Here is a 41556-nt window from a genome sequence, read left to right as displayed (position 1 = left end):
GTTTAAGTTTGTTTATATATTATTCTGTTCAATTTTCAAAGACCATTTTTTCCTCATCGCCTCAAGCGACTTCTTTATCTTATCACCGTTCAAACTCTTTGTCAACACCTTTTTTGAAAAACTTTTTTTCGTTTTTCTGAGATGTTTTGTTTGCCTCAGCGACGAGATTTATAATATCATGATATCAAACTTATTGATTTTAAATGCATTCTATTTAGCAACATTATTCTACATTTTCTCTTTTTTTCTGCTATTTTCTTTTTTTTTTATATAAAGATACGCCTGGCAAAGATTATGATTTATTTTCTTTGATTTATAGACTTTTTCAATACTTTTCTTATTTTTTATATTTTAAAAAATAAAAAAGCTGGTTTAAAAACCAGCTTTTTCACTATTTATTCATTATTTCTCCATAGTTTATTAATTTAATCTTGTTTTTTGATATCCATTCTTTTAATTCTATAGATGTTAATATACTTAATTCACCACATCTAGCTAAATTATAAGAACTTTTATCAAGTAAATTCTGATCTATAAATGCAGGATGACACATTACTTCTATTACATCTTCTTTTAAGAGTTCGTCCTCATGGTTTATAAAGTACTCCAATTTACAACCATCATATATAAAATCTTGCTTTAACTTTATATACTCAAAATTTTTATTGTCCCACTTCTGTTCTCTCATTGGAATTCCATATTCCTCTGCAAGCTTTAATGCCACCTTTAAATATTTAGGAATTAAATGAATATGATGATGACTATCTATATGTGTTGGTTTCTTCCCCATTAATTCAATAAACTTATTAATTTGAGTTTTCCATTCACAATAAAGTTCCTCTTCATTTAGTTTTACTTGATAGTCGTACAACAAATCCTTATTATGAAAATCACCATTCTCATCAACTAATGAATTTTTTATTTTTATCAACTGTGGCCCTGCTGTAACTGTTAAGTGAACTCCTACTCCTAATTCAGGATTCTCATTTGCTATTTTTACTGCTTGCTCTGCAAATGGCATATTAACCATTAATGTTGTAGATTTTACTACTCCATCTTTAAATGCTTTTAATATTCCTAAATTTACTCCCTCTGTTAATCCAAAATCATCTGCATTAAATATTACTCTCATTTTTTTATATCCCCCTAAATTTTATAAAGCTAAAAGCTTTTTTAATTTATTTTTTATACCCACTTTATTAATTATAATTTTCTGACCCTATTATGTTAAAAAAAGACTACAAGATTTTTACTTGTAGTCCTTTCAGTTTTATTCTTCTTCGTCTTCTTCCATAGCTCTATTAACTAATTCATCTAATGAACTACTTATAGAATTATCTTCTGAAGTTTCAAAGTCTTTTTCTTCTGTGTTTTCATCTAATAATAATTGCTCATTACCTTCAATATCTTCATCACTACCAGAAATCTTAGCTATAGTAACCACTTGCTCTTCTCCAAGAGTTCTCATCAGTTTTACTCCCATAGCAGCTCTTCCTGTTACTGAAATATCAGATATATTTATTCTAATTGCAACACCATTTGAATTTATAAGCATTAATTCATCTTCTGCTTTGCATACTGTTGCTCCAACAACTTTACCAGTTTTTTCTGTAAGTTTGTAAGTTATTAATCCCTTACCACCTCTATTTTGTACTTTGTACTCTGAAGTTGGTGTTCTCTTACCATAACCATTTTCACTTACTACTAGTAAATCCTCTTCTTGGGTAGCTATATCCATACAAACTGCAACATCATCTTCTTTTAATGTTATTGCTTTAACTCCTGATGCAGTTCTTCCCATAGATCTTACATCTTTTTCATTGAATTTAACAGCCATTCCATTTTGAGTAACAACTATAATATCAGCATCGCCTCTAGTCATCTTAACTTTTAGAAGTTCATCACCTTCTCTTAAGTTAATTGCTATAAGACCATTTTTTCTAAGATTTTTAAATTCTGTTAATTTAGTTTTCTTAACTATACCATTCTTAGTACCCATGAATAAGTATCCACCTTCATAGACATCGTTTATAGTTAAAACTGTTTCAATCTTTTCATCTGCTTCTATAGATATTAAGTTTATGATATTAGTTCCTTTTGCAGTTCTTCCTGCATCCGGTATTTGATATCCTCTCAATTTATATACTCTACCTCTATTTGTAAAGAATAGAACATCTGAGTGAGTTGAAGTAAACATAGCGTGTTCAACAAAGTCATCTTCTTTAGTTGACATAGCTTGAATTCCTTTTCCTCCTCTTTTTTGTGCAGAATAAACATCTGAAGATATTCTTTTTATATATCCTGTATGAGTTAAAGTAATTACTATTTCTTGCTCTTGAATAAGATCTTCAACATCAATCTCATTTGCATTCGCTTCTATAGCTGTTCTTCTCTCATCATTGTATCTTGCTTTTATTTCTAATAATTCTTCTTTGATTACAGAGAATAGTTTTTCTTCGCTTTCAAGGATTGAATTTAAATATGCAATTTCTTTCATAAGCTCATTATATTCATCTTCAATCTTATCTCTTTCTAATCCTGTAAGTCTTCTTAATCTCATATCTAAGATAGCTTGACTTTGCTTATCTGAAAGAGAGAATTTTTCCATTAATGTAGCTTTCGCAATATCTGAAGTTTTAGAATTTCTGATAATTGATATAACTTCGTCTATATTATCTAACGCTATTCTTAATCCCTCTAAAATATGTGCTCTAGCTTCTGCTTTTTCTAATTCAAATATAGTTCTTCTAGTTATAACTTCTTTTTGGAAATTAATATAATGTACTAGAACTTGTTTTAAATTAAGTGTTTGAGGTTCATTGTCAACTAATGCTAACATGTTAACCCCAAATGTATCTTGCATCTTTGTATGTTTATATAAAAGATTTAAAACAACATTTGGATTTGCATCCCTCTTAAGTTCTATAACAATTCTCATACCTTCTCTATCTGATTCATCTCTAAGGTCTGAGATTCCATTTATTTTTTTATCTTTAACTAAATCAGCAATATTTTCTATAAGTTTAGCTTTATTAACTTGATAAGGTAATTCATGAACTATTATTTTATGTCTGTTGTTTTCTTCTTCAATTTCAGCTAAAGCTCTAACAACAACTTTACCTCTTCCTGTTTCATAAGCAGATCTTATTCCTGATTGCCCCATTATTATTCCTGCTGTTGGAAAATCCGGACCTTTTATTACTGACATTAAATCAATTATTTCTAACTCTGGATTATCTATAAGCATTATTGTTCCATCAATAACTTCACCTAAGTTATGTGGTGGTATATTTGTTGCCATACCAACCGCTATTCCTGATGATCCATTAACTAATAGATTTGGGAATCTTGATGGTAATACTGATGGCTCTTTTTCTTCTCCATCAAAGTTTGGAATGAAGTCTACAGTATTTTTACCAATATCTCTAATCATTTGAGCTGCGATTTTATTCATCTTAGCTTCTGTATATCTCATCGCTGCTGCACTATCTCCGTCCACAGACCCAAAGTTTCCGTGTCCATCAACTAGCATATATCTCATAGAGAAATCTTGTGCCATTCTTACTAAAGCATCATAAACTGAAGTGTCACCGTGTGGGTGATACTTACCTAGTACTTCCCCTACTATTCTGGCACATTTTCTATATCCTTTTTCTGGTGCTAAACCAAGTTCATGCATTGAAAAAAGAATTCTTCTATGAACTGGCTTTAATCCATCTCTAACATCTGGGAGTGCACGACCTACAATTACGCTCATAGCATAATCTATGTAGCACTTCTTCATTTCGTTTTTTATATCTACGGGTATTACTTTTCCCTCATTAAAACTCATGTACTTCACCTCATAATTTAGTACTAAACATCTAAGTTACTTACTTTGCTCGCATTTTCTTGAATAAATTCTCTTCTTGGCTCAACCTTTTCACCCATTAAAATAGTAAAAATTTCATCGGCTGACATAGCATCTTCAATTGTTGCTTTTAATAAAATTCTTTGCTCTGGATCCATTGTTGTATCCCATAATTGAGTTGCATTCATTTCTCCTAGACCTTTGTATCTTTGAATGTTTGTTGAATTATCTTTTCCGCCCATTTCTTGTAATGTCCTATCTAATTCATCATCAGAATAAACATACTTATCTTTTTTGTTCTTACTTACTTTATATAATGGTGGTTGTGCTATATAAACGTGCCCACCATCTACTAATTCTCTCATGTATCTGTAGAAGAATGTTAATAATAAAGTTCTAATATGAGCTCCATCAACATCGGCATCTGTCATGATTATAATTCTATTGTATCTTATTTTTGTAATATCAAAGTCTTTTCCTATACCGCCACCAAAAGCTGTAACCATTGATCTTATAGTATCTGAATTTAATATTTTATCTAGTCTTTGTTTTTCAACATTCATAATCTTACCTCTAAGTGGTAAAATTGCTTGGAATTTTCTATCTCTTCCTTGCTTAGCAGATCCTCCGGCTGAATCCCCTTCGACTATATATATTTCACATTCTGCTGGATCTTTTGATGAACAGTCAGCAAGTTTTCCTGGAAGTGATGATCTTTCTAAAACTGATTTTCTTGTTAATTCTCTAGCTTTTCTAGCTGCATCTCTTGCTCTTGCTGCCATTAAAGCTTTATCAATTATAATTTTACCAATGTTAGGGTTTTCCTCTAGGAATATTCCTATACCTTCGCCAACTATTGAATCAACTACTCCTCTAACTTCACTATTTCCTAATTTAGTTTTTGTTTGCCCTTCAAATTGTGGTTCACTTATTTTAACTGATATTACAGCTGTTAAGCCTTCTCTTATATCATCACCTGAAAGATTTTTATCACTTTCTTTTAAATGCCCAAATTTTTTAGCATAATCATTAAATACTCTAGTTAAAGCAGTTTTAAATCCAACTAAATGTGTACCACCTTCAATAGTATCTATATTATTAGCAAAAGAGAATAAATTTTCGTTGTAACCATCATTGTATTGAAGTGCTACTTCAACTAAAATTCCTTCTCTGTCACCTTCAACATAAATAGGCTCATCATGAAGAGGTTGTTTATTTCTATTTAAATATTCAACAAAAGATTTTATACCACCTTCGTATAAGTACTTTTCAATTTTTCCTGTTCTTTTATCTTCTAAAGAGATGTGTATTCCCTTATTTAAGAACGCAAGTTCTCTTAATCTTTGAGATAATATTTCAAAATCATATATTAATTCATCAAAAATCTCTGTATCTGGTTTAAAATAAACCATTGTACCAGAATGATTTGCAGTTCCTATTTGTTCTAAAGGTGTAACTACGTTTCCACGTTCATAAGATTGTCTCCATACAATTCCTTCTCTTGTTACTGTTACTGAACATTTTTCTGATAATGCATTAACAACTGATGCACCAACTCCATGAAGACCACCTGATACTTTGTATCCGCCTCCACCAAATTTTCCACCAGCATGAAGAATTGTCATTATAACTTCAACTGTTGGTTTATGCATTTTAGGATGCATTCCAACTGGCATCCCTCTACCATCATCTTCAACAGTTATTGAATTGTCTTCATTTATGCAAACATTAATATTCTTACAGTATCCAGCTAAAGCCTCATCTATACTATTATCAACTATTTCATAAACCAGATGGTGAAGCCCTCTTGAACTTGTGCTACCTATGTACATCCCTGGTCTTTTTCTAACAGCTTCTAATCCTTCAAGGACCTGTATTTGACTTTCGTCATAACTTTGCTTATTTTCTTCCACCATAGATTCCTCCTATATTTTTATAAATTTGACCTTAGATAAAGGTTTGACTGTTGTAATCTAAACCTGTTCTCTTAGTTAAAGTAGATGATGATATTGGTGATAAATAGATTTTACTCATTTTATCTACTTCTGCTATAACAAAAGATTTTGGTCTATCTTCTGTAATTCTTTCTACGAATCCATCTTCTTCAGCCATCCTTAAAAATTGTATTGTATCTGAACTGTACATTGTATTTTGTAAATCAAAAATACCAATGACATCTTTTATTGGAACTACAACATTTTCTCCTAAATGTAAAAACATAAAGACTCCTCCTCTATATTGAAATTATTCCATCTTTCACTTTAAACAATTTAGAATTATTATCTAAATAATCATCTAAATCCTCTATCCCTGTACAAGTTATTATAGTTTGAATATCTCCAATAGAACTTAATACATATCTTTTTCTATTAAAATCTAACTCCGATAAAACATCATCTAATAACAACACAGGATATTCATTAGTTATCTCTTTTATTATTTTTAGTGATGAAAACTTCATTGTTAAAACAGCAGTCCTTTGTTGTCCTTGTGAGCCGTAACTTTTAGTATCAACATCATTTATAAATACAGAAAAATCATCTCTATGAGGTCCATAAAGTGTGATTCCTTTTTCTACGTCTCTTTTTCTATTCTTTTCTAAAAGCTTATAAAAATTAGCTTGAATATCTTCATAATTTTTTAGAGAAGATATATATCTAAAATCTATTTTTTCTTTACCTGATGTAATATCATTATGTATCTCTACTGAGTGTTTATTTAACTCTTTAAGATACCAAAGCCGTTTTTCTATGATATAGGCTCCAAAAGTAGAAAGTTGCATATCATAGATTTCTAACATGTCAGTATCTACATTTCTATTTTTTAAGATTATGTTTCTCTCATTCATTACTTTATTGTATTGAACTAAATTATAATAATACCTATGATCTAACTGACAAAGTTCCATATCCATAAATTTACGTCTAACACCAGGAGAGTCCTTAATGATTTTAAGGTCCTCTGGTGAAAACATTACAACATTAAAGGTTCCAAAAAGTTCTCCAATTTTAGTTATCTTTACTGAATTAACTTTAATAACCTTTTTACCATCTTTTAAAATATTTATATCTATTTTTTTATCTAATCTATCTCTCGCTATAGATACACTTATAAATGCAATTTCTTCATTCCAATTTATAAGTTCCTTATCTCTAGATGTCCTATGTGACTTAGCAAATGCGCTATAATAAACAGCTTCTAACACATTAGTTTTACCTTGTGCATTGTCGCCCATAAACACATTTACATTTGGACATAAATCTATTTCTAAATTTTCGTAGTTTCTATAATTAATTAATTTTAGCTTTTTTACATACATTTATAAACACCCATTTAATTATAACATAAGAGTGAATTAAAAGCTTTTATTTAGAGAATCTTAAAAACTTCCTCTTCAAACTCAATTACATCACCACTTCTTAATTTTTTACCTCTTTGAGTGCAAACTTCTCCGTTCACTTTAACCATTTCTTCTAAAATGTATATTTTTGCCTCTGATCCTGAAGATGCAGCTCCAGTCCATTTTAAAAATGCATCTAATTTTATATGTTCAGTACTTATTCTTATTTCTTGCATATTTATTCATGAATAAAATAACTATATTTCTATAGTTATTAATGCATATTTATGCATTTTTTATTCACTTTCCTCCTTTTTTTTATCTTACTACCCTTACTGGTAGAACTAAGTATCTATAATTATCGGCCATTTTTCCTTTTATTATACAAGGGGTAACACTTGAAGTCATTTCTAATATAACTTCTTCTTCGTCTAAAGTCTTTAAAACGTCAAGTAAATATCTTGAGTTAAATGCAATTTGTATTTTATCACCTTGCAAATTTATAGAGACTTCTTCCCTAACTTTTCCCAATTGAGAATTAGAACTTAAAACTAAAGTCTCTTCTTCCATATCCATTTTTATTAAATTGTTATTTCCATCCTTAGCCATTAAAGATGCTCTTTCAATTCCATTTTGTAAATCTTGTTTTTTAACAGAGATAGTAATTTTATGTTCTTGAGGTAAAAGTGATCTATAATTTACAAATTTACCTTCAAGTAATCTAGAAATAATTTTTGTTTTATCTAAGTTAAATAAAATATGATTATTAGTAAATGTAATTTGAACATTTGATTCTGTATCTTCTAAAATTTTAGATACTTCGTTTAATGTTTTTCCTGGAATTACAACTTCTACTTCAATATCTGTATCTAAAAATTCTTTTTTAAGTGCAAGTCTATAACCATCAAGTGCAATTAAATTTAAAGTTTTTTCTTTAACTTCAAAAAGAACTCCTTGAAGAATTGGTCTTGTTTCATCTTGAGCAATAGCAAAAGATGTTGATTTTATCATGTTCTTAAGAATATTTTGAGGTACATCAATTTTTAAATCTTCGTTTAAACTTGGTAACTCAGGAAATTCATCAGCATTCATATAACCTAAGTTAAATACTGATTTTTCACAAGTTATTTGTATTGTATCATTTTCTAAAGTTTCTATTTTTATTTCTGAATTAGGTAATTTTCTTATTATCTCTCCAAAGATTTTTGCATCAATTACAACTTTACCTGGATTCTTAACATCTGCTTCTACTATAGTTTCAATACTTACATCAATATCTGAACCAATTAAAGTAAGTGTAGATCCAAATGCATTAATGTAAATACCATCAAGTATATGCATTGTTGTTTTACCAGTTATTGCTTTTTGAACTATTGAAATTCCTTCTAATAGTTTTTGTTTTTCACATGTAAAGATCATTTTAAAATCCTCCTTATTTACTCACAGGTTATTTTTGTTTTTTTATTGTAGGTATATATATATTTTAGTAATAATAGTAGTAGGGCCTGTGGATTTGTTGATAAGTGCTTCAAAGCATTGAAAACACTAAAAATTTTAGAAAAAAATATTGTGGATAAGTAAGTAACTAAATATGTACTTTATCCACAGTTATCAACAGGCAAAAATTTAATTAAGTTTATCCACAGGTTATTAAGCAACAATTATATACATATGTTGATAAACTACCCTTGAGTAATTTTTTTATTTAATTCTTCTATTGTATGTTGAAGACTTTCGTCTCTATTTAAATTATCAGAAATCTTCTCATACGCGTGAATTACAGTGGTGTGATCTCTTCCACCAAATTCTTCACCTATTTTAGGTAATGACATATCTGTTAGTTTTCTACTTAAATACATAGCAATTTGTCTTGGATATGAGACATTTCTAGTTCTTCTTTGAGATTTTAAATCTTCAATTCTTAAATTAAAATAGCTAGCAACTATATCTTGTATTATTTCTATAGTTACATGTTTGCCTTGTTTTTTAGAAATTATATCTTTTAATGCTTCTGAAGCTAAATCTACTGTTATTGCTCTATTAGTTAAAGATGAATAAGCAATTATTCTAGTAAGTGCTCCTTCAAGCTCTCTTATATTAGATTTTATTTTAGTTGCAATATAAACCATAACTTCATTTGCAACACTTAAATTTTCAACATCAGCTTTTTTCTTTAAAATAGCCATACGTGTTTCAAAATCAGGAACTTGAATATCTGCAATCAATCCCCATTCAAATCGAGAACGCAATCTATCTTCTAATGTAGGAATTTCTTTTGGTGGTCTATCAGATGATAGAATTATTTGTTTGTTTGCATCATGTAATGCATTAAAAGTATGGAAGAACTCTTCTTGAGTTCGTTCTTTACCAGCAATAAATTGAATATCATCTATAAGAAGAACATCTATATTTCTATATTTATTTCTAAACTCTTCATTTTTATCATCTTTAATAGCATTAATTAGTTCATTAGTAAATTTTTCAGATGATACATAAACAACTTTTGATTTAGAGTTGTTTTGTAAAATATAATGACCAATTGCATGCATTAAATGGGTCTTTCCAAGCCCTACGCCTCCATATATAAATAGAGGATTATAAGCTTTAGCTGGAGCTTCTGCAACAGCTAATGATGCAGCATGAGCAAATCTATTACTATTACCTATTACAAATGAATCAAATGTATATTTAGGATTTAAGCTTGTAGTTAGATCATCAGCTGGATTTTGATTTTCTTCTGATTTTTCTTTTTTTACTTTAGGATTTGAATTAGTTTCTTCTATAGCATTTATTTCAGATGCTACTAAAAATTCTATTTTATATGTTTTAGCACAGCTTGCTTTAATAGAATTTACAACTAAATCCTTATATCTTTTTTCTAGTATGTCTTGAGTAAAAGTGTTAGGAACACTTATTTTTATTGTTGTGTCAGACATAGATATAGGCTCGCAACTCTTTATCCATGTATTGAAACTTACTTCAGACATTTCACCTTTTATAATATTTAATGTTTTTTCCCATAATTGCTTTAAATCAGAATCCATTTCCTATCCTCCAATCGGATTTCTTAAAAAAATTTTTTTTATTTTTCATATTAAAAATGTAGTTAATAACAGGATATAAACAATGTTATTAACATAGCACATATTGAGTAAATTTATGTATAGAAAATTATCCACATGTTAATAATTATGTTGATATTGAATTTTATAGAAAGTTATCCACAGGGTTAGATAAATGAGATATACACAAGGAATAACTAGGTAAAATTTAGATTAAATCAATAAAAACATATGGATTTTTTTTAATTTTATAAGATAAGCAACAAGTTATCAACAGAATTATGCACAGCTGTGGATAACTTAGAACTAATAACAAATTATCAACAATATATTTATTATGATAACATAAGTAGATAGAGGGATTCAATAAGTTATCCACAAAAAACAACTCTAAATTTATTATTTATCAACATATATCCTTATTCTTGACAGAATAGATACGTGTATATATAATGGTAAGGTAAAAAGAAAAGTATAATTATTTTTCTATAATAAAAAAATCGAAGGGGGTGTAGTGTAAATGTTCATGACATACCAACCTAAAAAAAGACAAAGAAAAAAAGAACATGGTTTCAGAAAAAGAATGAAAACTAAAGCTGGAAGAAACGTTCTTAAAGCAAGAAGACAAAAAGGTAGAAAAAAATTAACAGCATAAGGGCCGCAATTAAGTGGCCTTTTTTCTACAATTTAGTAGGAAAAAGGAGTATGAATTATTGATGATATACAAGATAAGAAAAAATAATGAATTCAGACTCGTTTATAGAAGAGGAAAATCTTTAGCTAATGATCTATTAGTATTATATATATTTAAAAATAGAAAAAATAAAGATAAGGAAAACGTATCTTTAAATAAAATTGGAATTTCGGTAAGTAAAAAAGTCGGTAATAGTGTCGTTAGGAGCAGAAGTAAGAGATTAATACTTGAAAATTATAGACTAAATGAAATAGATTTTAAAAAGGGTTATGATTTTGTTTTTGTTGCGAGAACAAAACTTAAGGATAAAAATTTTCATGATGTAGAAAAGTCAATGCTGAATCTGTTTAAGAAGGCAGGTCTATTAAATGAAGAAAATCGTAATAATGTTAATTAAGTTTTATAGACGGGGGATATCACCTATGTATACACCTTGTTGTAAGTATAGACCAACATGTTCCGAATATGCCCTTCAAGCCGTAGAAAAATATGGTGCTATTAGAGGAAGTTTAATGGCAATTTGGAGAATATTGAGGTGTAATCCTTTCAGTAAGGGCGGGTATGATCCTGTGAAATAAATATGGGAGGAAAATTTTAAATGGAAAAAGTGTTTCAGCCAATAATAAATATTTTTGTAGTTATATTTGAAGCAATACATAGATTTATAACTACAATAGGCATACCTAACACAGGAGTAAGTTATGTTTTAGCAGTTATACTGTTAACAGTCATAATTAAGACATTGGTTTTACCATTTAGTATTAAATCGGTTAAATCAACGAGAAAAATGCAAGAATTTCAACCTATGATAAAGAAGGTTCAAGAGAAATATAAAGGGGACCCTCAAAAAGCTAATATGGAAGTTATGAAAATATACAAGGAAAACAATATCAGTATGACTGGTGGTTGTTTACCAATGTTAATTCCACTTCCAATATTGATGGCACTATATTATACATTTATGGCACCATCATTATTACAACAAATTAATGGGTTAAGCTTTTTATGGATTCCAAACTTAGCATTACATGATCCGTTATACATTTTACCAGTTTTATCAGCTGTATTTACGTTTATTCCATCATACTTGATGACTAAATCTAATCCTGCTGGAGATGCTGGTGGTATGAATATGATGCCTATGAATATCGGGATGTCTATAATGATGGGAGTTATCTCATTAAAATTCCAAGCATTACTTGTTATTTATTGGGTAACTAGTGGATTATATCAATTAATTCAAACGTACTTCTTAAATGTTAAACCAATGCAAAAGCAAAAAGCTGAACAAGAAGCTAAGGAAGAGAAGATGGAAGGCTCAAAGGATAAGTTTGGTCTTTTAGAAAGTCTTGAAGAATCTAATGGTTCTAAAAAGAAGAAAAAGAAAAAATAATTCTTAAGTGAGAGTAGGTGTCTAGGGCAGATGAAATTTATTGAAACAACAGGTAAAACAGTAGATGAAGCTTTAGAAAAAGCATTGAATGAGCTTAATGTATCTAAAGAAAAGGTTATAGTTGATATTTTAGAAGAAGGATCTAGAGGCTTTTTAAGTATAATAGGATCTAAACCTGCTAAAATAAAAGTAACAGTTAAATATGATTATATACATGAAGCAAGAGTGTTTACACAAGATCTTTTAACTTCAATGGGTGTTGAAGCAAACATTGATATTACTGAGGAAAAAAGTGCAATAAAGATTAACCTATCAGGTAAAGAGATGGGGATGATAATTGGATATAGAGGTGAAACGTTAGACTCGATACAATATTTAATATCTTTAGTTGTAAATAAAAATCCTGAAGAAAACTATAAAAAAGTTATTTTAGATACAGAAAATTACAGAGCTAAAAGAGAAGAGACTCTGAAAAGAGTTGCTTTAAAAACAGCACGTAAGGTTATGAGAACTGGTAGGCCATTTAAGCTTGAACCTATGAATCCTTATGAGAGAAGAATAATACATGCAGCACTTCAAAATGAAAAAGGAATTTCAACTTATAGTGAGGGGGAAGACCCATATAGAAAGATTGTAGTTGCATTAGAGAAATAGAAGAGAAGAAAGCCTTTTTAAAGGCTTTCTTTTTTTTGAAATAGAGTGATTTATAGCTTTGACTTATTCATTATATTTCTGTAAAATTGATATTAGTTTGTGGGATTCGAATGTTTATAAATCAAAAGAATAATACATAATTAAAATATAGAAAGATTAGCACTTAAGGAGGTTAATAAATGAAAGAGTTTGATACTATTTGTGGTATAGCAACAGCCCAAGGTGAAGGTGGAATTGCTATTATAAGAGTTTCAGGTGCTAAGGCGTTAGAGATTGTAGGAAATATTTTTAAAGCAAAGAATGATTTTGATATAAAAAATATGAAAACATACACTATGAAGTACGGAAACATAGTTGATAAAACTGGAGAAATAATAGATGAAGTTATTATAAGTTTTATGAAAGGCCCTAGAAGCTTTACAGCTGAAGATGTCATAGAAATAAATTGTCATGGTGGAGTTATTTCTACTAATAGAGTTTTAGAAGAGGTAATAAGAGCTGGAGCAAGACTTGCAGAGCCAGGTGAATTTACTAAAAGAGCATTTTTAAATGGAAGAATTGATTTAAGTCAAGCAGAAGCGGTTATTGATATCATAAGAGCTAAGACAGATTTAGCTATGAAATCAGCCATGATGCAAAGTACAGGGAAACTTTCCCAGAAAATAAATAAATTAAGACAATATCTTTTAAATGTTTTAGCATTAATTGAATATGCTGTTGACTTTACAGAGGATGATGAGGAACCAGATGAAACTATTCCTGTAAGAGTTGGAGAGGGATTAGATAGTGCAATTACAGATATGGAGAAGCTTTTAAAAGGTGCAAATGAAGGAAAACTTATAAGAGAAGGTTTAAAAATGACTATAATAGGTAAACCAAATGTTGGAAAATCATCTCTTATGAATGCATTACTTGAAGAGCAAAGAGCTATAGTAACGGATATACCAGGAACAACTAGAGATGTAATTGAAGAGTTTATAAATCTTGATGGTATACCTGTTAAAATAACTGATACTGCAGGAATTAGAGAAACTGAAGATGTAGTTGAAAAAATTGGAGTTGAGCGTTCTAAAGAGAAATTAGAAGAGGCTGATTTAGTAGTTCTAATGTTAGACACATCAAGAGGTTTAGATATAGAAGATAAAGAAATAATAGAGGCTGTTAAGGATAAAAATACTATTGTTTTACTTAATAAAGTGGATTTAGATGGAAAATTAGATAGAAGCGACTTAGAAGGCTTTAATAATGTTATAGAAATATCTGCAAAAACAGGCTTTGGAATAGAAGATTTAAAAGCTAAAATTAAGGATATGTTCTTTAGTGGTAAAGTTGATAATGAAAGTTTAATTATTTCTAATAATAGACATAAACAAGCGCTTATAAGAGCATTAGAAAATTGTGAAATTGCAAAAGATAGATTAGAAAAGAATGAATTCCTAGATTTAATATCAATCTATGTAACTTCAGGAATGAAATCACTTGGAGAAATAACTGGTGATGAACTTGAAGAGGATTTAGTAAATAAAATATTTAGCGAATTCTGTTGTGGAAAGTAGGAGGAAACAAATGAGATACAACGGTGGAGAATACGATGTTGTAGTTATTGGTGGAGGTCATGCTGGATGTGAAGCGGCACTTGCTTCAGCTAGAATGGGTTTAAAAACATTAATTTGTACAATTAATTTAGAATCAATAGGAATGATGCCTTGTAATCCTAATATTGGAGGAACAGCTAAGGGGCATTTAGTTAGAGAAATTGATGCATTAGGTGGAGAAATGGGAGTTAATATAGATAACACATTTATTCAATCAAGAATGCTAAATACATCTAAAGGACCAGCTGTCCATTCTTTAAGAGCACAAGCTGATAAACTTGAATATCAAAAAAGAATGAAGAGAGTTTTAGAGAATGAAGATAATTTATATATAAGACAAGTAGAAATAGTAGATTTAGTAATTGAAGATGGAAAAATTAAAGGTGCTGTATCTAAGAACGGTGCTATTTTCGATTGTAAGGCTGTTATATTATGTACTGGAACATATTTAAAGGCTAAGATAATAATCGGTGATGTGAGCTATGCTGGAGGTCCAAATGGATTATCAGAAGCTAAAGATTTATCTCAAACATTATTAGATTTAAATATAGAGCTTAGAAGATTTAAAACAGGAACTCCTGCAAGAATTCATAAGAGATCTGTAGATTTTTCTAAAATGATAGAACAACCAGGTGATGATAGAATAGTTCCATTTTCATTTATGCATGATAATGTAGATAAAGAACAAATATCTTGCTATTTAACTTATACAAATGAAAATACTCATAAAATAATAAATGAAAATATAGGAAGATCACCTATATACAATGGAACAATTAAAGGTGTAGGACCAAGATATTGTCCATCAATAGAAGATAAAGTTATGAGATTCCCAGATAAGGGTAGACATCAAATCTTTGTTGAACCAGAAGGAACAGATACTCAAGAATTATATATTGGAGGATTATCATCATCATTACCAGAAGATGTTCAATTAAAAGTTATAAGAACTTTAGATGGATTAGAAAATGCTGAAATGATGAGAGCAGCTTATGCTATAGAATATGATTCAATAAATCCACTTCAATTAAAGCCAACTCTTGAGTTTAAAAATATAGAAGGACTTTATGGAGCAGGACAGTTAAATGGAAGTTCAGGATATGAAGAGGCAGCATCACAAGGGCTTGTAGCAGGTATAAATGCAGCATTAAAGATAAAAGGTGAAGATCCGCTTATCTTAACTCGTTCTGATGCTTATATTGGAGTGCTTATAGATGATTTAGTTACTAAGGGAACTAATGAACCATATAGAATGATGACTTCAAGAGCTGAATATAGATTATTATTAAGACAAGATAATGCTGATTTTAGATTAACTGAAATCGGACATAACGCTGGATTAGTAAATGAGGAAAGATATAATAGATTCCTTGCTAGAAAAGCTAATATTGAAAATGAATTAGAGAGATTAAAAAATCTTCAAATAACTAATAAAACTGAAAATAATGAGTTCTTAGAAAGCTTAGAGTCAGCAGCACTTAAAAAGCCAAGTAGACTTTATGAGCTTATAAAGAGATCAGAACTTGATTATTTCTCTTTAGCACCATTAGATTTAGAAAGACCAGACTATGATTATAGTGTTGGAGAGCAAATAAATATAATAGCTAAATATGAAGGATATATTCAAAGTCAATTAGAGCAAGTAGCTCAATTTAAGAAGTTTGAAAAGAAAATATTACCTAAAGATATTGATTACTATGACGTAAAGGGATTAAGAACAGAAGCTATGCAAAAACTAACCAATGTAAGACCAGTTAGTATAGGGCAAGCGTCAAGAATATCAGGAGTATCACCAGCGGATATATCAGTTTTATTAATATACTTAGAAATAGGATACGGAAAAAATAAAGAAAATAACTAAGTCTTAGGAGGACATATGGAATTTTATAATATAATGAAGGTTGCAGCTGATGAAGTTTCAATGGAATTTAACGAAGATAAATATGAGAAGTTTATTAAATACATGAGACTTACACAAGAGTGGAACCAAAAAATAAATTTAACAGCTATAACAGAAGATGATGAGTTTATAAAGAAACATTTTATAGATTGTATAAAAGCTTTTAAAAGCGAAGAACTTAAAAATGCTAAAACTATAATAGACGTAGGAACAGGAGCAGGTTTTCCAGGTCTTCCTATAGCTATAATGAATGATGATGCAGAAATAACATTATTAGATTCTTTAAATAAGAGAGTTAACTTCTTAAATTTAGTAGTTAAAGAACTTGGATTAAAGAATGTAGTAACAATTCATTCAAGAGCTGAAGATGGAGCAAGAAAGAAAGAATTAAGAGAACAATTTGATGTTGCTACATCAAGAGCTGTTGCGAATATGGCAGTACTATCAGAATTCTGTCTTCCTTATGTAAGAGTGGGTGGATATTTTGTAGCATTGAAAGGCCCAGCTATTGAAGAGGAATTAAAGGATAGTAAAAATGCTATAGGAACTTTAGGTGGAAAGCTTGCAAGAGTTGATGAAACTATTGTAGAAGGAACAGATTTAAATCATAATATTGTTGTGGTACAAAAAGTAAAAGAATGTCCTAAAACATATCCAAGAAAAGCTGGAAATGTAACAAAAAAACCAATTAAATAGAACAACAAAATAGATATAAAAGAATAGATAACCCTTTTTAAAAAAAGGGTTATAATAAAATAAATGGAATTTTATGTAATATAAAAATGGGGATTTTATAAGGGATGGGTTACGAAGAATGAATAATGAAATAATTAAGATTAGTGTAAAAGAGATAATTCCTAATGCATATCAACCTAGAAAGTATTTCAAAGAAGAGGCATTAGAAGAGTTAGCAGAATCGATAAAAACTCATGGAATAATTCAACCAATAACAGTGAGAAGAAGAGGCGAAATTTATGAATTAGTTGCTGGAGAGAGAAGATGGAGAGCAGCTCAATTAGCAGGTTTAATAGAAGTTCCTTGTACTGTTATTGATATAAATGATTGTCAATCAGCAGAGATTGCACTTTTAGAAAATTTGCAACGAGAAGACTTAAATTTTATCGAAGAAGCAGAAGCATACTATAATTTAATAAATGATCATAATTTTACACAGGAACAGTTAGCAAAACGAATGGGAAAAAAACAATCCACAATTGCTAACAAATTAAGACTGCTTAAATTAGATTTAGAAGTTAGACAGCTATGTGTGGATAACTTTTTAACTGAAAGACATGCAAGAGCATTATTATCTGTGGATGATTTAAAATTACAAAAAAAGATTTTAAATAATATAATCAAGGATAAATTAAATGTAAGACAAACGGAAGAGCTTATAAATAAAGAAATGCTAAAAATTGCAGGGAAAGAATTAAGTGGGAAAAAGAAGCCTAATATAAAATCAGCATTTCCTGCAAAATTATATGTTAATAGTATAAAGCAAGTTTTTGATAAATTTAATATTCCAGCTAAATATGATACTGAGGAAAAAGAAGATTATATAGAGATAAAAATCAAAATTCCAAAAGTAAAAAAATAATTAGAAATATCTCCTTAAAAGATTTACTAATTTTAGTAAAGTTTAAGGAGTTTTTTATGTATAAAATAAGAATAAACCGATTTTATTATTGAACAAAATTAGATAATTATATTATTAAAAAATATTCTATTATAAATTTCTTAAAAAACGCTATTTTAAAGGTTTTTAGCTTTTATTATCGAAAAAAAATATATATAATATTAATTATGAGAGGGGGTGTAGGGCTCTAATAACGAAAGGAGCTAATTATGAAAACAATTTGCGTATTTAATCAAAAAGGTGGAGTAGGAAAAACAACAACAAACATTAATTTATGTTCATACCTTGCAATGGCTGGATATAAAGTTTTAACTATTGATATAGATCCACAAGGAAATACTACTAGTGGGTTAGGTATAGATAAAAGAAACTTAGAAGCTTCAATGTACGATGTAATAACTTCAGATGCTTCTTTAAGCGAAGTGATTATACATAGTGATTTGATAAGTAATCTTTATATTGCCCCATCCACAATGGAACTTGCTGGTGCAGAAGTAGAAGTTATTGGCAAGGAGAATAGAGAAGGAATTTTAAAAGAAAAAATAGAAGAAGTTAGTGCAGAATTTGATTTTATATTTATAGACTGTCCACCATCTTTAGGTGTTCTAACTATAAATGCATTATCAGCTAGTAATTCTGTTTTAATTCCTATTCAATGTGAATTTTATGCACTAGAGGGTGTTGGGCAACTTATAAATACGATAAAATTAGTTACAAGATCTTTAAATACTAATTTAGATATTGAAGGGGTTGTAATGACTATGTATGATTATAGGACTAACCTTAGTAATGAAGTTTATAAAGAAGTAAAAGCATTCTTCGAAGATAAAGTGTATGAAAGTACTATACCTAGAAATATAAGATTGGCTGAATCACCAAGCTTTGGATTACCTATAATGCTTTATGATGAAAAGTGTAAAGGTGCAGAAGCTTATTCAAAATTAACTAAAGAGTTTTTAAAAAGACAATAATGAAAGGTGAGAGTAAATGAGTAAAAAGTTTGGTTTAGGAAAAGGATTAGGAGCATTGATTCCTGAAGACATGGAAAAGATTGAAACTAAAGAAGAAAAAAAAGATTCATTACTGGTATCATTAAACAAAATAAAGACTTATAGTGATCAACCAAGAAAATTTTTTGATAATGAAAATATTGCAGAACTAGCAGAGTCTATAAAAAATCATGGAATTATTCAACCTATATTATTAAGAAAAAGTGGGAAAGATTATATTATAGTAGCTGGAGAAAGAAGATTTAGAGCTGCTAAAATGGCAGGGTTAAAAGATGTTCCAGCTATAGTAAAAGACTTAACAGAAAAAGAAGTATTAGAAATATCTTTAATTGAAAATATTCAAAGAGAAGATTTAAATCCAATTGAAGAAGCTATTGCATATAAAAAATTACTTAAAGAATTTGATTTAACACAACAAGAATTAAGTAATAGAATTGGAAAATCAAGAGTTGCAATAACTAATACAATGAGGCTTTTAAAGTTAGATGAAAGAGTTCAACAATATTTAATTGAATGTGTTATTTCAGAAGCACATGGAAGAGTTTTATTATCTTTAGACAGTAATGACTTACAATATGAATTTGCTCAAAAAGTTATTGATAATAACCTTTCAGTAAAAGATTTAGAGAGAAACATAAAAGTCTATTTAGAAAACTTATCTAAACCTGAAAAGGAAAAAGAACAAAAAGAGGAAAATATTTATTATAAAGATATGCAGAATAAACTACAAGATTATTTTGGAACTAAAGTAAATATTGAATCTAAAAACAAAAGAGGAAAAATTGCTATAGAATACTATTCAGAAGAAGATTTGAATAGAATTTTAGAATTAATAAACGTATAAATGTTTCTCATGAAACATTTTAAGGAAGGATTGAAATAAGAAGTGGAAAACATACTAAGCATAATTCAAAATGTATTACCATACATTGTATTAGCAATGATAGTAGTAGTAATAATACTATTTATTTTAGTAATTGTTCTATGGAGAGCACTTACTAAGGTTGAAAGAAGATACAAGAAGCTTATGAAGGGATCAGAGAATAAGAATCTTGAACAATTAATAGTTGATGAGTTAGGTAAAATAGATAGTGCTAAAGATATAGCCGATCAAGCTCTTCAAACTGTTGAGGCAATTAGAAAAGATATGATTGAATGCGTTCAAAAAATAGCTGTTATGAGATATAAAGCATTTGATGATGTTGGAAGTGATTTAAGTTTCTCAATTGCATTATTAGATGGACATAATGATGGAGTTGTATTAACAGGACTTTATGGAAGACAAGATAGTACTTGTTTTGCAAAACCAATAGATAAAGGTATATCAAGATATCAATTATCAGAAGAAGAAAAATGTGTTTTAGATGAAGCTATAAAAAAGACACTTTAAAATTAAAAGATAAAAAAGCTATTGTACAAAACTAAAAATGTACAATAGCTTTTTTTATTAGATTTTCAAAAAAACTATAATGGTAAAAATGCACTTCTTTTAAAAAGTTGAAATTATATGTTTTTAGAAAAAATTCGCCCTAACGGGCGAAGAACATTTTATTTCTTTGATATAAAATTATTTCCTTTAATATAATAACGCCATAAAAAATCTTTAGCTTCCTCAGCATAATCAATACCTATTCGTTTAGTTTTAACAATTTCAAAATCAGTAAGTGATGAATCTTCTAAATAAATTTCATCACTTGTAATAGTATCAACTAAATTTTCATTTCTAGTTAACCTATATGCCATAGCAAATTTTGAAGGACCATTTGTTAATGTTTTAATTTGTGTTTTAGTTAATTGATCAAAAATTTTTTTAAAACGAATATTACTTATATAATCAAAATTATTTAAAGGTTCTACGGCACGAATAAGAACACCTTCAGGTATATTAATCTCCTTAGTAATTAAATTAAAACAATGATATAATCCATAAATAAAATAAATATATGTTATTCCAGGTTCACCATAAAGAGGTTCTACTTTAGCAGTACGTTTCATTCCATATGCATGACAAGCTTTATCAATTTCTCCAATATAAGCTTCAGTTTCTGTAATCATACAACGTAATTCTATATTATCTATAACTCTTACAAAAGTTTTTCCTAAAAGTTCTTGAGCAACAATACGAGCATCCCGTGCAAAAAAAATTCTATTTAACCTCATAAATTATCCTCCTTTAAAATGTTTCTTGAGAAACATCTAAATATAAAATTTAAAAATACTTATAAATAATGAAGAGCTAATGTTTCTCGAGAAACATTAGAAATAAGAAAAGTACTTTTAAAATAAAAATCATTTATTAAAATGTTTCTTGAGAAACATCTAAATATCTTTAAATGAAAAAATGTTTCTTGAGAAACATCGGGGGTAGAAGTTTCTTAGAAACATTATATCATTAGATAAATATATTTAAAGAGTAAAATTATGTGTTATTCTTTTCTTGCATTAATTGAAAAATATCAGTAGCATCAATAATAGAATTAGTATCTGCTGATAACATTCTATCAGCATAAATTAATGCTTTAGAAATAGTATTGCTTAATAGAATAACTGTATACAATCTAGTATTTTGTAAAACAAGAAATTCAAAGTTTCCAGACATATTAACAACACCTGTAATACTTATATTACCGATTGGTGGTAAATCTTTTTTTAAGGCAAGTCCAGGTGAAAGTGGAGAATCTTTTAATGAAATTTTACCTACATCAGATATCTTACCTAAAGATGCATCTATAGCAATAATATAAGGATTTTTAAAGATGGAATATATTTTATCAATAGTACTAGTTAGATTTTTAGCATGAACAGGATATTCTAAAGTTCCATAAATAAAAAAATTATTTAAATACATAGAGTTAAGTTTATCACCAATAAAAGGTCCTAAAGCATCACCTGTACATCTATCAGTACCAATACATAAAATGATTATTTGTCTATTTTTCAAATAAACTGGTTTCAGCATATTTAAAAGTTCTTTTCCTAAATCTATATAAGTTTCATCTAGTGTTCCATCAAATTTAAAGAAATTACTCAAAAAAATCACCTCTTTACTTGAAATTATTTCCAAAAAAGAGGCGTTTTAAACATACTTTTTATATTTTATTTAAATTCTATAAGTGCAGATTTTAAAACAGAAATAGCATAGTCAATATCCTCTTCTGTGTTAAAAAATGAAATACTAAGTCTAACAGCACCTAAAGGAAATGTGCCAATAGTTTCATGTGTTTTAGGTGCGCAATGAAGTCCAGAACGGTTACTTATACCATTTAAATCTAAAAAGAAAGACAAATCTGAAGGATCCACATTCTTTAAATTAAATGAAATTGAAGTAGTAGCATTTTCACCAGAGTGGTCACCATAAACTTCATAACCTAAATCTAATAAGTTAAACATTAATTTTTTATATAAAATTGAATTATGATTTTTTATAACATCTATTCCAATAGAGTTTATAAATTCGATACCTTTAGATAAACCAACTATACCAGGAACATTTAAAGTTCCACTTTCAAATTTATCAGGTAAAAAAGTAGGTTGATAAATATCGTGAGATAGACTACCTGTTCCACCTTCTATAAAGGGTGAACAAATTTCATTTAATTCGTCAGATATAATAAAGCCACCAATTCCTTGAGGACCAAATAAACTTTTATGTCCTGTAAAAGCTAAACCACTAGCATTTACTTCTTTAAAATCTATTTTTACAGTTCCAGCACTTTGAGCAGTATCTATAATGAAAAATATGTTATGCTTTTTACAAAGCGCACCAATTTCTTTTATAGGTTGAATACATCCAGTTACATTAGAAGCATGTGTTAAAACTATAAGTTTGGTATTAGGTTTAATAGCAGCTTCAAAATCAGAAGGATTTATAAAAGAAGTTTTATTAGCTTTTATAAAATCTATTTCTATGCCTAGAGATTCCTTACAAGCGATTAGAGGTCTTATTACAGAGTTATGTTCTATTGATGAAGTTAGAACATGGTCTCCCCTCTTTAATGTTCCTTTAATTAATATATTTAGTGAGGTAGTTATATTATTTGTAAAAATAACATTCTCAGTTTTATCAAAATTAAAAAAATTAGCTATATTCATTCTAGCTTTAAAGATAGCTTTATTACTTTGAAGACTATTTGAGCTAGAAGATCTATTTGCATTTCCACCAACATTGACTAAGTACTCATAGATAGTATCAGTAACGATTTTAGGTTTAGGAAATGTTGTACTTGCGTTATCTAAATAAACATTCATTAAAAAACACCTTTCTAAAATTTATTTCTTATATAATTATAAATGAAATAAAATTTTTTATCATTAAAATAAAAAAACTATATAAATATGGAAGTTTTATATATAATATACTTAATGGGACTAAATATCTGTAAAGGTAGGGTGATTTCAATGAAGTATTACATAATAGTTTTTAAAAATACACATGATGCAATAACAGCTGAAAATAATTTAGAATCAAAAGGATATTCTTTTAGAATAATGCCTACACCAACTAGCATAACTCAAAGTTGTGGTATTTGCGTGAGATTTGATGATGAGGCAGATGTAAAAGCAGCAAAAGAAGAAGGATTTGAATATAAGAATATTTATATAAGAGAAGGTAATTCTTTCAGAGAATTATAGAATAAATACCACTAAGATTATTAGTTAATCTTAGTGGTATTTATTTTATTCAATAATATCTGATAAAGAATGTAATATAGAAAATGGTTTAAATTCAGATTCTTCTACAGGTTTGTTAAGTCTATTAACCCAGAAGGTTCTAAAACCAAACTTAGTAGCACCCATTATATCCCAGCCATTTGAAGAGAAAAATGCGACTTCATTAATAGAGACATTAAATTTATTTAAAACCATATTATAAACTTTTTGATTAGGTTTAAATATTTGTAATTCCTCTACAGAAATTACATCGTCTAATAAAGTATTTAGACCAGAGGATATAACAGCTTTATTTATCATAGAATAAGAACCGTTTGTAAGAATAGCTAACTTTATACCATTATTTTTTAAAGTGCTTAAAGTTTGTTTAACTTCAGTGTAGGCTGAAAGTTCCATATAAGAATTTATAAGATTATTTTTTAAAGTATCGTTACTAATATTAAAAGTATTACATGCATAATTTAAAGCATCTTTCGTTACATTTAAAAAATCAGTATAGTTATTCATTATCTCTCTTAAAAAACTATATTCTAATTGCTTTTCACGCCAAAGGTTAGAAAAAGCTTCGTAATTAGCGCCTATAGAGTCTTTGAATTTTAAGCTAGCAGAATGAACATCAAATAGAGTACCATAAGCATCGAACACACAAATTTTTATATTTTTTAATTTTTCCATAAATATCATATCCTTTCTATTGATAAAACTTCTATTAATTTATAAAATTAGTATATCAATATTATTATTCCATGGATATGGAATATATATATTTAGAAAGTGGTTATATATGGGGGGGATTGAAAATTGAATATTTTATCGGCTATAAAATTAGAGATGGATGCTATAAACTTAGGACCAATAACAATATCATCAGCATTTATTGATAAGGTGATACAAGTTTCTATTAAATTTGTACTTGTAATATTTTTTATGTTTATTTCAATAAAGATAGGAAATAAAGTAATAGAGAAATTTGTTGAGAATCAGAATAAAGAGCGTGGTGTGAAGTTTGCGATGAGTCCACAAAAAGCTAGAACCATAGGAGAAGTTTTAAAAAGTATTTTAAGATACACTGTTTACTTTGTAGGTGGAGCTATTTTATTAGAAGAAATGTTTGGAAAGATTACATTAACCTTTGCAAGTATAGGGGGAGTAGCTGTTGGTTTTGGTGCACAAAGTCTAGTTAAAGATTTGATAAATGGATTTTTTATTTTATTTGAAGATCAATATGGTGTAGGTGATTATGTAACTATAGGTCAATTTGATGGGATAATTGAATCTATAGGGATAAGAACAACTATACTAAAAGCATTTACAGGAGATCTACATCTAATTCCGAATGGAGAAATAAAAGAAGTGACGAATCATTCAAGGAATAATATACGATTTATAGTTGATGTAGATATAGCATATGAAGAGGATATAGATAATGCTATAGAAGTAATTGAAAGAACTTGTAGAGAGTTTCAAGAAGGCTGTAAAGAGATTCCGCAGCCAATAGAAATATGGGGAGTTCATAGCCTTGGAAAATCCGGAGTAACAATAAGAGTAGTAGGATTTAGTTTACCAATGCATCAATGGTCTATGGAAAGAAAATTAAGAAAAGCTATAAAAGAAGCAATGGATAGAGAAAAGATAGAAATACCATATAATAAAACAGAATTTATAATAAATAAAAAAATAAATCAAGAAAAGATAAATAATTATGAAGAGGAGATTTTCGGAAATGGTGGAACAATTTGAATTAGGTGATATAGTAGAAATGAAAAAGCAGCATCCTTGTGGTGAAAAGAAATTTAAAATAATAAGAACTGGAGCAGATGTTAAAATAAAGTGTTTAGGCTGCGAAAGAATCATAATGATTCCGAGAAATAAATTTATAAAAGGTGCTAAAAAAATTATACAAATTCAAGAAAATAAATAAAAGTGTTGAAAAATAAATTATTAAATGATACAATAGATAATTGTAATCCCTGCTGTGCAAAGCACAGCCGTTAGTCCGAGGGGAGGAGGTGAAAATGATGAGAAAGTACGAAACTATATTTATACTACACCCATCACTAGACGAGGAAGCTGTTAAAGCTAACATCGAAAAGTTCAAAGGTGTAATCGAAAATGGTGGAGGAACTGTTGACAATGTTGATGAGTGGGGTAAAAGAAAATTAGCTTACACTATAAGCAAAGTTAACGATGGTCACTACACTTTAGTTGACTTCACAGCTAACACTGAATTACCAAGAGAATTAGACAGAATATTCAGAATTACTGATGGTGTTATGAGACACATCATAATTAAAAAAGAAGCGTAAGAGGTGATATTGTAATGAATAAAGTTATACTTATAGGTAGACTTACAAGAGATCCTGAATTAAGATTTGCAGCAGGTACGGGAAACGCAGTAGCGAGATTCTCAGTAGCAGTTACAAGACAATTCAAGAGAGATGAAGCCGATTTTATTAACTGCGTAGCATTTGGTAAACAAGCGGAGACGATAGCACAATATCTTACAAAAGGAAGCCAAATAGCTGTTACAGGGAACATAAGAACTGGAAGCTATGATGCACAAGATGGTTCAAAGAGATACACTACTGATGTAGCTGTAGAAACTTTCGAATTCGTTGGAAGCAAAGGTGGAAACAACACTGATTCATTTAACAATAATAATGGATTTAGTGGAAATTCTGATAATTCACAGCCAGCAAATAATTCATTTGGGGCTGGATTCGATGATGACATGACTCCTGTTGATGACGGAGATATGCCATTCTAAAATTCTAGGTAAGGAGGCAAATGCAATGAGCAAAGATAATAGAAGATCAGGAAGAATGAGAAGATCTAAAAGAAAAGTTTGCGCTTTCTGTGTTGACAAAGCAGATTCTATAGATTACAAAGATATCGCTAAGTTAAGAAAGTTCGTTACAGAAAGAGGAAAAATACTTCCAAGAAGAATTTCTGGAACTTGCGCAAAACATCAAAGACAATTAACTGAAGCAGTTAAGAGAGCTAGAAACATAGCATTATTACCATTCACAACTGAATAGTAATAATTTTGAGAGCATGGTGCGAACCATGCTTTTTTTATGTTATTAAAAGTAAAAAAATAACAAATTTAACATAAATTGTTTTATATTCTTGCAATAATAATAGAAAAAAATTAAAATATACATACAGGGTTAAAATGGGGTGAAATATTTATGAAAAGAAAAGATTTAAATATTATGGGAAGTGTGAGAATAATCGAAGGGTTAAAGGCTCAACTTATAAAATTAATTGGTGATTTATACGTGTTACTTACAAGAGGAAGTAACGTGGCAGAAGAGTCCATAATAGACTGTTTGTCTGGAGCTATTATAACTTTATACGTTTTAGCGGATAAGCTTGGTTATTCATTATCTAGAATTGATAATAAAATTAAGGAGAAACTAGATATAGGAATAAGAACAGAAGATGAAATTGAAAAAGAAGGAAAAAGTTTAAGTAAGCTAAAAAGGTATATTTCTAATAGGATGGACCAATAAAAAATCAGGAGGAAATATGAAACTAAAAGTACTTATCAAAAAAATGATGAGGCCTATTTTATTACTTTTAGCAGCAATAATTGCAGTAGTATTAAATTATAATATAATAGCAATAATATTCTTTGCATTATACGTCGTAGATAATATATACCAGTTAAATGTATTACTAAAAAAAGAAGATGATAAACAGGCGCTTATCAAAGATATTGACAAAGCTATATATGATAATGTTGCTAATTTAATGACGCCAGTAGTACTTATTGATACCACAGGACGAGTTATTTGGCATAATCTTAGCATGAAGCAATTAAAAGTAGGTGATACTTTTGTAGATGAAAGTATTCTAAGTATTGCAAGAGGGATAGACTTCGAAAAAATAAGGGAGTCAACAAAAGAATCACATCAAAGGCTTAAATTAAATAGTAGGCTATATGATATATATTCGAATAGAATAGAGTCAAACAAGGATTTATTTTTAATATATTTTAATGATATTAGTGAACTTGTAGAAGTAGATAATACTAATGAGGGCGTTGTATTAATAGAAGTTGATAATATAAGCGAAGCTTTAGATACCGTTGATGAAGAGATAAGACCTCATATAGTTGCAGAGATAGAGCAAAAAATTAATGCATATGGAAGCAGAATAGAGGCAATGATAAAGAAATATGATAAAAATAAATATGTTCTTTCTGTTTCAGAAAAATATTTAAATGAGGAAATAGAATCTAAGTTTAATATATTAGATGAAATATCTAGAATATCAAAAGGAAATAAATTAGAGATAACATTAAGTATTGGAGTTGGAAAAGGTGGATTAACACCTAAGGAAAATTATAAACTTGCTGTTATTGCAAAGGAACTTGCTTTAGGAAGAGGTGGAGACCAAGCGGTAGTAAAAAGTACTGAAGAGATAAAAATATTTGGTGGAAGCAGTAAGGAAATTGAAAAAAGAACTAGAGTAAGAGCTAGAGTAATATCTCATGCTTTAAAAGAACTTATATATGAAAGTGATAAAGTTTTTATAGTTGGACATAAGAATCCGGATATGGATTGTTTTGGAGCTGGATTTGGGTTATCACGAATAGTTAAAAAGTTAGGAACTAAATGTTCAATAGTACTAGGAACAGACACATATGCTATAGAACCATTTTTAAGTCAAGTTAAAAGTAAAGAAGAATATAAAAATTTATTTATGAATTATGAAAAAGCATATGAAGAGATAACTGATAAATCATTAGTAATAATAGTAGATGTTCACAATAAAAATTACGTTGGAAATCTTAAATTTGTTCAAAGTGCAAATAGAAAAGTAATTATAGATCATCATAGAAGAAGTGCAGATATGGTTGAATGTGCTCTTTTAAATTATATTGAAGTATATGCATCATCAACATCAGAAATGATTACAGAAATTATACAATATATATTAGATAAACCAAGTATTCCTGTAAAAGAGGCAGAAGGGCTTCTAGCAGGTATTTATATGGATACTAAAGGATTCTCCTTTAAAACAGGAGTCAGAACTTTTGATGCAGCATCATTCTTAAGAAGAATGGGAGCAGAAACCACAGAAGTTAAAAAATTATTTACAGATAACTTAGAAGAATTTATTCAAATTGCAGAAACTATAAAATCTGCAGTTATTGAAAATCATATATCGGTTGCAGTAGCACCAGAAAACAGTAATACAGTTATTGTAGCAAAGTCTGCTGATGAACTATTAAATATAACGGGAATTTTAGTTGCGTTTGTTGTTTGCAATATAAATGGAGATATATACATTAGTGGAAGATCCATAGGTGATATTAACGTACAGATAGTTTTAGAAAGCCTCGGTGGAGGTGGACATTTAAACATGGCTGGTGTTAAAATAGCAGATAAGAGCGTAGATGAAGTTCTAGTAATGTTAAATGACGCAATAAAAAAATTTTTAAAGGTGGGTGAATAACATGAAAGTAATATTATTACAAGATGTTAAAAAAATAGGTAAAAAAGGTGAAGTTATAAATGCATCAGACGGATATGCAAGAAACTTCTTATTTCCAAAGAAATTAGCTAAGGAAGCAACAGATTCTAACTTACACATACTAAACAACCAAAAAGAAAATGAAAGAAAGCAAAAGCTTGCTGAAATAGAAGCAGCTCAAAAATTAGCTTCTGAATTAAAAGGAAAAGAAGTTAAGATAGAAGGTAAAGTTGGAGACAGCGGAAAATTATTTGGAGCTATAACTAGCAAAGATGTAGCAGAAGAAATAAATAAAGTATACAAAGTAAACATAGATAAGAAAAAAATCGTTATGGATACAATAAAAGTTGCAGGAGGATATGAAGTAGAAGTTAAATTATATCCTGAAGTATCAACAAAAATGAAGGTTATTATTGTTCCAAAAGCATAAGGAGGAATAACTTTGAAAATAGATGAACAAATTAATTTCTTGCAAGGTGTTGTAGGTGGAGATCTGCCAATAGAAGCACAGATTAATGTTTTAAATGATATATTAAAAAATGTATTAGATGAAGGTGCTATTAGAGCTAGAACAGTAAGACATAAGCTAAAGAGTTATGTGGAGTCTAATAAGTTAGCTGAAAGAGCATATGCAATTAATATGATAGCATCAGATGGAGCAGGAATTGAAGTAATACCTCCAGAAGATAAAATAAAAGAGGTATTAGAAGATACTATTGTTTGGATTTCAGAAGAACTAGCTAAAAAGTATGTTCAAAGAGAAATTGAAACAAAAGTTGAAAGAGCCATAATGGAAAAGCAAGAAAAGTATATTGATGAAATGAGATTATCTATACTTAAAAAAGAAAAAGGCACTGAAAATGCAAAAACTAAAAAGAAGTTAGAAGAATTAGAAGCGTTAGATAATAGAGCAGTTAGTAAGAATATAATGAGCTTCCTAAGACCAGATTCTTTCAAAGAAATCATGGGGCAAGAAAGAGCTATAAAATCATTAATTTCTAAACTATCATCTCCATATCCACAACATATAATTCTTTATGGACCTCCAGGGGTAGGTAAAACTACTGCTGCTAGAATAGCATTAGAAGAGGCTAGAAAGCTTCAATTCACACCTTTTGATGATGAATCAAAGTTTGTAGAAGTAGATGGAACAACTTTAAGATGGGACCCAAGAGAAATAACAAATCCTCTTTTAGGATCAGTACATGATCCTATATATCAAGGTAGTAAGAGAGATTTAGCTGATATAGGAGTTCCAGAACCAAAACCAGGGCTAGTTACAGAAGCTCATGGAGGAGTTCTATTTATAGATGAAATTGGTGAGTTAGATAATATTCTTCAAAATAAATTACTTAAAGTATTAGAAGATAAGAGGGTTGAATTCTCATCATCATACTATGATCCAGATGATGAAAAGACTCCAGCTTATATAAAATATCTTTTTGAAAAAGGAGCACCAGCTGATTTTGTATTAATTGGAGCTACAACTAGAGAACCAAAGGATATAAATCCTGCGTTAAGATCAAGATGTACGGAAGTGTATTTTGAACCTTTAGGAGTAAAAGATATTCAAGATATAGTTAAGAATGCAGCTAGAAAGTTAGAAGTTTCTTTAGAAGCTACAGTTCCTGAATATATTAGTAGATATACTATAGAAGGAAGAAAAGCTGTAAATATTTTAACAGATGCTTATGGATATGCATTATATAAGAGAAGAATTAAACCTAAAAAATTAAAGATAACTTTAAAAGATGTTCAAGATGTAGTTTCAATAGGAAGATATTCTCCTTTTGAAATAGTTACAGATAGTATAGAAAAAGAAGTTGGTCATATATATGGATTAGGTGTTAGTGGATTCTTAGGATCAACTATTGAGATTGAAACAGCTGTTTTTGAAGCTAAGAAAAAAGGTGCTGGTAGTGTAAGATTTAATGAAACTGCTGGTAGTATGGCTAAAGACTCAGTTTATAATGCTGCATCGGTTATAAGAAAAATAACTGATAAAGATATAAGAGATTTTGATATACATGTTAACGTAATTGGTGGTGGTAATATTGATGGACCATCAGCAGGAGCAGCAATAACAATATGTATAATTAGTGCTTTATTAGGTAAGCCATTAAGACAAGATTTAGCTATTACCGGGGAAATATCTTTAAGAGGTAAGGTTAAACCTGTTGGAGGAATCTTTGAAAAAATATATGGAGCAAGAAGAAAAGGAATAAACCTTGTACTAGTTCCAGAAGATAATAAAAAAGATATTCCAGAAGGACTTACTGATATAGAAGTTAAATCAGTTAGCGCTATAGAGGAAATAATAGAATTAGTATTCTAAGAAATATTTAAGGGGATGCTATAAGATGACATGATTCATTTTATAGCATCTTTGTTTTAAATTTATTAGGAAAAATTTATTAGGAAAAATTTATTTAAAGGTTGTTAGTTAATTGACATTTTATATATAATAGTAAAGTGAAATACAAAAGTATATGAAAGGTGGGAGAGAATTGGAAGCACCAATAGCAAAAACTTTACCTCAAAGTGTAGAAGCTGAACAATCAGTTTTAGGGTCAATGTTAATATCAAGAAATGCAATAGCACCCGCAGCTGAAAAGCTAGAAGAGGACGATTTTTATAGAGATAGCCATAAGGTTCTATTTAAATCAATAGTTGAAATGTTTAAAAGAGATATGGCTGTAGACTTAGTTACAGTTTTAGAATATTTAAAATCTACTGATGTACTTGAAAGAGCCGGTGGAGTTACATATGTTACAGAGTTATCAGTATCAGTTCCAACTACAGCAAACCTTTCTTCATATATACAAATAGTGCAAGAAAAAGCCACTTTAAGAAAGCTTATAAGAGCATCTAATGAAATAATAGAAGAGAGTTATAATAAGCAAAATGAAGTTGAAGGTGTATTAGATAAAGCTGAAAAACGAATCTTTGATATATCAGAAAAGAGAAGTACTAATGATTTTGAATCACTAGGAACAGTTCTTGAAAGAGGATTCATTGAAATAGAGAGATTATATAATAACAAGGGTGAAGTAACAGGAGTAAGTTCAGGATTTAAGGATTTAGATGATAAAACATCTGGATTTCAAAAAGGTGATATGATTCTTGTTGCAGCAAGACCATCAATGGGAAAAACAACTTTTACTCTAAATATTGCAGAATATGCAGCCCTTAGAGAGGGTAAAAGTGTAGTTATATTTTCTCTGGAAATGTCTAAGGAACAGTTAGCTTATAAACTATTATGTTCTGAGGCCAATATCGACATGCTTAAGCTTAGAACAGGTAATCTAGAACCAGATGATTGGGATAGGATAGCAAGGGCTACAGGGCCTCTATCTAAGGCTAAAATGTATATAGATGATACTGCAGGGGTTACTGTAATGGAAATGCGTTCTAAATGCAGAAGACTTAAAATGGAATATGGGATAGATTTAATCATGATTGACTATCTTCAACTTATGTCAGGTTCATCAGGATCTGATAATAGACAACAAGAGGTATCAGAAATATCAAGATCTATAAAAGCTTTAGCAAAGGAAATGGAATGTCCTGTAATAGCATTATCACAGCTTTCACGTGCTCCTGAGCAAAGAGCAGACCATAGACCAATGTTATCTGACCTTAGAGAGTCAGGATCAATAGAACAGGATGCTGACGTTGTTATGTTCTTGTATAGAGATGAGTATTATAATAAAGATACTGAAGAAAAAAATACTGGTGAATGCATAATAGCAAAACAAAGAAACGGCCCAGTTGGAACAATAAAATTAGCTTGGCTTGGACAATACAGTAAATTTGCTAACTATGAAGCTATTCATGGTGGAGAATAAATAAGAAGATAATAAAATGGGACTGCTTTAGCAGTCCCATTTTATTATCTACGTCTAGATCCTCTTCTAATTATTGCTATAACTAAAAGAATTATAAAAGCTAGAATTATAATTTTAGTAAAAAGTGTGTATCTAGAAACATACGAACCGTAACTACCGCCCATATTTGAATATGAATTATTATAATTATTATAGTTATTACGATTAGAATGTCCCATCATATATCCTAATGCAGCGCCCACTAAAGCACTTGCTGCTCCACTAGAGCTACTAGAACTACCAGAGTAACCTCCACTACCATATGAGCTACTAGATCCGCTAGAAGAGGATTCTTCATCAGAGCTAGAAGAACTAAAGCTATGGGAAGAAGGACCACTTGAGAATCCGCTTCCAGAGCCAGAAGAACTAAAGCTATGGCTAAAAGGACTTGCACAAGCTAATAGGCCAGGAAATATAATAAAAGTTACTAAAAGAAGTATTAAGGTTTTTTTAATCCGTAAAAGTTTCATATATTATCTCCTCTAAAGCTATTTAACTAATTGTAGGTATAGATTATAAACATAGTCTATTTCTTTTTGAGATAAAGGCATAAACTTCTCTAAACCACGTACATCTTCTTTATATCCAATTAACTGTTCATTTTCTATATCATTAACATCAGTTAAATATAAATAAGTGTTATCAAGTTGTTTTACATAAATAAGTCCTTTTACATTAAAAGTAGAGTCACAGCCTCTATCATTATCAAATAAAGTTATAGTTCCTTCTTTATCAAAAATAACTACATCTTTTTTATTACAAGCTATAACCTTTTTTTTAGGTGTACAAAGAATACAACCTTTTAATGGACACTCAAACATACATGAAGAGCAAAGACAATCATTACAAAGTTTTAGTCTTTTTACATCATTACCATACTTTTGTTCAGCTTCAGTAAATCTAGATTTTTCCTCAGAGGCACCTTTAAACATTCCTAAAAATCCGGATTTTTTTTGTTTAATAGTTAGTTTTATATCAGATAATTCATTAGCATAAACGTTTAATGAATTTGATCTATTAAAATAAATTCTTTTAGATAACTCGTCTACACCTAATAAATCTTCTTGTTTATAAATTTTTTCTTGAAGAGATGATTGAAGAAAACGTACTTTATCTAACTCAGTATTTAATATTTCAAGCATAATTAATCCTTTCTAAGATAATCTTATTGTAAAAAGCAACTCTTTATAGAGTTGCTTTTTTATTATCTATATTTATCTAATTCAGATTTTAAAGATTCAGCAGATGGGTTAGCATCCTTTAAATAATCATTTAATTCATTTTCAACAGAATCTTTTTGAGAAGCTTCGTTAAACATAGTTAAACCATCAGCAGTTTCTTTTTCTTTTTGAACTTTTTCTCTAAATCTATTAATGCTACTATTACTGTTTGTAGTATCAATATTAGAGAATGTTTCAGCAACTCTTTTTTGAGCTTTAGCTGTTTCATATTCAGCTGCTAATTTATTTCTATCAGTTTTTAAATCTGAAAGTCTTTTTTCAAGCGTACTAATATTATTTTGAATAGTATCACATTGTGATTTTAAACTAGTATAATTATTTTCAGCATCAGATAATTGACTATCAAGATCTTTCTTTTTAACTAAGAATTTAGTAGCTTTTTCTTCATCATTGTTAGATAAAGCTTTTCTAATACCAGATTCATACTGAGTAATGTCTTCTTTTAATTTAGAAATTTCACTTTGCTTTGTTCTAAGAGAACCAAGTAAAGGAGCACACTCAATTTTAGCTTGTTTAAGTTGATCTTCACTTTTCTTAATTTCTAAATCATATTGTTCAATAGGGTCCTCGTATTTATCAATGAATGCATTGGCTTTTGCCTCAACAACATTATGAATTCTATCAAAAAATCCCATAAAAACACCTTCTTTCAAAATAATCACTATAAAGTTTAATTAAATTAAAAATTTAATAAAGTGATATTAAATTAATGCTCATTATATAAAATTAATAAAAGAAAAGCAATATATCAAAACTACTAAGAAGAATGGAAAAAATATTATTGATTGATAAAAAGGAGGAGAATAAGCTTAGTTTTGATTAAATTATCAAAAAAACAAGCTTAAATTAATAAAAATATATTTAATGATATAGTTTGGTTAAGATAAAAAGATAGTATAATTAGAAAAAAAGAAATTAAGGAAAGGGGTGAATTAATTAGTATAAAAATATACTAATTAGAAGTAATATGAATAAAAAAATTGGATTTATAGGTTGTGGAAATATGGGAGGGGCAATGCTTGGCTCTTTAGTAGAAAATAAGTTTATAGAACCTAGCAATATATTAGTTTCAACAAAGAGAGAGGAATCTAGAAAAAACTTAGAAGAAAAATACGGTGTCGTAGGAAAAGAAAACAATAAAGATGTAGCAAAAAATACAGATATTATATTTTTAGCTGTTAAACCTTATATGTATAAGGAAGTAATAGAAGAAATAAAAGAAGATTTAAAAGGAAAAATAATAGTAAGTATTGCAGCTGGTATAAATATGAGTGATTTAGAAAAATACTTAGGTGATGAGGAAAAGATAATAAAAACTATGCCAAATACACCAGCACTTGTAGGAGCAGGAATGTCAGCAATTTGTCCAAATAATAATGTTTCGGAAGATGATTTAAAAGAAGTATGTGAAATATTTAATGTATTTGGGAAATATGAAATTTTAGAGGAAAAGGATTTTCATGCATTTATAGCGTTATGTGGATCATCACCAGCATATATATTTATGATAATAGAAGCTATGGCTGATGGAGCAGTCAAACTAGGTATTGCTAGAGATAAGGCATACAAAATGGCAGCACAGAGTGTTCTAGGATCAGCTAAAATGGTTTTAGAGACAGGAATGCATCCAGGAGTGCTTAAAGATATGGTATGTTCTCCAGGAGGAACTACAATAGCAGCAGTAGCAGAACTAGAGGAAAAAGGTATAAGAAACACAATGATAAGTGCAATAGATAAATGTGCTGAGAAATCTAAAAATATGTAATTAAAGTGTTGACAAGAAAAAGAAAATAAATTATACTAAAATCAAGGTAATGATAATCAGTATCAATTACAAAACACATTAATATTTAAAGAGTTAAATATATTAAACACACAAACAAACACACATAGACGGACTCCTCTTAAAGAAACTCATAGAATTTTAAAAATTCTATGAGTTTCTTTTTAAACAATTATACGAATGTTTAAAAGATTAAATAAAAAAACATTCGATTTTTTGTTGACCTTGAACTATGAGTTTGATAATATTGTTAGGGGAGATAAAAATCCAAATAAGGTTTATATTTAAAATTATTGCAAATAATAAAGATATAAACTACTCCAAAAAATAAACAAAGATTATTCAATTAGTCTAAAGGAGGCAATATAATGTCAGCATTTATAGTATTAGGAGCTCAATGGGGAGATGAAGGAAAGGGAAAGATGACTGATTATCTAGCTGAAGAAGCAGATGTAGTTGTTAGATTCCAAGGAGGAAACAATGCAGGTCATACTGTTGAAGTTGGAGATAAGCAATATAAACTTCACTTAATACCATCAGGGATATTATATGATGATAAAGTTAATGTTATAGGTAATGGAGTTGTAGTTGATCCTAAAGCATTATTTGAAGAAATAGGGTACTTAGAAGGTGTTGGAGTTAAAGTTACACCAAAGAAATTAGTGATCAGTGATAGAGCACAATTAATAATGCCATATCACAAGACTTTAGATATATTAAAAGAAAAAGCAAGAGGAAAAAATGACATAGGAACTACAGGAAAAGGAATAGGTCCTTGTTATACAGATAAAGTTGAAAGATGTGGTTTAAGAATTTGTGATCTTATGCACCCACATGTTTTTGAAGAAAAATTAAAAGAAAATATAGAAGCTAAAAATGCTTATATAACAAAAGTTTTAGGTGGAGAAGCTGAAAGCTTTGAAGAAACTTTAAAAATGTACTTAGAATTTGGTGAAAGATTAAAGCCATTTGTAAAAGATACTTCAGTTAAAGTTTATGATGCAATAAAAGATGATAAAAATGTATTATTTGAAGGAGCACAAGGAATGCTTCTTGATATAGATTACGGAACATATCCATATGTAACATCTTCAAACACTACTGCTGGTGGAGTTGTTAGTGGATCAGGAGTAGGACCAACAATGATTACTAATGCAGTTGGTATAGCAAAAGCTTATACTACAAGAGTTGGTAAAGGACCATTCCCAACAGAATTACTAGATGAAACTGGTGATTGGATAAGAGAAAAAGGTCATGAATATGGAGTTACTACAGGAAGATCAAGAAGATGTGGATGGTTAGACTTAGTAATATTAAAAACAACTGTTAGAGTTAGTGGATTAACTTCACTTGCTGTAACAAAAATAGATACATTAGCAGGACTTGATAAAATCAAAGTTTGTGTAGGATATGAATTCAATGGAGAAGTGATAGATTACTTCCCAGCTAGTTTAGAAGATTTAGCAGAATGTAAACCAGTATATGAAGAGTTTGATGGTTGGGATGATAGCGTAGCAGATGCAAGAAGCTACGAAGAGTTACCTGAAAATGCTAAGAAATATCTTCAAAGAATAGAAGAATTCACAGATACTAGAATCTCAATTGTTTCAGTAGGACCAAAAAGAGATCAAACTATGAGAGTTAAACCACTTTAATTCCGACAAAGAAGCTTGACTTTAGAAAATGTATAAAATATAATTTTTATATCAAAATAAATATGTAATAATACATATTGAAGAAGGTGAAAATTATGATAACTAAAGATATGACAATTGGTGAAGTAATCAAAATGGATCCAACAAGAGCAGAAGTATTAATGGCTTTTGGAATGGGATGCGTTGGTTGTCCATCAGCTCAAGCGGAAAGTATTGGTGAAGCTGCAGAAGTTCACGGAATTAACGTAGAAGCGTTAATTGAAGCTTTAAATAAAAAATAATTTCAAAGTGTCGCATTTGCGACACTTTTTTTCTTTGTGAAACTTAGAATTGGAGCAATAGATAAAGGCTTTTTAGAACAAGAAGAGAAATAATAAAATAATTCATAGGACTAGAAATAAAGAAACATTATAGTGCGACATATAAAATAAAGTGAAAAGAATTAAAGTGAAACGATAAAATTAATGTCTTAAATTGAGTAAGTATAGCGAGATATATACCAATAAAAACATTGCGACATAAAGCGACATCCAATAAGTAAGGTGATGTTCAGTGGAAAGAATACTCAACAAGTGAGTGTGACACATGAGATGATGAAATAATTATTGTCGCAAAAGAAAACGCGACAAGTGACACATAAAGTCATTAAATGAGATAAAAGAGAATGAGACAGCCATGTTGAATACCTATCGTATAATATATTGCAAAGAGTGTCGCGGGAAAGTTGTGTCGCAAAGATGGTAATGAGACATAGATATAATGACGCGACATAATAAACTAAAGCAAATTTTAAGGTGCGGTGTCGCTAAAAATGGTGTCGCGATTTACAGAGGAAGACATAGTTTATGTCGCAAAAAATATACTGTAATGGTATGGGGAATATCATAAAATATGTCGCAAAGAACATAAGAGAAATAGAGAGAGTATTAAGATAATAGAGAATAATTTTGCAAATAGATATCTTATTGATTTAAAAGGTTTAAAATTAATAGAAATAGCTAAAAACATATAAAAATAGAAAAAATTTATGGGAAAAGTTTTTTTAATATTAAGTTAAATAAAGAAAGAATTGATATATTTTTAAGATTTATTGATATAATTAGAATATGTATTAAAAAAGTTAGAGGTGAAAAGTATGGATAATAGCTTTACTAAGCAGTATGAAGTTTTATATAGAGATGCTGATTATAAATTAAGATGCAGAGTGGCTTCATTAGTATATTTTTTATGTGATGTTGGAAACTCACATGCAGAATCAGTAGGAGATACAATAGAGTATCAATTAGAAAATGGAGCAGGATGGGTTTTCTATAAGTATGATATAAAAATACATAAATATCCTAAATATAGAGACGTTTTAAATGTTACGACAATGCCTGCAGGGTTTAAAAAGTTCTATGCATTAAGAGATTATGTTATAAAAGATCAAAATGGAGAGCTTATTGCAGAAGCGACAGCTTTATTTTTCTTAATAAACATAGCAAAAAGAAGACCTATGAGAATATTACCAGAGCAATATAAAATGTATGGAGCAGATGGTGATTTAGAAAAAGTTAAAGAAATGGATAAAGTATCTAAAATTGAAAAAGAAGATTTTTATAAAGAATTTCAAATTAGATATAGTGACATAGACTCTAATACTCATGTAAATAATGTTAAGTATGTAGAATGGGCGTTAGAATCTGTTCCTCAAGAAATTATTAGAAAACTAGAATTAAAAAGAATAAAAATTCTATTTGAAAAAGAAGTTAGTTATGGAGATAGAATTCATGTCGCAGCAGAAATAAAACATGATGAAGACGGAAAAGTTAGAACTCTTCATAAAATAACTAATAAAGATGGAGAAGAATTAACTCTTCTTGAAATTGAATGGGAAAAAAGATAAAAATTGGGCGCTACCGCGCCCATTATTTATTTAGAATGTTTTTTATAGAAGTTGCTGCATTAAAAGCAGAACTCCAAGCCCATTGAAGATTAAATCCGCCGCAATCTCCATCTACATCAATAAATTCTCCAGCAAAATACATACCTTCGATTAATTTAGATTCTAAGGTTTCCGGATTAATATCTTTAACATCAATTCCACCTACAGTTACCTGTGCACCTTGGAATTCTTTTGTTCCAGTACAGTTAAATGTCCAAGATTTCATTTTATTTATTAAATTCGATTGTTCTTGCCATTCCAATTCACAACAAGGAGTATGAATATTAAATATTCCACAATCCTTTAAAAGAGTAGGAATTAATTTCTTGTTGATAACTCCGATAAGTGAATTTGAAATACTCCTTGTAGAAAACATAGCAAAATGAGTGTAGAAATCATTTTCCACAGTTTCTTTATCTTTAAATGGCATCATATCAACTTCAATAGTAACATTTTCGTGACGAGCTAAAGCTCTTGAAGCTGTTGATGAAATTTGTAATATTGGTGGTCCTGAAATTCCATAATCGGTAAATAATACTTCACCAACCTCACTTCTTAAAAGTTGTTTATTTCCATAAACATTTATTCTTCCATCAAATTTAATACCTGATAAAGCCTTTAAATGTGCATAGTCTAGCTTTAGTTGAACTATTCCAGGAACAGGTTTAACTAAAGAGTGACCAAAATCTTCACATAGCTTATAAGAAGTTCCGTCCGATCCAGTTTTAGGAGCAGATTTTCCTCCACAACACATTAAAACTTTTGCACAAGAAAATTCTTTATAATCATCATTACTTGTGGATAAAATAAAGTTTTTCTTTTTGTGGATAGATTTTACCCTGCAATCTGTATAAGTGGGGATATTTTTTTCTTCTAAATTCATTCTTAAAATATCCACAACAGATGAAGCTTGAAGTGACTGTGGATATAATTTGCTATTTTCAAGTTTTGTAATTGGTAATCCTAATGAAAGAAATAGATTTTTAGTTTCATCTACAGAAAATCTATTTAATGTAGGAATAAAAAATTTATCTACATTACTATGATAATTTTTAAATGGATATCCAATAGAAGCATTAGAGATATTGCAACGTCCATTACCAGTAGTAAGAATTTTTTTACCTACACGATCAGTTCCTTCAACTATAGCAACATCTATTCCATAATCTTTTGCAATTATTGCAGACATAAGACCAGATGCGCCACCACCAACTATAATTAATTCGTGATAAATCATATTAAAGTTCTCCTTAAAATAAAAATATATATGTAAATTCTATCATAAAAAAGAGTATATACTTTTTTAAATAAAAATATATAGCTTTAATAAAAATATTTTAGTAGGGAATATAATAAGTAGTATTATGTTTATTTAAAATTATTAGCGAAAAAGAAGAAAATTAGAAATTTTTTTGAGAAAATGCCCAAAATAATAATGTAGAATCATAGATTTTTTTATAAAAAAATAAAATAAACGCCTTTGAATAAAGAGTAAGGAAGGATTTCAAAGAAAAGAACTAAAAAAAATCTTAAATTTAAAAAATGGGTATAATCCTTGAAAATAGGAGCATTAGAGTGTAATATATACATGTGGAGTAAAGTAATAAATCAAAAAAAAAAATATTTTTTGAAAAAAGTGTTGACACTTAAAATTATTTTATGTAATATAGTCTATGTGGTCAGCGGGACGCAGTAGTGAAACGCAAGACTGAAACAAAAATTTGGCTCCTTGGTCAAGCGGTTAAGACACCACCCTTTCACGGTGGTATCAGGGGTT

Annotated in this window: 44 protein-coding genes; 28 read left to right on the top strand and 16 right to left on the bottom strand. The window is 29.0% G+C overall.

The genetic code is table 11. The features are described 5' to 3' along the window. Nucleotides 1-391 precede the first annotated feature (391 nt). From chbG to dnaA, 8 genes are all read right to left on the bottom strand, one after another. Entirely contained in the window at nt 392-1132 is a 741-nt protein-coding gene (chbG, locus tag Q0W06_RS11950) for a chitin disaccharide deacetylase (RefSeq protein WP_297635715.1), read from the bottom strand. A gap of 138 nt (nt 1133-1270) precedes the next feature. Then, on the bottom strand, nt 1271-3832 hold the full coding sequence (gene gyrA, locus Q0W06_RS11945; protein ID WP_297635712.1) for a DNA gyrase subunit A: 2562 nt from the start codon (nt 3830-3832) through the stop codon (nt 1271-1273). 23 nt (nt 3833-3855) lie between these two features. After that, complete coding sequence (gene gyrB / locus Q0W06_RS11940; protein WP_297635709.1) at nt 3856-5766, bottom strand: DNA topoisomerase (ATP-hydrolyzing) subunit B; 1911 nt, start codon at nt 5764-5766, stop codon at nt 3856-3858. Between the two features lie 31 nt (nt 5767-5797). Next, nucleotides 5798-6070 (bottom strand): extracellular matrix regulator RemB, encoded by a 273-nt coding sequence (gene remB, locus Q0W06_RS11935; RefSeq protein WP_297635706.1) that lies wholly within the window; start codon nt 6068-6070, stop codon nt 5798-5800. Between the two features lie 13 nt (nt 6071-6083). After that, a complete protein-coding gene (gene recF / locus Q0W06_RS11930) occupies nt 6084-7169 on the bottom strand; it encodes a DNA replication/repair protein RecF (RefSeq protein ID WP_297635703.1) in 1086 nt (361 codons plus the stop codon). A gap of 50 nt (nt 7170-7219) precedes the next feature. Then, nucleotides 7220-7426 carry a S4 domain-containing protein YaaA gene (gene yaaA / locus Q0W06_RS11925; RefSeq protein WP_297635700.1) on the bottom strand — a complete coding sequence of 69 codons (207 nt, stop codon included), beginning with the start codon at nt 7424-7426 and terminating at the stop codon, nt 7220-7222. Nucleotides 7427-7508: 82 nt separating this feature from the next. Further along, complete coding sequence (gene dnaN / locus Q0W06_RS11920) at nt 7509-8609, bottom strand: DNA polymerase III subunit beta (protein ID WP_297635696.1); 1101 nt, start codon at nt 8607-8609, stop codon at nt 7509-7511. Nucleotides 8610-8872: 263 nt separating this feature from the next. Further along, nucleotides 8873-10234, bottom strand: a complete 1362-nt coding sequence (gene dnaA / locus Q0W06_RS11915; protein ID WP_297635693.1) for a chromosomal replication initiator protein DnaA — start codon at nt 10232-10234, stop codon at nt 8873-8875. 538 nt (nt 10235-10772) lie between these two features. Here dnaA and rpmH point away from each other — a divergent pair. The 12 genes from rpmH (at nt 10773) to Q0W06_RS11855 (ending at nt 20524) form a co-directional block, all read left to right on the top strand. Then, entirely contained in the window at nt 10773-10907 is a 135-nt protein-coding gene (rpmH, locus tag Q0W06_RS11910) for a 50S ribosomal protein L34 (RefSeq protein WP_297635690.1), read from the top strand. Between the two features lie 61 nt (nt 10908-10968). Beyond that, nucleotides 10969-11343, top strand: coding sequence for a ribonuclease P protein component (gene rnpA, locus Q0W06_RS11905; protein WP_297635721.1), 375 nt, complete (start codon nt 10969-10971; stop codon nt 11341-11343). Then, nucleotides 11315-11524 carry a membrane protein insertion efficiency factor YidD gene (gene yidD, locus Q0W06_RS11900; RefSeq protein ID WP_297635687.1) on the top strand — a complete coding sequence of 70 codons (210 nt, stop codon included), beginning with the start codon at nt 11315-11317 and terminating at the stop codon, nt 11522-11524. Before rnpA ends, yidD begins: the two co-directional genes overlap by 29 nt. 20 nt (nt 11525-11544) lie before the next feature. Continuing rightward, nucleotides 11545-12339: a membrane protein insertase YidC gene (gene yidC, locus Q0W06_RS11895; protein WP_366516778.1), complete on the top strand. Its 795-nt coding sequence runs from the start codon at nt 11545-11547 to the stop codon at nt 12337-12339. 30 nt (nt 12340-12369) lie between these two features. Further along, nucleotides 12370-12993 (top strand): RNA-binding cell elongation regulator Jag/EloR, encoded by a 624-nt coding sequence (jag, locus tag Q0W06_RS11890; RefSeq protein ID WP_297635684.1) that lies wholly within the window; start codon nt 12370-12372, stop codon nt 12991-12993. A gap of 179 nt (nt 12994-13172) precedes the next feature. Next, nucleotides 13173-14549, top strand: coding sequence for a tRNA uridine-5-carboxymethylaminomethyl(34) synthesis GTPase MnmE (mnmE, locus tag Q0W06_RS11885; protein ID WP_297635681.1), 1377 nt, complete (start codon nt 13173-13175; stop codon nt 14547-14549). Nucleotides 14550-14559: 10 nt separating this feature from the next. After that, complete coding sequence (mnmG, locus tag Q0W06_RS11880) at nt 14560-16449, top strand: tRNA uridine-5-carboxymethylaminomethyl(34) synthesis enzyme MnmG (protein ID WP_297635678.1); 1890 nt, start codon at nt 14560-14562, stop codon at nt 16447-16449. Between the two features lie 15 nt (nt 16450-16464). After that, nucleotides 16465-17184, top strand: a complete 720-nt coding sequence (rsmG, locus tag Q0W06_RS11875) for a 16S rRNA (guanine(527)-N(7))-methyltransferase RsmG (protein ID WP_297635675.1) — start codon at nt 16465-16467, stop codon at nt 17182-17184. A 118-nt stretch (nt 17185-17302) separates the two neighbouring features. After that, nucleotides 17303-18085, top strand: coding sequence for a nucleoid occlusion protein (gene noc, locus Q0W06_RS11870; protein ID WP_297635672.1), 783 nt, complete (start codon nt 17303-17305; stop codon nt 18083-18085). A gap of 248 nt (nt 18086-18333) precedes the next feature. Continuing rightward, nucleotides 18334-19095: an AAA family ATPase gene (locus Q0W06_RS11865; protein WP_297635669.1), complete on the top strand. Its 762-nt coding sequence runs from the start codon at nt 18334-18336 to the stop codon at nt 19093-19095. A gap of 16 nt (nt 19096-19111) precedes the next feature. Continuing rightward, nucleotides 19112-19978, top strand: a complete 867-nt coding sequence (locus Q0W06_RS11860; protein ID WP_297635666.1) for a ParB/RepB/Spo0J family partition protein — start codon at nt 19112-19114, stop codon at nt 19976-19978. 42 nt (nt 19979-20020) lie between these two features. Continuing rightward, a complete protein-coding gene (locus Q0W06_RS11855) occupies nt 20021-20524 on the top strand; it encodes a DUF4446 family protein (protein WP_297635664.1) in 504 nt (167 codons plus the stop codon). A 158-nt stretch (nt 20525-20682) separates the two neighbouring features. On the opposite strand, the gene Q0W06_RS11850 is transcribed toward Q0W06_RS11855, so the two are convergent. The 3 genes from Q0W06_RS11850 to Q0W06_RS11840 all read right to left on the bottom strand — a co-directional run bounded on the left by Q0W06_RS11850 (nt 20683) and on the right by Q0W06_RS11840 (nt 23382). Continuing rightward, nucleotides 20683-21294 (bottom strand): DNA-3-methyladenine glycosylase, encoded by a 612-nt coding sequence (locus tag Q0W06_RS11850; RefSeq protein ID WP_297635662.1) that lies wholly within the window; start codon nt 21292-21294, stop codon nt 20683-20685. Between the two features lie 259 nt (nt 21295-21553). Next, the gene (gene yyaC / locus Q0W06_RS11845) at nt 21554-22165 is read right to left on the bottom strand and encodes a spore protease YyaC (RefSeq protein ID WP_297635659.1); all 612 of its coding nucleotides are present in this window, start codon (nt 22163-22165) and stop codon (nt 21554-21556) included. 65 nt (nt 22166-22230) lie between these two features. Then, nucleotides 22231-23382: an aminotransferase class V-fold PLP-dependent enzyme gene (locus Q0W06_RS11840; protein WP_297635656.1), complete on the bottom strand. Its 1152-nt coding sequence runs from the start codon at nt 23380-23382 to the stop codon at nt 22231-22233. Nucleotides 23383-23532: 150 nt separating this feature from the next. Here Q0W06_RS11840 and Q0W06_RS11835 point away from each other — a divergent pair, with 150 nt between their 5' ends. After that, entirely contained in the window at nt 23533-23766 is a 234-nt protein-coding gene (locus tag Q0W06_RS11835; RefSeq protein ID WP_297635653.1) for a DUF3343 domain-containing protein, read from the top strand. A gap of 45 nt (nt 23767-23811) precedes the next feature. On the opposite strand, the gene Q0W06_RS11830 is transcribed toward Q0W06_RS11835, so the two are convergent. Further along, nucleotides 23812-24480 (bottom strand): haloacid dehalogenase type II, encoded by a 669-nt coding sequence (locus Q0W06_RS11830; RefSeq protein ID WP_297635651.1) that lies wholly within the window; start codon nt 24478-24480, stop codon nt 23812-23814. Nucleotides 24481-24606: 126 nt separating this feature from the next. Here Q0W06_RS11830 and Q0W06_RS11825 point away from each other — a divergent pair, with 126 nt between their 5' ends. From Q0W06_RS11825 to Q0W06_RS11780, 10 genes are all read left to right on the top strand, one after another. Beyond that, nucleotides 24607-25545, top strand: coding sequence for a mechanosensitive ion channel family protein (locus Q0W06_RS11825; protein ID WP_297635648.1), 939 nt, complete (start codon nt 24607-24609; stop codon nt 25543-25545). Continuing rightward, nucleotides 25529-25726 carry a DUF951 domain-containing protein gene (locus Q0W06_RS11820; protein WP_297635645.1) on the top strand — a complete coding sequence of 66 codons (198 nt, stop codon included), beginning with the start codon at nt 25529-25531 and terminating at the stop codon, nt 25724-25726. The genes Q0W06_RS11825 and Q0W06_RS11820 overlap by 17 nt, the downstream gene beginning before the upstream one ends. A gap of 97 nt (nt 25727-25823) precedes the next feature. Further along, on the top strand, nt 25824-26111 hold the full coding sequence (rpsF, locus tag Q0W06_RS11815; RefSeq protein WP_297635642.1) for a 30S ribosomal protein S6: 288 nt from the start codon (nt 25824-25826) through the stop codon (nt 26109-26111). A 14-nt stretch (nt 26112-26125) separates the two neighbouring features. After that, nucleotides 26126-26572 carry a single-stranded DNA-binding protein gene (locus Q0W06_RS11810; RefSeq protein ID WP_297635639.1) on the top strand — a complete coding sequence of 149 codons (447 nt, stop codon included), beginning with the start codon at nt 26126-26128 and terminating at the stop codon, nt 26570-26572. A gap of 25 nt (nt 26573-26597) precedes the next feature. Then, nucleotides 26598-26843, top strand: coding sequence for a 30S ribosomal protein S18 (gene rpsR / locus Q0W06_RS11805; protein ID WP_002599159.1), 246 nt, complete (start codon nt 26598-26600; stop codon nt 26841-26843). A 153-nt stretch (nt 26844-26996) separates the two neighbouring features. After that, nucleotides 26997-27320 carry a MazG-like family protein gene (locus Q0W06_RS11800; RefSeq protein ID WP_297635631.1) on the top strand — a complete coding sequence of 108 codons (324 nt, stop codon included), beginning with the start codon at nt 26997-26999 and terminating at the stop codon, nt 27318-27320. A gap of 16 nt (nt 27321-27336) precedes the next feature. Beyond that, entirely contained in the window at nt 27337-29271 is a 1935-nt protein-coding gene (locus Q0W06_RS11795) for a DHH family phosphoesterase (RefSeq protein WP_297635628.1), read from the top strand. A 1-nt stretch (nt 29272) separates the two neighbouring features. Further along, nucleotides 29273-29719, top strand: a complete 447-nt coding sequence (rplI, locus tag Q0W06_RS11790) for a 50S ribosomal protein L9 (protein ID WP_297635625.1) — start codon at nt 29273-29275, stop codon at nt 29717-29719. Nucleotides 29720-29731: 12 nt separating this feature from the next. Beyond that, nucleotides 29732-31624, top strand: a complete 1893-nt coding sequence (gene lonC / locus Q0W06_RS11785; RefSeq protein ID WP_297635623.1) for a Lon family ATP-dependent protease — start codon at nt 29732-29734, stop codon at nt 31622-31624. A 172-nt stretch (nt 31625-31796) separates the two neighbouring features. Beyond that, the gene (locus Q0W06_RS11780; RefSeq protein ID WP_297635620.1) at nt 31797-33137 is read left to right on the top strand and encodes a replicative DNA helicase; all 1341 of its coding nucleotides are present in this window, start codon (nt 31797-31799) and stop codon (nt 33135-33137) included. A gap of 44 nt (nt 33138-33181) precedes the next feature. Here the strand turns inward: Q0W06_RS11780 and Q0W06_RS11775 are convergent, their stop codons facing one another. The 3 genes from Q0W06_RS11775 to Q0W06_RS11765 form a co-directional block, all read right to left on the bottom strand. Further along, nucleotides 33182-33646, bottom strand: coding sequence for a hypothetical protein (locus Q0W06_RS11775; protein WP_297635618.1), 465 nt, complete (start codon nt 33644-33646; stop codon nt 33182-33184). A gap of 18 nt (nt 33647-33664) precedes the next feature. After that, entirely contained in the window at nt 33665-34318 is a 654-nt protein-coding gene (locus Q0W06_RS11770; protein ID WP_297635615.1) for a hypothetical protein, read from the bottom strand. 62 nt (nt 34319-34380) lie between these two features. Beyond that, complete coding sequence (locus tag Q0W06_RS11765) at nt 34381-35052, bottom strand: PspA/IM30 family protein (RefSeq protein ID WP_297635612.1); 672 nt, start codon at nt 35050-35052, stop codon at nt 34381-34383. A gap of 332 nt (nt 35053-35384) precedes the next feature. Here Q0W06_RS11765 and proC point away from each other — a divergent pair, with 332 nt between their 5' ends. The 5 genes from proC to Q0W06_RS11740 all read left to right on the top strand — a co-directional run bounded on the left by proC (nt 35385) and on the right by Q0W06_RS11740 (nt 39740). Continuing rightward, on the top strand, nt 35385-36182 hold the full coding sequence (gene proC / locus Q0W06_RS11760; protein ID WP_297635609.1) for a pyrroline-5-carboxylate reductase: 798 nt from the start codon (nt 35385-35387) through the stop codon (nt 36180-36182). Between the two features lie 386 nt (nt 36183-36568). Beyond that, the gene (locus Q0W06_RS11755; RefSeq protein WP_297635606.1) at nt 36569-37855 is read left to right on the top strand and encodes an adenylosuccinate synthase; all 1287 of its coding nucleotides are present in this window, start codon (nt 36569-36571) and stop codon (nt 37853-37855) included. Nucleotides 37856-37950: 95 nt separating this feature from the next. After that, a complete protein-coding gene (locus Q0W06_RS11750) occupies nt 37951-38136 on the top strand; it encodes a DUF1858 domain-containing protein (protein ID WP_297635603.1) in 186 nt (61 codons plus the stop codon). A gap of 478 nt (nt 38137-38614) precedes the next feature. Next, nucleotides 38615-38743, top strand: a complete 129-nt coding sequence (locus tag Q0W06_RS11745) for a hypothetical protein (RefSeq protein ID WP_297635601.1) — start codon at nt 38615-38617, stop codon at nt 38741-38743. Between the two features lie 247 nt (nt 38744-38990). Then, nucleotides 38991-39740, top strand: coding sequence for an acyl-ACP thioesterase domain-containing protein (locus tag Q0W06_RS11740; RefSeq protein ID WP_297635598.1), 750 nt, complete (start codon nt 38991-38993; stop codon nt 39738-39740). Between the two features lie 22 nt (nt 39741-39762). On the opposite strand, the gene Q0W06_RS11735 is transcribed toward Q0W06_RS11740, so the two are convergent. Further along, nucleotides 39763-41016: an NAD(P)/FAD-dependent oxidoreductase gene (locus Q0W06_RS11735; RefSeq protein WP_297635595.1), complete on the bottom strand. Its 1254-nt coding sequence runs from the start codon at nt 41014-41016 to the stop codon at nt 39763-39765. Between the last annotated feature and the right edge of the window lie 540 nt (nt 41017-41556).

The organism is uncultured Clostridium sp. (assembly GCF_947072515.1).
Classification (GTDB): domain Bacteria; phylum Bacillota; class Clostridia; order Clostridiales; family Clostridiaceae; genus Clostridium.
This window is presented reverse-complemented; position numbering and strand designations above follow the sequence as displayed.

Coding starts and splice junctions, on each gene's coding strand:
- yidC (WP_366516778.1), top strand. CDS start 11,545: ATGGAAAAAGTGTTTCAGCCAATAATAAATATTTTTGTAGTTATATTT.
- Q0W06_RS11745 (WP_297635601.1), top strand. CDS start 38,615: ATGACGCGACATAATAAACTAAAGCAAATTTTAAGGTGCGGTGTCGCT.
- Q0W06_RS11820 (WP_297635645.1), top strand. CDS start 25,529: ATGGTGGAACAATTTGAATTAGGTGATATAGTAGAAATGAAAAAGCAG.
- proC (WP_297635609.1), top strand. CDS start 35,385: ATGAATAAAAAAATTGGATTTATAGGTTGTGGAAATATGGGAGGGGCA.
- yaaA (WP_297635700.1), bottom strand. CDS start 7,426: ATGCAAGAAATAAGAATAAGTACTGAACATATAAAATTAGATGCATTT.
- remB (WP_297635706.1), bottom strand. CDS start 6,070: ATGTTTTTACATTTAGGAGAAAATGTTGTAGTTCCAATAAAAGATGTC.
- Q0W06_RS11865 (WP_297635669.1), top strand. CDS start 18,334: ATGAAAACAATTTGCGTATTTAATCAAAAAGGTGGAGTAGGAAAAACA.
- mnmE (WP_297635681.1), top strand. CDS start 13,173: ATGAAAGAGTTTGATACTATTTGTGGTATAGCAACAGCCCAAGGTGAA.
- rnpA (WP_297635721.1), top strand. CDS start 10,969: ATGATATACAAGATAAGAAAAAATAATGAATTCAGACTCGTTTATAGA.
- Q0W06_RS11770 (WP_297635615.1), bottom strand. CDS start 34,318: ATGCTTGAAATATTAAATACTGAGTTAGATAAAGTACGTTTTCTTCAA.
- Q0W06_RS11810 (WP_297635639.1), top strand. CDS start 26,126: ATGAATAAAGTTATACTTATAGGTAGACTTACAAGAGATCCTGAATTA.
- Q0W06_RS11795 (WP_297635628.1), top strand. CDS start 27,337: ATGAAACTAAAAGTACTTATCAAAAAAATGATGAGGCCTATTTTATTA.
- chbG (WP_297635715.1), bottom strand. CDS start 1,132: ATGAGAGTAATATTTAATGCAGATGATTTTGGATTAACAGAGGGAGTA.
- Q0W06_RS11750 (WP_297635603.1), top strand. CDS start 37,951: ATGATAACTAAAGATATGACAATTGGTGAAGTAATCAAAATGGATCCA.
- Q0W06_RS11765 (WP_297635612.1), bottom strand. CDS start 35,052: ATGGGATTTTTTGATAGAATTCATAATGTTGTTGAGGCAAAAGCCAAT.
- gyrB (WP_297635709.1), bottom strand. CDS start 5,766: ATGGTGGAAGAAAATAAGCAAAGTTATGACGAAAGTCAAATACAGGTC.
- rpsR (WP_002599159.1), top strand. CDS start 26,598: ATGAGCAAAGATAATAGAAGATCAGGAAGAATGAGAAGATCTAAAAGA.
- Q0W06_RS11840 (WP_297635656.1), bottom strand. CDS start 23,382: ATGAATGTTTATTTAGATAACGCAAGTACAACATTTCCTAAACCTAAA.
- Q0W06_RS11740 (WP_297635598.1), top strand. CDS start 38,991: ATGGATAATAGCTTTACTAAGCAGTATGAAGTTTTATATAGAGATGCT.
- Q0W06_RS11850 (WP_297635662.1), bottom strand. CDS start 21,294: ATGAGGTTAAATAGAATTTTTTTTGCACGGGATGCTCGTATTGTTGCT.
- Q0W06_RS11860 (WP_297635666.1), top strand. CDS start 19,112: ATGAGTAAAAAGTTTGGTTTAGGAAAAGGATTAGGAGCATTGATTCCT.
- Q0W06_RS11830 (WP_297635651.1), bottom strand. CDS start 24,480: ATGGAAAAATTAAAAAATATAAAAATTTGTGTGTTCGATGCTTATGGT.
- Q0W06_RS11835 (WP_297635653.1), top strand. CDS start 23,533: ATGAAGTATTACATAATAGTTTTTAAAAATACACATGATGCAATAACA.
- mnmG (WP_297635678.1), top strand. CDS start 14,560: ATGAGATACAACGGTGGAGAATACGATGTTGTAGTTATTGGTGGAGGT.
- dnaA (WP_297635693.1), bottom strand. CDS start 10,234: ATGGATTCTGATTTAAAGCAATTATGGGAAAAAACATTAAATATTATA.
- rsmG (WP_297635675.1), top strand. CDS start 16,465: ATGGAATTTTATAATATAATGAAGGTTGCAGCTGATGAAGTTTCAATG.
- Q0W06_RS11775 (WP_297635618.1), bottom strand. CDS start 33,646: ATGAAACTTTTACGGATTAAAAAAACCTTAATACTTCTTTTAGTAACT.
- yidD (WP_297635687.1), top strand. CDS start 11,315: ATGAAGAAAATCGTAATAATGTTAATTAAGTTTTATAGACGGGGGATA.
- rpsF (WP_297635642.1), top strand. CDS start 25,824: ATGAGAAAGTACGAAACTATATTTATACTACACCCATCACTAGACGAG.
- rplI (WP_297635625.1), top strand. CDS start 29,273: ATGAAAGTAATATTATTACAAGATGTTAAAAAAATAGGTAAAAAAGGT.
- Q0W06_RS11800 (WP_297635631.1), top strand. CDS start 26,997: ATGAAAAGAAAAGATTTAAATATTATGGGAAGTGTGAGAATAATCGAA.
- rpmH (WP_297635690.1), top strand. CDS start 10,773: ATGTTCATGACATACCAACCTAAAAAAAGACAAAGAAAAAAAGAACAT.
- Q0W06_RS11735 (WP_297635595.1), bottom strand. CDS start 41,016: ATGATTTATCACGAATTAATTATAGTTGGTGGTGGCGCATCTGGTCTT.
- Q0W06_RS11755 (WP_297635606.1), top strand. CDS start 36,569: ATGTCAGCATTTATAGTATTAGGAGCTCAATGGGGAGATGAAGGAAAG.
- dnaN (WP_297635696.1), bottom strand. CDS start 8,609: ATGATCTTTACATGTGAAAAACAAAAACTATTAGAAGGAATTTCAATA.
- jag (WP_297635684.1), top strand. CDS start 12,370: ATGAAATTTATTGAAACAACAGGTAAAACAGTAGATGAAGCTTTAGAA.
- recF (WP_297635703.1), bottom strand. CDS start 7,169: ATGTATGTAAAAAAGCTAAAATTAATTAATTATAGAAACTACGAAAAT.
- noc (WP_297635672.1), top strand. CDS start 17,303: ATGAATAATGAAATAATTAAGATTAGTGTAAAAGAGATAATTCCTAAT.
- gyrA (WP_297635712.1), bottom strand. CDS start 3,832: ATGAGTTTTAATGAGGGAAAAGTAATACCCGTAGATATAAAAAACGAA.